65 protein-coding genes (2 of these 65 running past the window's edge) are annotated in these 54002 nt (G+C 61.9%); 33 read left to right on the forward strand and 32 right to left on the reverse strand.

Annotated elements, in window-relative coordinates:
* Positions 1-41, forward strand: the final stretch of a protein-coding gene (locus ACEK02_RS07480) for a hypothetical protein (protein ID WP_371421163.1). The gene continues 160 nt to the left of window position 1, outside the view; 41 of the gene's 201 nt are visible here — the last part of the coding sequence; the start codon falls outside the window, past its left edge; the stop codon is at positions 39-41.
* A gap of 129 nt (positions 42-170) precedes the next feature.
* Here ACEK02_RS07480 and ACEK02_RS07485 read toward each other — a convergent pair whose 3' ends face one another.
* From ACEK02_RS07485 to ACEK02_RS07495, 3 genes are all read right to left on the reverse strand, one after another.
* On the reverse strand, positions 171-1643 hold the full coding sequence (locus ACEK02_RS07485; protein WP_371421164.1) for a diguanylate cyclase domain-containing protein: 1473 nt from the start codon (positions 1641-1643) through the stop codon (positions 171-173).
* A 163-nt stretch (positions 1644-1806) separates the two neighbouring features.
* A complete protein-coding gene (locus tag ACEK02_RS07490) occupies positions 1807-2502 on the reverse strand; it encodes a glutathione S-transferase family protein (protein WP_371421165.1) in 696 nt (231 codons plus the stop codon).
* 22 nt (positions 2503-2524) lie between these two features.
* Positions 2525-3235 (reverse strand): glutathione binding-like protein, encoded by a 711-nt coding sequence (locus ACEK02_RS07495; protein WP_371421166.1) that lies wholly within the window; start codon positions 3233-3235, stop codon positions 2525-2527.
* A 214-nt stretch (positions 3236-3449) separates the two neighbouring features.
* Between ACEK02_RS07495 and ACEK02_RS07500 the strand changes: the two genes are divergently transcribed.
* From ACEK02_RS07500 to ACEK02_RS07520, 5 genes are all read left to right on the forward strand, one after another.
* Entirely contained in the window at positions 3450-4562 is a 1113-nt protein-coding gene (locus ACEK02_RS07500) for an MBL fold metallo-hydrolase (protein ID WP_371421167.1), read from the forward strand.
* 47 nt (positions 4563-4609) lie between these two features.
* Complete coding sequence (locus ACEK02_RS07505; RefSeq protein WP_371421228.1) at positions 4610-5206, forward strand: SCO family protein; 597 nt, start codon at positions 4610-4612, stop codon at positions 5204-5206.
* A gap of 220 nt (positions 5207-5426) precedes the next feature.
* A complete protein-coding gene (locus ACEK02_RS07510) occupies positions 5427-6005 on the forward strand; it encodes a sigma-70 family RNA polymerase sigma factor (RefSeq protein ID WP_371421168.1) in 579 nt (192 codons plus the stop codon).
* The gene (locus ACEK02_RS07515; RefSeq protein WP_371421169.1) at positions 6002-6766 is read left to right on the forward strand and encodes an anti-sigma factor domain-containing protein; all 765 of its coding nucleotides are present in this window, start codon (positions 6002-6004) and stop codon (positions 6764-6766) included. Before ACEK02_RS07510 ends, ACEK02_RS07515 begins: the two co-directional genes overlap by 4 nt.
* Positions 6767-6932: 166 nt before the next feature.
* Positions 6933-7997, forward strand: coding sequence for a hypothetical protein (locus ACEK02_RS07520; protein ID WP_371421170.1), 1065 nt, complete (start codon positions 6933-6935; stop codon positions 7995-7997).
* A gap of 120 nt (positions 7998-8117) precedes the next feature.
* On the opposite strand, the gene ACEK02_RS07525 is transcribed toward ACEK02_RS07520, so the two are convergent.
* Both ACEK02_RS07525 and ACEK02_RS07530 read right to left on the reverse strand, forming a co-directional pair.
* Positions 8118-10100 (reverse strand): alkyl/aryl-sulfatase, encoded by a 1983-nt coding sequence (locus tag ACEK02_RS07525; protein WP_371421171.1) that lies wholly within the window; start codon positions 10098-10100, stop codon positions 8118-8120.
* Positions 10101-10263: 163 nt separating this feature from the next.
* Entirely contained in the window at positions 10264-11592 is a 1329-nt protein-coding gene (locus tag ACEK02_RS07530; RefSeq protein ID WP_371421172.1) for an MFS transporter, read from the reverse strand.
* Positions 11593-12008: 416 nt separating this feature from the next.
* Here ACEK02_RS07530 and ACEK02_RS07535 point away from each other — a divergent pair, with 416 nt between their 5' ends.
* The 6 genes from ACEK02_RS07535 (at position 12009) to ACEK02_RS07560 (ending at position 17177) form a co-directional block, all read left to right on the forward strand.
* Positions 12009-12371: an SPW repeat protein gene (locus tag ACEK02_RS07535; RefSeq protein ID WP_371421173.1), complete on the forward strand. Its 363-nt coding sequence runs from the start codon at positions 12009-12011 to the stop codon at positions 12369-12371.
* Between the two features lie 241 nt (positions 12372-12612).
* On the forward strand, positions 12613-12792 hold the full coding sequence (locus ACEK02_RS07540) for a hypothetical protein (protein WP_371421174.1): 180 nt from the start codon (positions 12613-12615) through the stop codon (positions 12790-12792).
* Between the two features lie 40 nt (positions 12793-12832).
* Entirely contained in the window at positions 12833-15850 is a 3018-nt protein-coding gene (gene uvrB / locus ACEK02_RS07545) for an excinuclease ABC subunit UvrB (RefSeq protein ID WP_371421175.1), read from the forward strand.
* Positions 15851-15916: 66 nt separating this feature from the next.
* Positions 15917-16246, forward strand: coding sequence for a type II toxin-antitoxin system PrlF family antitoxin (locus ACEK02_RS07550; protein WP_371421176.1), 330 nt, complete (start codon positions 15917-15919; stop codon positions 16244-16246).
* A 7-nt stretch (positions 16247-16253) separates the two neighbouring features.
* On the forward strand, positions 16254-16748 hold the full coding sequence (locus tag ACEK02_RS07555) for a type II toxin-antitoxin system YhaV family toxin (protein ID WP_371421177.1): 495 nt from the start codon (positions 16254-16256) through the stop codon (positions 16746-16748).
* 201 nt (positions 16749-16949) lie between these two features.
* Positions 16950-17177 (forward strand): hypothetical protein, encoded by a 228-nt coding sequence (locus ACEK02_RS07560; RefSeq protein ID WP_371421178.1) that lies wholly within the window; start codon positions 16950-16952, stop codon positions 17175-17177.
* 3 nt (positions 17178-17180) lie between these two features.
* Here the strand turns inward: ACEK02_RS07560 and ACEK02_RS07565 are convergent, their stop codons facing one another.
* Positions 17181-18005, reverse strand: coding sequence for a transporter substrate-binding domain-containing protein (locus tag ACEK02_RS07565; RefSeq protein WP_371421179.1), 825 nt, complete (start codon positions 18003-18005; stop codon positions 17181-17183).
* Between the two features lie 126 nt (positions 18006-18131).
* Here ACEK02_RS07565 and ACEK02_RS07570 point away from each other — a divergent pair, with 126 nt between their 5' ends.
* Positions 18132-18923 (forward strand): GrlR family regulatory protein, encoded by a 792-nt coding sequence (locus ACEK02_RS07570; RefSeq protein ID WP_371421180.1) that lies wholly within the window; start codon positions 18132-18134, stop codon positions 18921-18923.
* Between the two features lie 4 nt (positions 18924-18927).
* On the opposite strand, the gene ACEK02_RS07575 is transcribed toward ACEK02_RS07570, so the two are convergent.
* Entirely contained in the window at positions 18928-19953 is a 1026-nt protein-coding gene (locus ACEK02_RS07575; protein ID WP_371421181.1) for a S1C family serine protease, read from the reverse strand.
* Between the two features lie 209 nt (positions 19954-20162).
* On the opposite strand from ACEK02_RS07575, the gene ACEK02_RS07580 reads away from it, so the two are divergent.
* Positions 20163-21482, forward strand: a complete 1320-nt coding sequence (locus ACEK02_RS07580; RefSeq protein ID WP_371421182.1) for a dicarboxylate/amino acid:cation symporter — start codon at positions 20163-20165, stop codon at positions 21480-21482.
* 9 nt (positions 21483-21491) lie between these two features.
* Here the strand turns inward: ACEK02_RS07580 and ACEK02_RS07585 are convergent, their stop codons facing one another.
* Both ACEK02_RS07585 and ACEK02_RS07590 read right to left on the reverse strand, forming a co-directional pair.
* Complete coding sequence (locus ACEK02_RS07585; protein ID WP_371421183.1) at positions 21492-21806, reverse strand: (2Fe-2S) ferredoxin domain-containing protein; 315 nt, start codon at positions 21804-21806, stop codon at positions 21492-21494.
* 34 nt (positions 21807-21840) lie between these two features.
* Positions 21841-22020 carry a hypothetical protein gene (locus tag ACEK02_RS07590; RefSeq protein WP_089261775.1) on the reverse strand — a complete coding sequence of 60 codons (180 nt, stop codon included), beginning with the start codon at positions 22018-22020 and terminating at the stop codon, positions 21841-21843.
* A gap of 144 nt (positions 22021-22164) precedes the next feature.
* Between ACEK02_RS07590 and ACEK02_RS07595 the strand changes: the two genes are divergently transcribed.
* From ACEK02_RS07595 to ACEK02_RS07615, 5 genes are all read left to right on the forward strand, one after another.
* On the forward strand, positions 22165-22440 hold the full coding sequence (locus tag ACEK02_RS07595) for a hypothetical protein (protein WP_371421184.1): 276 nt from the start codon (positions 22165-22167) through the stop codon (positions 22438-22440).
* A gap of 194 nt (positions 22441-22634) precedes the next feature.
* On the forward strand, positions 22635-23066 hold the full coding sequence (locus tag ACEK02_RS07600; protein WP_371421185.1) for a nuclear transport factor 2 family protein: 432 nt from the start codon (positions 22635-22637) through the stop codon (positions 23064-23066).
* Positions 23067-23190: 124 nt separating this feature from the next.
* Positions 23191-24090: a hypothetical protein gene (locus ACEK02_RS07605; protein ID WP_371421186.1), complete on the forward strand. Its 900-nt coding sequence runs from the start codon at positions 23191-23193 to the stop codon at positions 24088-24090.
* A gap of 170 nt (positions 24091-24260) precedes the next feature.
* Positions 24261-24701: a hypothetical protein gene (locus ACEK02_RS07610; protein WP_371421187.1), complete on the forward strand. Its 441-nt coding sequence runs from the start codon at positions 24261-24263 to the stop codon at positions 24699-24701.
* 145 nt (positions 24702-24846) lie between these two features.
* Complete coding sequence (locus ACEK02_RS07615) at positions 24847-24984, forward strand: hypothetical protein (RefSeq protein WP_371421188.1); 138 nt, start codon at positions 24847-24849, stop codon at positions 24982-24984.
* A gap of 74 nt (positions 24985-25058) precedes the next feature.
* Here ACEK02_RS07615 and ACEK02_RS07620 read toward each other — a convergent pair whose 3' ends face one another.
* The 3 genes from ACEK02_RS07620 to ACEK02_RS07630 form a co-directional block, all read right to left on the reverse strand.
* A complete protein-coding gene (locus ACEK02_RS07620; RefSeq protein ID WP_170849743.1) occupies positions 25059-25202 on the reverse strand; it encodes a hypothetical protein in 144 nt (47 codons plus the stop codon).
* A gap of 122 nt (positions 25203-25324) precedes the next feature.
* On the reverse strand, positions 25325-25807 hold the full coding sequence (locus ACEK02_RS07625; RefSeq protein ID WP_371421189.1) for a MaoC family dehydratase: 483 nt from the start codon (positions 25805-25807) through the stop codon (positions 25325-25327).
* A 9-nt stretch (positions 25808-25816) separates the two neighbouring features.
* Positions 25817-26275 (reverse strand): MaoC family dehydratase, encoded by a 459-nt coding sequence (locus ACEK02_RS07630; protein ID WP_371421190.1) that lies wholly within the window; start codon positions 26273-26275, stop codon positions 25817-25819.
* Between the two features lie 177 nt (positions 26276-26452).
* Between ACEK02_RS07630 and ACEK02_RS07635 the strand changes: the two genes are divergently transcribed.
* Positions 26453-26764 (forward strand): DUF4282 domain-containing protein, encoded by a 312-nt coding sequence (locus tag ACEK02_RS07635; protein WP_371421191.1) that lies wholly within the window; start codon positions 26453-26455, stop codon positions 26762-26764.
* An 82-nt stretch (positions 26765-26846) separates the two neighbouring features.
* On the opposite strand, the gene ychF is transcribed toward ACEK02_RS07635, so the two are convergent.
* The 4 genes from ychF to ACEK02_RS07655 form a co-directional block, all read right to left on the reverse strand.
* A complete protein-coding gene (gene ychF, locus ACEK02_RS07640; protein ID WP_371421192.1) occupies positions 26847-27944 on the reverse strand; it encodes a redox-regulated ATPase YchF in 1098 nt (365 codons plus the stop codon).
* A 9-nt stretch (positions 27945-27953) separates the two neighbouring features.
* On the reverse strand, positions 27954-28577 hold the full coding sequence (gene pth / locus ACEK02_RS07645) for an aminoacyl-tRNA hydrolase (protein WP_371421193.1): 624 nt from the start codon (positions 28575-28577) through the stop codon (positions 27954-27956).
* Between the two features lie 21 nt (positions 28578-28598).
* The gene (locus tag ACEK02_RS07650) at positions 28599-29288 is read right to left on the reverse strand and encodes a 50S ribosomal protein L25/general stress protein Ctc (protein ID WP_371421194.1); all 690 of its coding nucleotides are present in this window, start codon (positions 29286-29288) and stop codon (positions 28599-28601) included.
* Between the two features lie 245 nt (positions 29289-29533).
* A complete protein-coding gene (locus ACEK02_RS07655) occupies positions 29534-29785 on the reverse strand; it encodes an accessory factor UbiK family protein (protein WP_371421195.1) in 252 nt (83 codons plus the stop codon).
* Positions 29786-29961: 176 nt separating this feature from the next.
* Here ACEK02_RS07655 and lgt point away from each other — a divergent pair, with 176 nt between their 5' ends.
* The 5 genes from lgt to ACEK02_RS07680 all read left to right on the forward strand — a co-directional run bounded on the left by lgt (position 29962) and on the right by ACEK02_RS07680 (position 34636).
* A complete protein-coding gene (gene lgt / locus ACEK02_RS07660) occupies positions 29962-30813 on the forward strand; it encodes a prolipoprotein diacylglyceryl transferase (RefSeq protein WP_371421196.1) in 852 nt (283 codons plus the stop codon).
* Position 30814: 1 nt separating this feature from the next.
* Positions 30815-31939 (forward strand): class I SAM-dependent methyltransferase, encoded by a 1125-nt coding sequence (locus ACEK02_RS07665; protein WP_371421197.1) that lies wholly within the window; start codon positions 30815-30817, stop codon positions 31937-31939.
* The gene (gene pgeF, locus ACEK02_RS07670; protein ID WP_371421198.1) at positions 31936-32703 is read left to right on the forward strand and encodes a peptidoglycan editing factor PgeF; all 768 of its coding nucleotides are present in this window, start codon (positions 31936-31938) and stop codon (positions 32701-32703) included. The genes ACEK02_RS07665 and pgeF overlap by 4 nt, the downstream gene beginning before the upstream one ends.
* Positions 32704-32901: 198 nt before the next feature.
* The gene (locus ACEK02_RS07675) at positions 32902-33516 is read left to right on the forward strand and encodes a hypothetical protein (protein WP_371421199.1); all 615 of its coding nucleotides are present in this window, start codon (positions 32902-32904) and stop codon (positions 33514-33516) included.
* Between the two features lie 166 nt (positions 33517-33682).
* Entirely contained in the window at positions 33683-34636 is a 954-nt protein-coding gene (locus ACEK02_RS07680) for a ribose-phosphate pyrophosphokinase (RefSeq protein WP_371421229.1), read from the forward strand.
* An 11-nt stretch (positions 34637-34647) separates the two neighbouring features.
* Here ACEK02_RS07680 and ACEK02_RS07685 read toward each other — a convergent pair whose 3' ends face one another.
* Positions 34648-35163, reverse strand: a complete 516-nt coding sequence (locus ACEK02_RS07685) for a 6,7-dimethyl-8-ribityllumazine synthase (protein ID WP_371421200.1) — start codon at positions 35161-35163, stop codon at positions 34648-34650.
* A 423-nt stretch (positions 35164-35586) separates the two neighbouring features.
* On the opposite strand from ACEK02_RS07685, the gene ACEK02_RS07690 reads away from it, so the two are divergent.
* The 3 genes from ACEK02_RS07690 to proC all read left to right on the forward strand — a co-directional run bounded on the left by ACEK02_RS07690 (position 35587) and on the right by proC (position 37419).
* Positions 35587-36087, forward strand: a complete 501-nt coding sequence (locus ACEK02_RS07690; RefSeq protein WP_371421230.1) for a YbjN domain-containing protein — start codon at positions 35587-35589, stop codon at positions 36085-36087.
* Positions 36084-36515, forward strand: coding sequence for a GNAT family N-acetyltransferase (locus ACEK02_RS07695; RefSeq protein ID WP_371421201.1), 432 nt, complete (start codon positions 36084-36086; stop codon positions 36513-36515). The genes ACEK02_RS07690 and ACEK02_RS07695 overlap by 4 nt, the downstream gene beginning before the upstream one ends.
* A 70-nt stretch (positions 36516-36585) precedes the next feature.
* Positions 36586-37419 carry a pyrroline-5-carboxylate reductase gene (gene proC, locus ACEK02_RS07700; RefSeq protein ID WP_371421202.1) on the forward strand — a complete coding sequence of 278 codons (834 nt, stop codon included), beginning with the start codon at positions 36586-36588 and terminating at the stop codon, positions 37417-37419.
* Here the strand turns inward: proC and ACEK02_RS07705 are convergent, their stop codons facing one another.
* From ACEK02_RS07705 to ACEK02_RS07715, 3 genes are read right to left on the reverse strand one after another with little or no spacing between them, the layout of a single operon-like run.
* Positions 37420-38808, reverse strand: a complete 1389-nt coding sequence (locus tag ACEK02_RS07705) for an ATP-binding protein (RefSeq protein WP_371421203.1) — start codon at positions 38806-38808, stop codon at positions 37420-37422.
* Between the two features lie 17 nt (positions 38809-38825).
* Positions 38826-39551 (reverse strand): response regulator, encoded by a 726-nt coding sequence (locus tag ACEK02_RS07710; RefSeq protein WP_371421204.1) that lies wholly within the window; start codon positions 39549-39551, stop codon positions 38826-38828.
* Positions 39548-40114, reverse strand: a complete 567-nt coding sequence (locus ACEK02_RS07715) for a MarR family winged helix-turn-helix transcriptional regulator (RefSeq protein ID WP_371421205.1) — start codon at positions 40112-40114, stop codon at positions 39548-39550. Before ACEK02_RS07715 ends, ACEK02_RS07710 begins: the two co-directional genes overlap by 4 nt.
* Positions 40115-40347: 233 nt before the next feature.
* On the opposite strand from ACEK02_RS07715, the gene ACEK02_RS07720 reads away from it, so the two are divergent.
* The gene (locus ACEK02_RS07720; RefSeq protein ID WP_371421206.1) at positions 40348-41460 is read left to right on the forward strand and encodes a branched-chain amino acid aminotransferase; all 1113 of its coding nucleotides are present in this window, start codon (positions 40348-40350) and stop codon (positions 41458-41460) included.
* Between the two features lie 53 nt (positions 41461-41513).
* Here ACEK02_RS07720 and ACEK02_RS07725 read toward each other — a convergent pair whose 3' ends face one another.
* The 6 genes from ACEK02_RS07725 to uvrC all read right to left on the reverse strand — a co-directional run bounded on the left by ACEK02_RS07725 (position 41514) and on the right by uvrC (position 47691).
* Positions 41514-42920: an MATE family efflux transporter gene (locus tag ACEK02_RS07725; protein WP_371421207.1), complete on the reverse strand. Its 1407-nt coding sequence runs from the start codon at positions 42918-42920 to the stop codon at positions 41514-41516.
* Between the two features lie 144 nt (positions 42921-43064).
* A complete protein-coding gene (gene prmB / locus ACEK02_RS07730; RefSeq protein WP_371421208.1) occupies positions 43065-44102 on the reverse strand; it encodes a 50S ribosomal protein L3 N(5)-glutamine methyltransferase in 1038 nt (345 codons plus the stop codon).
* Positions 44102-44578, reverse strand: a complete 477-nt coding sequence (locus tag ACEK02_RS07735; RefSeq protein WP_371421209.1) for a molybdenum cofactor biosynthesis protein MoaE — start codon at positions 44576-44578, stop codon at positions 44102-44104. Before ACEK02_RS07735 ends, prmB begins: the two co-directional genes overlap by 1 nt.
* A 25-nt stretch (positions 44579-44603) precedes the next feature.
* A complete protein-coding gene (gene moaD, locus ACEK02_RS07740; RefSeq protein ID WP_371421210.1) occupies positions 44604-44855 on the reverse strand; it encodes a molybdopterin converting factor subunit 1 in 252 nt (83 codons plus the stop codon).
* A complete protein-coding gene (gene pgsA / locus ACEK02_RS07745; protein WP_089261825.1) occupies positions 44852-45463 on the reverse strand; it encodes a CDP-diacylglycerol--glycerol-3-phosphate 3-phosphatidyltransferase in 612 nt (203 codons plus the stop codon). The genes moaD and pgsA overlap by 4 nt, the downstream gene beginning before the upstream one ends.
* Positions 45464-45597: 134 nt before the next feature.
* Positions 45598-47691, reverse strand: coding sequence for an excinuclease ABC subunit UvrC (uvrC, locus tag ACEK02_RS07750; protein WP_371421211.1), 2094 nt, complete (start codon positions 47689-47691; stop codon positions 45598-45600).
* A gap of 317 nt (positions 47692-48008) precedes the next feature.
* Here uvrC and ACEK02_RS07755 point away from each other — a divergent pair, with 317 nt between their 5' ends.
* Positions 48009-48629: an outer membrane protein gene (locus tag ACEK02_RS07755; RefSeq protein WP_371421212.1), complete on the forward strand. Its 621-nt coding sequence runs from the start codon at positions 48009-48011 to the stop codon at positions 48627-48629.
* A 120-nt stretch (positions 48630-48749) separates the two neighbouring features.
* On the opposite strand, the gene ACEK02_RS07760 is transcribed toward ACEK02_RS07755, so the two are convergent.
* From ACEK02_RS07760 to ACEK02_RS07775, 4 genes are all read right to left on the reverse strand, one after another.
* On the reverse strand, positions 48750-48965 hold the full coding sequence (locus ACEK02_RS07760; protein ID WP_068731145.1) for a cold-shock protein: 216 nt from the start codon (positions 48963-48965) through the stop codon (positions 48750-48752).
* A 253-nt stretch (positions 48966-49218) separates the two neighbouring features.
* Positions 49219-50079 carry a 23S rRNA (adenine(2030)-N(6))-methyltransferase RlmJ gene (locus ACEK02_RS07765; protein ID WP_371421213.1) on the reverse strand — a complete coding sequence of 287 codons (861 nt, stop codon included), beginning with the start codon at positions 50077-50079 and terminating at the stop codon, positions 49219-49221.
* A gap of 104 nt (positions 50080-50183) precedes the next feature.
* Positions 50184-50870 (reverse strand): ribonuclease T, encoded by a 687-nt coding sequence (locus ACEK02_RS07770; RefSeq protein ID WP_371421214.1) that lies wholly within the window; start codon positions 50868-50870, stop codon positions 50184-50186.
* Between the two features lie 86 nt (positions 50871-50956).
* Positions 50957-51427 carry a hypothetical protein gene (locus ACEK02_RS07775; protein WP_371421215.1) on the reverse strand — a complete coding sequence of 157 codons (471 nt, stop codon included), beginning with the start codon at positions 51425-51427 and terminating at the stop codon, positions 50957-50959.
* Positions 51428-51594: 167 nt separating this feature from the next.
* Between ACEK02_RS07775 and ACEK02_RS07780 the strand changes: the two genes are divergently transcribed.
* The 3 genes from ACEK02_RS07780 to ACEK02_RS07790 all read left to right on the forward strand — a co-directional run bounded on the left by ACEK02_RS07780 (position 51595) and on the right by ACEK02_RS07790 (position 53401).
* Positions 51595-51888 (forward strand): hypothetical protein, encoded by a 294-nt coding sequence (locus ACEK02_RS07780; RefSeq protein ID WP_371421216.1) that lies wholly within the window; start codon positions 51595-51597, stop codon positions 51886-51888.
* Positions 51889-51958: 70 nt separating this feature from the next.
* On the forward strand, positions 51959-52498 hold the full coding sequence (locus ACEK02_RS07785) for a DUF3617 domain-containing protein (RefSeq protein WP_371421231.1): 540 nt from the start codon (positions 51959-51961) through the stop codon (positions 52496-52498).
* A 111-nt stretch (positions 52499-52609) separates the two neighbouring features.
* A complete protein-coding gene (locus ACEK02_RS07790; protein WP_371421217.1) occupies positions 52610-53401 on the forward strand; it encodes a thioesterase family protein in 792 nt (263 codons plus the stop codon).
* 4 nt (positions 53402-53405) lie between these two features.
* Here ACEK02_RS07790 and ACEK02_RS07795 read toward each other — a convergent pair whose 3' ends face one another.
* Positions 53406-53642 (reverse strand): 4-oxalocrotonate tautomerase family protein, encoded by a 237-nt coding sequence (locus tag ACEK02_RS07795; protein ID WP_371421218.1) that lies wholly within the window; start codon positions 53640-53642, stop codon positions 53406-53408.
* 15 nt (positions 53643-53657) lie between these two features.
* Positions 53658-54002, reverse strand: partial view of a histidine--tRNA ligase gene (gene hisS / locus ACEK02_RS07800; protein ID WP_371421219.1) — the 3' end only. Its footprint extends 1149 nt past the window's final position; 345 of the gene's 1494 nt are visible here — the last part of the coding sequence; the start codon falls outside the window, past its right edge; it ends in the stop codon at positions 53658-53660.

The following is a 54002-nucleotide window of genomic DNA, read 5'->3' on the forward strand; positions in this document are numbered from 1 at the left end:
ATTGCCTGCGCGCCAAGGCAGCAGCGCATCCCACGACCTGACAAGCACGCCTGATCTGCCTCGCTCATTCACGCATCTTTGGGCGAAACGGGACGATCAAGCCTGAGGGCATCGCAAGGCAGGCCATTACCTCCGATTGAAGCTTCCGCGGAAGTGCTGCCGAAGCCTGCTTACACCATGCCCGCGTTGCGCCGGTCGCGATCGGGTTGCGCATAGTAGTTGCGCTTGGCCTGCAGCATCTCCATATCGGCGCGCTTGACCACGGCTTCGAGCCGCTCGCCGGTCCGGCTGGTGGCAATCCCGGTGGAGAGGCTCAGCGTCAGATCAGGATAGTACTGGTTGTTGACCTCGATCAGTCCCGCCAGCGAGGCAAGCACCGCCTCGCCGCCGGCAGCATCGACGCCGGGCAGTAAGATGGCGAATTCGTCGCCGCCGATGCGCGACACCGTCGCCGGCTTTTCGACCAGTGAATCGAACACTTCGCCGGCCCTGCGCAGCAACCCGTCGCCGGTGGCGTGGCCAAGCTCGTCATTGGCCGTCTTCAGCCCGTTGAGATCGGCAACAATCACGGTGACTGGCTGCGCTCCCTTGCGTTCGAGCCGGTTGAGCTCGTCCACGAAGAACGAACGGTTCGTGGTCCGCGTCAGCACGTCGTGGGTGCCGAGATATTCCAGATAGGCTTCCGCTTTCTTGCGCGCGGTAATGTCGGTCAGCGCGACCTGCACCTGTGACCAATCGCGCTCATGCCCGGGCAATACCGAAAACTGCAGCAGCAGATGAAGCTTGGTGCCGTCGAGCGTGTAATTGACGACCTCACGCTGCTGGAACAGCTTACCCTCCCAGAGGTCGATCAACTGTTCGCGGAAATGCGGCTCCATCTCGTCGCGGAACACATCCGACAATTGACGGAGCAACGTGTCCTTGTCGGGCGCGCCGAACAGTTCGAGCGTGCGGCTGTTGACATCAAGCACGCGGATCTCGCTCATGCAGCGCAAAACGAATTCCTCGTGCACATCCGTGAACACGCGAAAATCCTCGATGCCGCGCGCGCGGACCTCGTCCACCAGTCGCTTGACGCCGCTGAAGTCCTCGACCCACAGCGACACCGGCGAATGCGCGAACAGACCGAACGCATAGTTCTCGCTCTCCGCGAGGCGACGCCGCGCCGATTCGCGTTCGGTCACATCCTCGATGGCGATCATCACGCGATCCCAGCGATCTTCGTGCCCCGGGAGAACGGTGCCGTGCAGCTGGATGTCGAGGCGCTCGCCTTTCAGCGTGTAGTTGACCGTATGGCTGGAAAAATGATTCCGGCCGCTCCAGAGCTGCGCCAGTTCCGACACGTGACTCTTGAACGTGTCATCGCGCATGACCAGCCCAAGACTCAGCGTCAGGTGAGACAGGTCGCGCGCGCCGAACAGCGACAGCGTCCTGCGATTGACCTTGAGAATGCGGATGTGCTGCGAGCACTCACGGACCCGTTCGGGATTGGCCAGCAGGAATGTCTCGATGTCGTCGACGCCCTGCGCCTGCCACTGCTCGAACAGCGCCTTCACATCGCTGTAGTCCTCGATCCAGAGCGAGACCGGGGCAAGGTCGAACATCGTGGCATCGCCGGCGAAATCGATAGACGGAAAGGACATGGAGACCTTGGCGCGAGAGGCAGCGTGAATCGTTTGAGGTATTCCCTTATAGCGGGAGTTCTCAAGAATATCTGCCAGCATTTCGAGGTCAGCGGGTGCGAACTACTCAAGCGGAACTGGACTTGAATACCTGCAGCAGCGCGCCCGCGCCGAGTGTCGGAACTCAGACCGGATAGCCCGCCGAGTTCCGCGCGATGCCGTTAAAAGCATCAAGCATTTTTTCGCGCCACGCATAGATCGCGTCGTCTTCGGCCAGCAGCTTGAATGGCGAGATCGCACGCGCCCACTGGAACGGGCCGAACACAATATAGTCGGCATAGTTTGGCGCGGCGCCACCAAGGAACGGCTGCGTCTTCAGGGTGAGACGCATCGGATCGAGCGACTTGCGGAAGGTATCGACACCCTTGTCGCGATTGGATGCGACCTCTTCCAGCGACTTCTTGAACCGCGCTTCCCGGCTCTCGCGGAAATAGACCTGATCCACCGGACGCAGATGGCCATGAATATCCGCGACGATGAACGGAAACATGCCGGCGACCACGACCGTATCGCCCCACCAGTTGAGCATCCGCCCCATGGCGCGGCCGCCCTCGCCGCCGAACAGCGACGGGCGATCCGGATAGGTATCTTCGAGATAATTGGCGATGGCCCAGGAATCCGCGATCGCGCGATCGCCGTCGAGCAGTACCGGCACCTTTTCGGAGTTGTAGGGGCTGATTGCGTCCTTCTCGGTGAAGCGCCACGGGATCGATGTTGCGTCGAGGCCCTTATGTGCCAGCGCCATCCGGATGCGCCAGCAGAACGGACTGAAGGGACGATCTTCTTCCGTGCCGACCAGTTCGAACAGTTGCAGCGCCATGATTGCTTCTCGTAATTCCGAGCTAACTCTTTACCACGGCCGACGTCTGGCCGAACAGCAGTTTGCGCTCTTCCTCGGTGCGGATCGGCGGCTGGCCGAAATTCGGATTGACCTCCTTGGCGATCTCGTAAGCGCGTTTCACGGCGGGGCGCTCGCCAATGGTTTCGAGCCAGCGCTTGAGATGCGGGAAGTCGTTGATGTCCTGGCCCTGGTTCTTGTAGGGCACGATCCAGGGATAGCTCGCAATATCGGCAATCGAATAGTCGCCGGCGATGAATTTGCGATCCGCAAGGCGTTTGTTGAGCACGCCGTAGAGCCGGTTGGTCTCGTTCACATAACGGTCAATGGCGTAGGTGATCTTTTCCTGCGCGTAATTGCGGAAGTGATGGTTCTGTCCGGCCATTGGGCCAAGACCGCCCATCTGCCAGAACACCCACTGGATCGCGTCATAGCGCACGGCGAGATCGCTCGACAGGAACTTCCCGGTCTTCTCGGCGAGATACAGCAGCATCGCGCCGGACTCGAACACCGAGATCGGCTGGCCGCCGCTCTTGGGCACATGATCGACCAGCGCCGGAATGCGGTTGTTCGGCGCAATCGCCAGAAACTCGTCCTTGAACTGGTCGCCCTTACCGATATTCACCGGGATGATCTTGTAGGGCAGCCCGGTCTCCTCAAGAAAGATCGTGATCTTGTGACCGTTCGGCGTGCTCCAGTAATAGAGATCGATCATCGTTCAATCCGTCTTGCGTGATGAGGCAACCCGCAAACCCGACCGAACGCCGATTGAATGCGATTGCATGAAATGTTGCTGGATCACCGGAGCAAGTCAATGCAATTTGCTCTGCTTCCGATGATCTTCGAAAGATCATTCCTTGTCCGTGGAGCCGCCCGTCTGGTATCAAACGGAACTCCGCAAAAGCGGACGAATTCCGGGGAGGCATGCCATGACCGCAGATATCCGCCGCCGCGACTTTCTTAAGACCTCGGCGGCCTTTGCCGGCATGGCTGCGGCCGGATTTTCCTGCGTGGAGGTTGCCAGCGCGGCGCCTATCCAGGTGCCGACGGTCGATCGGCTTTCGATCCGGGTCCTCGTCGACCAGCAGCACGATCAATTCCTGCGCGGCAGCACGGTGAATGGCGTAGTGCATGAGGGGCCGGGGCCGGCCCGCAGCGCCGATGCGCGCAACGTGCTGCACAACGAGTGGGGCCTGTCGCTGTTTCTGGAATCCCAGCGCGAGCAGGACAAACGTAATATCCTGCTCGATTTCGGCTACACCTCGCCCGCGATCATCAACAATATCGGGCTGCTCAAGGTCGATCCGGCCTCGCTCAACGCGCTGATCGTCAGCCACGGTCATATCGACCATTACGGCGGACTGATCGGCTTTCTCGAGCAATATCGTAGCGTCTTGCCGCCCGACATCAAGCTCTATGCCGGCGGCGAGGACAATTTCTGCCACCGGGTCAGCCGCGCATCGACCGGCCAGTTCGGCGAAGGCGGCATCCTCGACCGCAAGCAGATCGCCGCGCAGAAGGTGCAGACCGTTCTCTGCGAAACCCCGACGGTCATCGAGGGCCATGCCTTCACAACAGGCAAGATCAAGCGCAACAGCGTCGAGCGCGTGCTGCCGAACACCTTCGTGGACTACAAGCCGGACAGCGCAGGCTGCGACTACGGCCACTACACGGCTGCCGAACTACAGGGCAATTTTGTACCGGACGAACACGTCCATGAACACGCCACCTGCTTCAACATCCGCGGCAAGGGGCTGGTGGTGATCAGTTCCTGCGGCCATGTCGGCATCGTCAATTCGGTGCGGCAGGCGCAGGAGATATCGGGCGTGCAGAAGGTCCATGCCGTCGTCGGCGGCTTTCACCTCGGCCCTGCCCCGGCCGATTACCTCAAGCAGATCGTCGGCGAGATCAAGAAGCTCGAGCCCGACGTGGTCATCCCGATGCATTGCAGCGGCCTGAACTTTCTGCTCGAGGCGCGTGCGCAGATGCCGGACAACGTCATCAACGTCTCGACTGGCAGCCGCCTGACCTTCAGCGCGTGACCTCGCGCGCCGTACGCGCCTTCTGGTATCGGACCGGCATAGCTGCCATGGCCGCGCTGTGGCTCGGGTGCTTGAGCGCGGCGCCCGCATCGACGCAGGGGTCGTCCCGTTCCGCAGCCGAATTGATGGACGCCGTGATGTGGAATCGCGAGCCGATCGGCGGCGCGTTCCAGCTCATCGACCAGTCGGGCCAGGCCCGCAGCGAGCGCGACTATCGCGGCCGGCTGCTGCTGGTGTATTTCGGCTTCACCTATTGTCCGGACATCTGCCCGACCGACCTGCAGGCCATCGGACTGGCGATGGACCAGCTCGGCGCCGACGCCGCTCATGTGCAGCCGCTCTTCATCACTCTGGATCCCGAGCGCGACACGCAGGAGCAACTGGCGCAATATGTGCCGATGTTTCACCCGAAGCTTATCGGCCTGACCGGCAGCACTGCCGCGATTCATGCCGCCGCCGAAGCGTATCGCGTTTATTACAAGCGCATCGACTTCGACGACAGACCGGCCGACTACACCGTCGATCACTCGGCCTTCGTCTATCTGATGGACCGCGACGGAAAATATCTCGGCTTCTTTCCGCCCGGCACCTCCGCCGAGAAGATGGTCGATATGATCAGACCGTATCTCGAAACCGGAAAATAGAGATGCCGCGCCCTTGCGCGCGCGGCTTCGTAAGAGAAGTGATCGACTGAAGCTTACATGCCCGCAATCGCGATATCCGTCACCCTGCCGGCGGCGGTTGCCGGCCTGACCAGCGCGCCGACGGGGCCTGCCGACTGGGTTCGTGCCCTGAAAATAAATTCATCCGGGTACATCCAATTTCCGCGCGGCAAAGGTAGACTGGCCATGCAAGGGCATGGACATGACCGGGAATGGCACCATCACCGAGACCCAGCGCGACGAGGCGGGTCTCGACTACGCGCGCGAGGCACAGCTGTCGACGGCGCTGGCGCGATGCGCAGCCGGTGATCGCGCAGCACTGCAGATGATCTACGATAGTGAGGCACCGAAGATGATCGGGGTCGCCCGCCGCATCCTGTTCCGGCAGGATCTCGCGGAGGAAGCCGTGCACGATGCCTACTTGCGGATCTGGCGCGCCGCCGCCTCGTTCGATCCGCATCGCGGCAGCGCCCGCGGCTGGCTCTATGCGGTGGTGCGCAACCGCGCGCTCAGCATTCACCGCAACGAGCATCGCTATGATGCGTCCGACGACAGTGCGCTCGATATCGACTGCGAGGCAACCATGACGCGGATGCCCGAGACATCGGCGCTGCGCAAATGCCTGGAGCGTATCGACCGGCCGCGCCGCGATGTGGTCGTGCTGGCCTATGTCCATGGCATGAGCCATGGCGAACTGGCCGGACGGCTGAAGGTGCCCTTGGGCACCGTGAAGAGCTGGGTCCGCCGCAGCCTGTTCTCGCTGCAGGAGTGCATGGGATGAGCATGCACGACGACAACACGCATTCCACCGACGATCTCGCTGCCGACTATGTCATGGGTCTGCTCGAAGGCACGGAGCTCGCCGCTGCCGAAGCGCGCATGAGCGAGGATGCCGATTTCGCCAGGGCCGTCAGCACCTGGCGCGAGCGATTGGCCGATCTCGACGCCACGGCCGAAGCGCTCGCCCCCAGCCCTGCACTGTGGGACCGCATCGCCGACTCCACCAAGGTGAAACCGGCGATCCCGCTGCCCGGCGCCCGCGCCGCGCTGCGCGGCGCAACGCTGTGGGACAATATCGGCTTCTGGCGCGGCACCGGGATCGGCGGCGTGTTCGCGGCCTTGATGCTTGTGGTGATCCTGATCGGCGCGCTCGCAACGTCGCGCCAGCTCCGCCGTGAGCTGATCGCGCTGGCGCAGCGCAAGCCGATCTATGTCGCCGTGCTGGTCAACGACGCCACGAAGGAAACCGGCGCCATCGTCAACACCTTCTCCGACGGCCGCGTCGAACTGATCCCGCTGCGCCCGATCGACGTGCCCGCCGGCCGCACGCTGCAGGTCTGGACCCTGTGGGATCGTGACGTCGGCCCGAAGTCCATCGCCGTCACCAGCCAGTCGCGCACGCTGCAGCTCGATCTCGAAGCGCTGCCGGAAACCGTCCCGGATCAGCTGTTCGAGATCACGCTTGAGCCAGAAGGCGGCTCGCCGATCGGGCAACCGACCGGGCCGATCCTGTTCAAGGGCAATGCGGCGCGGGCGCTGTAAGCTTGCGCATTCGTCCTTCGAACCTGTACCCGCTCATTGAACGTATCAGTCGCTTCGTCCGACAAAGGGTGTGACACGGCGGCGGACATGTTGTTCCTGTAACCCGTTCCTTGTGACCTGATCGATCCATCTTGCGGCGTCGAATGGCGCGTTGCGGAGAACGTGCATGCGATATTCGACCGACGATCTGCGCGCGGCTGTCACGGCCGGCGTGCTTCCTTCCGCGCAGCTCGACGCCCTGCTGGCTTTCCTCACAGCGCGTGTGCCGGAGCAGCCCGCCAGCGGCCCGAAATTCGATATCGTGCACCTGCTCTGGTACGCCGGCGCGCTGGTGGTGATATCAGCCATGGGCCTGTTCTCGACGCTGGCGTTTTCGCAGATGGGCGGGCCGGCGCTGACGGCCACCGCCATTGTTTATGCCGTGGCCTTCACCGCGGCCGGTCACTATCTCTGGACGGTCAAGAAGCTGCGCACGCCGGGCGGACTGCTGATTGCGGTCGCTGTGGCGATGACGCCGCTGGCCGTGTTCGGCATACAGGACGCCTACGGTGCCTGGACCGAATTCGGCAAGCCGGCGGCGATGCGCGATTTCTATGTCTGGATCAAGGGCAGCTTCGTCTTCATGGAGCTTGCGACCATCGCCGCAGCCATCGTGGCGCTGCGGTTCTATCGCTTTCCGTTCATCGTGTTCATCATGGCGGTCGCGCTGTGGTTTCTGTCGATGGATGTCGTGCCCTGGATCGCGGGTGCCAGCTACGGCAATTGGGAACTGTCGCGCAAGGTCTCGATCTGGTACGGCCTCGGCATTCTGGTTGCTGCGGTGATCGTCAACCTGCGCCAGCGCAGCGGCGACTTCGCGTTCTGGCTCTATCTGTTCGGCGTGCTGACATTCTGGGGCGGCATCACCGCCAGCTCGAACGGCAGCAATCTCGACAAGGCGCTGTATTGCGCGCTGAATGCCGGCTTCCTGCTGATCTCGGTCGCGCTATCGCGACGGGTCTTCGCGGTGTTCGGCACCATCGGCATTGCGATCTATCTCGGCGATCTCGCGGAGAAGCTGTTCAAGGATTCAATGCTGTTCCCGTTCGCCCTGTCGCTGATCGGCATCGGCATCATTGCGCTGGGGCTGTATGTGAACCGCCACCAGCGCGACATCAGCGCCTGGGTCGAGGCGCGGATGCCGGAATCGCTGCTGCGGCTGCGGGCGACACTGCGTGCCTCACAGATGTGATGAAGCTTGACCCCTCCAGGTCTGGCCCATCTGGGATCGCGCGATCGGTCTGAAACAGGCCGACCTCGCGGCTGTCGATCTCGAAACGCTGACGGACCCTGTTGCCGTCGGGCTCCGGTTCTATTCCACACGCGCCTTCTTCGGCTCCACGATCTCGAAGTCGGTGGGGAATTCGTCGAGCATCCCGAACAGCTCGCGCAGCTTCACCGGGTCACCATCGAGAGACACCGCGCCGCCTGCAACGCTTTCGGCAAATGTCTTCTGCTTCAGCGTAATGGCGTCGAGCGCGGCCCGGGTCAGCTTGACGCTGGCGTCGGCCTGATCGGAGAGTTTTCCCGACGTGTGCGTCAGCGCGGAATTTTCCAGATTCATGACATAGGTTTCGTTGAGATCGGTGAAGGTCCAGTTGATGACGATCTTTCTGCCTTCCGCCTTGGCTGCATTGAGCCGCACGCCAAGGAAATCGAACGCAAGATCGATGGAAATGCCTTTCAGCAGTTCGGCATTCGCAAGCGACGGCCGCTGGGGACCGACGCCGCGACGTAATTCGAGCGCGCCGAGCAGATAGGCGTTGCGCCATGCTGCCGCCTCGCTCTGATAGCCGAGCTGTTCGAGCGCGTCGGCGCCGAGATCCCGCGCTTCCTGGTTCGACGGATCGGCGAATACTACCTTGCTCATTACGCTGGCGACCCAGCGATATTGCCCGGCGTTGAAGTCGTCACGCGCGCGTTTTATCGTCGTGTCCGCGCCGCCCATATAGTCCACCTGCTTCTTCGCCTCCTCCACACGCGGCAGCGGGTTGAGGTCGGCGGGATTGGCGTCGTACCAGCCGAGATAAAATTGATAGACAGCCTTGGCGTTGTGGCTCAGCGTGCCGTAATAGCCGCGCGACGCCCAGTCGTTCGCCAGTGACGGCGGCAGCTTCAACTGCTCGGCGATCTCCGTCGAGGTCAGGCCATGATTGAGCAGCCGCACGGTCTGGTCATGGATGAACTTGTAAAGGTCGCGCTGCTTGTTCAGGAACGCGACGATGCGTGCATTGCCCCACATCGGCCAGTGATGCTGGGCGATGACAATATCGGTCCTGTCGCCGTAGCGCTGGATCGCCTCGCCGATATATTTCGACCACAGCCGGCCGTCACGAATCTCGGCGCCACGGATCGTGTAGAGATTGTGCATGTTGTGGGTGGCATCTTCCGCCATGTTCAACAGCTTGAACTGCGGAAAATACATGATCATCTCGGACGGCGCCTCCGAGCCGGGCACGAGATGGAATTCGATCTCGACGCCGTCGATGCTGCGGCTCTCGTAACCTTGCTTGATCAGATCGTTCGGCGGAATCAGCGAGATCGTGCCCTTCGCCAGTGCCTTGCCTAGACCCGTGTCGACCTGGGCGCGCGCGCCGACCGGCAGCGCGGAGCCGAACTGGTATTGCGCGCGGCGGCTCATGGCGTTGCCGGCGATGACGTTTTCCGCCACCGCATGCTCCATGAACCCATCGGGCGCGATCACCTTGACCTTGCCGGATGCCGCATCCTCTTCCGACATCACGCCCTTGCCGCCGCCGAAATGGTCGGCGTGGCTGTGACTGTAGATCACGGCCAGCACCGGCTTTGCCGGCCGGTTCTTCAGATAGAGATCGAGCGCGGCTTTGGCGGTCTCGTTGGAGAGCAAGGGATCGATCAGGATCAGGCCAGTATCGCCCTCGACGATGGTGAGATTGGCGATATCCAGCCCGCGCACCTGATAGACGCGCTCGGTGACCTTGAAGAGACCATTGATGGCGTTGAGCTGTGCCTGCCGCCACAGGCTGGGATTGACCGTCGGCGGCACCTGATCGTTTTTCAGGAAATCGTACTGCTGTGTGTCAAACGCCGGATTGCCGCCGGGGCCGGGAATGATGCCATCCGGCAGTGTCGCGATGAAGCCGCGTCTGGCATCGTCGAAATCGGCGCGATCGTTGAACGGCAGTGTCTTGAGGAAGGCGTCGTTCACTGCGCGGCTGGCGGGCTCGGCGTCCTTCGACTGGGCGAGTGCTGATGACAGTGGCGCGACGGCAAACAGGCCAACGGCCAGCAGGCTGGCGGAGCGCGACAGCGGCATTTGAAACTCCCTGGCTTTCGCGTGGTCCTCGGCATGCGCCACGCGCTGGTTTCAGCCTATCAAGGGAGCAAGATCCCTTTCACCATGAACTTCAGCGAACCCGGCGAGAAAAGTGCAGGGCCCGGTGAGCCCCGCACAAGGGCGACCTTGTCAGGTTGCCGTCTCAGGTCGCCGGTCTTGGCTCTATCGGATGCCAGATGCTGATCTTGCGAGTTTCCGGCATCAGGAAGACACAGATGACGAAGCATATGGCAGGAATCACGATCGGGTAGATCAGCGCGTAACCGATGCTGCCCGTGGCCGCGAAAGCCGCCGAGGTGATGAACGGCACCAATCCGCCACCCCAACCGTTGCCGATGTGATACGGCACCGATACCGACGTATACCGAATCCTGCCGGGGAAGTATTCTGCCAGGAACGCTCCGACCGGCCCGTACACCATCCCGACGTAGCAAACGAGGATGAAGATAATGAAGACCGCGATCGGATAGTTGATATTGCCGGGCTGCGTGACCGTTCCCAGCCACAAATACAACGGATAGTACGTAATCGCGGCGAGCAACATGCCTCCCAGGATCACTGGCTTGCGGCCAATGATGTCGGACAGCCAGCCGAAAAAAATCAGGCTCGGCGTTGCAATGAGCAGTGCGGCTCCCACGATGTAGGCCGAGGTCAGCGGGTCCACCTTCGATACCTGCTGCAGGAAGTACAACGCCCAGAACTGACCGCTGTACCAGACCACTCCTTGCCCGATCAGCACGATAGTGGCGATCCCAACATATTTGATGTTGGAGGTGAGGAAGGCCTCCTTCCATGGATTCCTGGTCATCTGCCCCTTGGCCTTGATCTCCTGGAAGATCGGCGTCTCCTGAAGCTGGAGCCGGATGTAAATGGCGATAGCCACCAACAGGAAGGAAACCAGGAACGGAACGCGCCACGCCCATGCGTCGAAGGCCTGGTTGCCGAAATACGTGCGTGTCGCGATGATCACCGCCAACGACACCACGATCCCGAGAGTCGGGGAGGTCTGCAGCCAACCGGTGTAATAGCCCCGGCTTTCGTCCGGCACATGCTCGGCGACATAGGTGATGGCGCCGCCATACTCGCCGCCCAGACACAGACCCTGGAGCATCCGCAGGCCGAAGAGAAGGAACGCAGCAGTCAGGCCGATCGACTCGTAGGTCGGGATCAATCCGATCGCGCCCGTGCCCAGCCCCATTCCGCTGAGCGTAACAAGGAACGTGTACTTGCGGCCAACCCGATCACCCATCCATCCGAAGAGGAATGCGCCCAGTGGACGGATCAGGAATCCGGCGGTGAATAGTGCAATCGTACTGAGCAGAGCTGCGACAGGGTGGGATTGTTCGAAGAACTTGACCGACAGAACCGCGGCCAGGCTCCCGAAGATATAGAAGTCATACCATTCGATGACGTTTCCGACCGCCGCGGCGACGATCACGCGGCGGAAATCCGTCTGGATTTGCATTGCCATGTGTGCCTCCTGTTACTTCAAGACATTGCCTCCCATTTTCGGTGCTTTGCTTTCTCGCGGCGCGTGATCAATGCGCGACATCTGCAGGTGCCTCACCTGTGTGTGCGTCTGCGCCGCCTGCCCCCCTTGAGGGAGCTTTTACCATCTGAGGGGAGCTCCAACGGCCTCCGGCGCCGTGAGCCAACGCTGCCTCCTTTCCATCCGGCTGGAAGCGAAAGCACTCAGGCAGTCTAATCCTAATTGGACCACCACCGCATAAGACTTTTGGCTCTATCGGGCTGCGCCCGGCTGGTGTCCCAAGTCCTCCCTGGCAGTGAGCAAACGCAGCAATCAGATGAGCCAGCGAAGGTTGCCTCTCGAAGCGCCGGAAGCACTCACTATATGACTCAGAACAACAATGAAGGGAGGTGAGCATCATGCGTATTCAACATTGGCAAGATGCCGCCAGCCTGTTGCTGGGCGTGTGGTTGGCCGTATCGCCGTTCATCCTGGGCTTCGCCGGGGCGGCGACCTGGATCACAATCGCGCTTGGATTGTGCGTCATTCTGTTTGCCATAGAGGGATTCTTCATTCCCTCCTATCTGGAGGAATTGGGAGAGATTCTCCTCGGACTGGCTCTGCTCGTAGCACCCTGGGCAATCGGCTACGAGTCGGGATCGGCCACAGCAAGCAGTATGGTGTCGGGCATTCTGGTGATCTTGTTCGCAGCCTGGGAACTGATGACCGATCGCGATTTCATCAGCTCATGGCACGATCGCTGGCATCACTTAACCAGTTGAGCAAGGCATTTGCCTGATCCCTCTGCCGACCGTCATCAATGGTGGTCGGAAGAGAGAAATTCCCTCGGCGGCGTGTCGCTCAATGATACGATACGCCACGCGTAAACGCGCCATGTGATGCCGCGCTGTAAGTCGCGGGATTCTTGGACCGCCGGCTGTCCGATTGATGCATTCTTGCCATCAACGATGGAAGGGAGGCGATCATGACCACACGCTGGACGCCAGAGAGCTGCGCGGCCGCATGAGCAAGAGCGAATTCGCTGCCGCCAATCCGGACAAGGACGGCACGCTCGACAAGGCGGAATATCTCGCCGTGGCGGAAACCCGGTTCCGCGCGGCCAATCCCGATAATGACGGCACCATCGATGCCAGGGAATTGGCCACGCCGGCCAGCAAGAAGCTGTTGAAGCTGCTGAAATAGGGCCCTTTTATCGCCACCGGACTCGCCCCATATTCGGGCCATGGCGAAGAAACCCGACTCTCCGAAAAAGCCCGCAAAATCAATCAAGACACCCGCCGCCAAGCCCGGCGCCGGCCGTCCCGACGTCAAGCCGATCGGGCCCGCGCTGGCGGAACTGCTGAATCCCGCGATCAATCGCGGCGATGCCGGCATGGGATCGGGCACCGGCCTGCAGCCGCCGCCGACCAACTCCTTCGAGCGCCGCTCCGGCGGAGAGGCAGCGGTACATCGCGCGCGCAAATCGACACCCAAGAAATTCGAGGGCGACGAGGGAATGCGGCCGACGCCATTGCAGCCGTTTCCGCAACCGGTTGTCGCGCCCTATGCCCCGCGACTGAGCGAGCAGAAGGGTCTCGAGGAAGCCCAGCAGGCCAATTACAACACCTCGGCCACGATCCCGACACTGGATCCGGAACTGGCCAAGCAACTCGGCTTCGCCACCGAGGAAGACGATGCCGCTGCCATGGCACGGCCGCCGCGCAACAAGATGGAGGCGCTCGGCGTGCAGGCCACCGCCGATGCGCTGGAAGCGCTGGTGCGCGATGGCCGCCCGGAGTTCAAGGACCAGAAAGTCTGGACGCCGCATCGTCCGCCGCGTCCGGAGAAATCCGAAGGCGGCGTGCGCTTCGAACTGAAATCCGAATATGAGCCGAAGGGCGACCAGCCCACCGCGATCAAGGAACTGGTGGAGGGCATCGAGCGCAACGACCGCACCCAGGTTCTGCTCGGCGTCACCGGCTCCGGCAAGACCTACACCATGGCCAAGGTGATCGAGGCCACGCAACGCCCGGCGATCATCCTCGCGCCGAACAAGACGCTGGCCGCCCAGCTCTATGGTGAGTTCAAGAACTTCTTCCCCGACAATGCCGTCGAATATTTCGTCAGCTATTACGACTACTATCAGCCGGAAGCCTACGTCCCGCGCACCGACACCTATATCGAGAAAGACTCCTCCATCAACGAGCAGATCGACCGCATGCGCCACTCGGCGACGCGTGCGCTGCTGGAGCGCGACGACGTCATCATCGTGGCGTCGGTGTCGTGCATCTACGGTATCGGTTCGGTGGAAACCTACACCGCGATGACCTTCGCGCTGAAGAAGGACGAGCGCATCGACCAGCGCCAGCTGATCGCCGACCTCGTGGCGCTGCAATACAAGCGTACCCAGCACGATTTCACGCGCGGCACCTTCCGGGTGCGCGGCGACGTCATCGACATCTTCCCGGCCCACTATGAAGACCGCGCCTGGCGCGTGAACCTGTTCGGCGACACCGTGGAGAGCATCGAGGAGTTCGATCCGCTCACCGGCCACAAGCAGGACGAGCTCGAATTCATCAAGATCTACGCCAACTCACACTACGTGACGCCGCGGCCGACGCTGATCCAGGCGATGAAGTCGATCAAGGAAGAGCTGAAGTGGCGGCTCGAGCAGCTGCACAATCAGGGCCGCCTCCTGGAAGCGCAGCGGCTGGAGCAGCGCACCACCTTCGATCTCGAAATGATGGAAGCCACGGGAAGCTGCGCCGGCATCGAGAACTATTCGCGCTATCTCACAGGCCGCCGGCCGGGCGAGCCGCCGCCGACTTTGTTCGAATATGTGCCGGACAATGCGCTGGTGTTTGCCGACGAAAGCCATGTGTCGGTGCCGCAGATCGGCGCCATGTTCAAGGGCGACTTCCGCCGCAAGGCGACGCTGGCGGAATACGGTTTCCGCCTGCCCTCCTGCATGGACAACCGGCCGCTGCGCTTCGAGGAATGGGACATGATGCGCCCGCAATCGATCGCGGTGTCGGCCACGCCGTCCGGCTGGGAGCTGCAGGAATCCGGCGGCGTGTTCGTCGAGCAGGTCATTCGCCCCACCGGCCTGATCGACCCGCCGATCAATATCCGCCCGGCCCGCACCCAGGTCGACGATCTCTTGGGCGAAGTCCGCGCCACCGCGGCCCAGGGCTATCGCTCGCTGATCACCGTGCTGACCAAGCGCATGGCCGAAGACCTGACAGAGTTTTTGCATGAGCAGGGCATTCGCGTGCGCTATATGCATTCGGACATCGACACCATCGAGCGCATCGAGATCATCAGGGATCTTCGCCTCGGCGCATTCGATGCGCTGGTCGGCATCAACCTGCTGCGCGAAGGTCTCGACATTCCCGAATGCGCGCTGGTCGCCGTGCTCGATGCCGACAAGGAAGGCTTCTTGCGTTCGGAGACGTCGCTGATCCAGACCATCGGCCGCGCCGCGCGCAATGTCGACGGCCGCGTCATCCTCTATGCCGACCAGATGACCGGCTCGATGCAGCGCGCCATCGCCGAGACCGATCGCCGCCGCGAGAAGCAGGTGGAATACAACACGCTGCATGGCATCACGCCGGAAAGCGTGAAGAAGTCGATCGGCGACATCCTCAACTCGGTCTATGAAGGCGACCGCGTGCTGGTGGATATCGGTGGCGGCATGGCCGAGGACGCCATCACCATCGGACACAATTTCGAAGCCGTGCTGGCCGATCTGGAAGTGCGGATGCGCGAGGCCGCGGCCGACCTGAACTTCGAGGAAGCCGCGCGCCTCCGCGACGAGGTCAAGCGCCTGCGCGCCACCGAACTCGCCGTGGTCGACGACCCCACCGTCAAGCAGCGCGGCGTCGCCGCCCGCGGCGGTGCCTATAAGGGCGACAAGAAATATGGCGATGCCGCCAACCTGCCCGCGCGCCTCGACAAGGCCGCACAAGGCAAGGCGCGCAGCAAATACGGCAAGAGTTCATCAGCGGGCGGCGCCTCGTCGAAAGTGCACAAGCCCGGGCTCGACGAGATGGGCATCGCGAACTGGCATGAGGTGAAGCCCGCCCGCGGCAAGGAAGTCCAGCGTCCGCGCAAGCCGACACTCGACGAGATGGGCCCGGGCACCGAGAGCAAGATCTTCCAGCCGAAGAACAGCCGCGAGTCCGGGCCGGAGTTTGGACCGGCGCCAAGAAGCTCTGGCGGCGCGCCGGGGCATCGGGGCGGGTGGAAGAAGCGAAGCTGAACGCGCATTGACAATGTAAGGAATATTCCTTACATTCTTTTCTGCCCTCGCGATGCGGAGAGTGTTATGGCGCGCACGGCTTTCGAAGAACTGAGCACCATCACATCCAAGGGACAGACCACGGTCCCGAAATCGGTGCGTCAGGCCCTCGGGCTAAGCGAAGGCGACCAGATTGCGTTTCGCGTGGATGAATCTGGCGTGACCGTGCGACGCGCAGATGATGCGCAGGACGATCCGGCGCTCGGAGCGTTCCTGTCCTTTCTGGCGAAGGACATCGAAGATCACCCAGAGCGACTGCAGACAATGTCGCCGGACATGGTGAAGCACATCGCGAGCCTGACCGAAGGCATGGTGTTCGACCCCAACGAGCCCATCGACGGCGACGTCGATCTCTGAACGCGCCATGATCATCAACGGATGGACGGTTTACTTTCATCCGCTGTTTCTGGATCGGATGGCGCAGCTTGTTGCCGGTGTCGATCGCGACAAGAAAAAGCATCCGGCGGACTACACCAGGAGACCAAACGCGAAGCTCTTGAACGCGATCCAGACCATCACATTCGATCGCATCCCGCACGACCCGACAGACAGGCGTTACCGACTCGGCGGCACGCTCGGGGAGGAGCGCAAGCACTGGTTTCGCGACAAGTTCGGCAACGGCCGCTTCCGGCTGTTCTTCCGCTATGACCTGCGTGCCAAGATCATCGTCTATGTCTGGGTCAATGACGAGACGACGCTGCGGACATACGGCACCAAGTCCGATGCCTATGCGGTATTCGCGTCGATGCTGAACGACGGCAACCCGCCGGATAGCTGGGATCGGCTATTGGACGCGAGCAAGAAACCAGACGTGCAGAAACGTGTCGAGGAAATGTTGCGAAAAATCGATAAGGATTGAGCGAAAGTAGCCAGCTCGATCGGGCTCATTTCCCGAGTTTGTCATGACGGCCTCGTGCCGGGCATCCGAATCCGAGAGACAAATGCGACGGTGCATGCGCGGGCCTGTTGAACCGTTTCGGCGTCCCGCCAACCAATCATGATGCGCGGCCATCACGCCGCATCACGGCGGCAAGTGGCAATGACCGAGTGGCAGTTGGCGATGACCGAGATCAGTGCCCTCAAGAAGCGGCTCGACGACGTCACGCGCGACCACGGCAGAACCCGCGACTATCTGGTCGGGCTGGCATCGGGCATGGTGGCTGCGCTGGCGGCCGCGCTGTTCGAGCAATACGGCAGGACGGCCAGCAACATCTATACCCAGATCATCGTCCTCGTGATCGGTTTTGTCCTCGTCCGCCGCGTCATGCGCTGGACGCTGAAAGGCTGACGCTCACTTCCCCGCTGACGGCGCCACATCCGCGACCTGGCCGCTGCGCTTGAGCGCTTCGGCGACGAAGCCCGAGGCCTTCATCTCCTCGACGAAGGCCTTGAGATAGGCGACGCCGGCCGTGCGCGGTCTGTCGGCGATGCGCGGCATGGCCATCGCCTGCTGTATCTCCTGGAAATGGCCGGACATCACGCGCATCTCCGGATGGTCCTTGGCATAGGCATCGAGCTGCTGGCGGACGCCAGCGGCGGCATCGAGCTTCTCGTCGAGAAACTTGCGGATCATCGCGCTGCCGCCGCCGACATCGGCGCGCAGCACGGTGGCGTGTTTGACGGTGCGGGTGAGATAGAGGTCGTAGGCCGAGCCGAGGCCGACCGACATTCTGATGCCGTCCTTGTCGACGTCGTCGACGGTCTTCAGCGGCGAATGCACGGGGACCATGTAGGTGCCCTCGATAATCACATAGGGCGCGGTGAAGATGATCTCCTGCGCACGCACCGGCTCGATGGCGATGAAGCCGACATCCCAGGCGCCGGCCCTAGCGCCCTCGAACACCTTGCCCGCCGCGTCATAAGGCACATAGTCCACGGCGACGCCGAGGCGCTTCGCCAGCTCGGCGGCGAGATCCGCGGAGACGCCGTGCGGCGCGCCGTCCGGCCCCTTCTGGGCCAGGACGCTATTACCGTAATTGATCGCGGCGCGCAGCTTTCCGGTGGGGACGAGATCGCGCAGCACCTCGGGCGATGCCTGAACGGATTGGACCGCGGGCTGGGCGAAGGCCGGGGCTGCAGCGGTCATGAACAGCACCATCCATCGCAATACACGCATCGCAGGCTCCCCGGTTTCGGCGCGACCATGCCTGCAAAGCCGGCGCGCGACAATCGGCCACCTGGGAACTTCGACGACCGTGCGATCTGCCCGGCGCGACGGGCTGTTGTTCGGCAGGCGGATTGGATGGCTGATATGCCCGGCCGGGAATGCCTGTTATCGCACTGCGCGAGCGTCTACACTGGTGTCCGTTGGCGCAATGGGTGGCTCGACGTGTTCAACGGTTTCTACAAATGCGACTACCGGGCGGGCGACGTGGTCGGCCGCAGCGTCATGTATTGCAAGGACGGCCGCATGCTGGGCGGCAACACCGCTTTCGCCCATGTCGGCACCTATGAAGAGGCCGATGGCGCCATCCATGCGGTGATCCATGGCCAGCGCCACCACATCGACTCGCAATTTCGCACGCTCTATGGCGACGACGACGGCTCCATCCGCGTGCGTGGCCTGCATGACGGCAAGAACTACAGGTTCACCGGCGGCGATATGCAGGGCCGTGGGCCGGCCTTCGAGTCGGTGATGACACGGCTCGACGAAGACGACTTCCCGGATACCGGCACGGTGGGCGATGGCGGCATCGCCAATGGACTGTATTCGTTGCACATGAAAACCCTCGACGGCGTCGAGGACGGGCTGACCGGTGTGATGCTGCTGTTCGACGGCCGCATTCTTGGCGGCGATGCGCGCTTCTATTATCTCGGCGCCTATGGTTCGTCCGGCGGCCGCTGGAAGGGCGAAATCGTCAATCAGGAACATACGCCCACAGCCGGCGGGAGTACGATCTTCGCCGGCTATGAAGTGGGCATCGGCTTTTCCGGCAGCTGTAGCGACGGCTGCGCGGCGTTCGAAGCCACCGCCCTCGCCGGCAAGCGCAGCCTGCGCCTGAAGGCCGAGCTGTCGCTGCTGCACAAGGCGTGAGACGTTAGCTGGCTCGCGTTAGTATCTTGCGTTCGACCGGGTGGATGTCGATCGCCCGTAACTGTCCCATCCGCAGCACATCGATTTCGATCGCGCGAGCGATGCGATCACGATCCAGAATCCGGATCAGGTCATCGACGCCATTCACCGGCACATGATCGAGCGCGATCACGACGTCGCCGGGCAGCAGACCAGCTCTCGCCGCGGGACCCTCGGGATCGATCTGGTCGAGCAGCGCGCCCATGGTGTTCTCCACACCGGCGAGCACCGCATGGCGACGCGGGATCGGCGCAGTCTGGCCGGACACCCCGATGAAAGCGCGGCGGACATAGCCGTGACGGATGATCTCCGACAGCACGAATTGTGCGGTGTTACTGGCGACCGCAAAGCAGATACCTTGCGCGCCCTGGATGATCGCGGTGTTGATACCGATCACCTCGCCCCGCGACGATACCAAGGGGCCACCGGAATTGCCGGGATTAAGCGCGGCATCGGTCTGGATCACGTCCTCGATCGAGCGCCCGCTCTCCGAGCGGATCGACCGGCCGAGCGCCGAGACGACCCCCGCAGTGACGGTGGATTCGAAGCCGAGCGGATTGCCGATGGCAACGACCAGCTGGCCGCGTCTCAGGTTCTTGGAATTGCCCAGACCGGCATAGCGCAAATCGCGTGCGCCATCGGCCCGCAGCAAAGCGAGATCGGTATCAGGGTCGGCGCCGAGCACGCGCGCTTCGGTGACGACGCCTTCGGTGTCGCGCAGGCGGATGTGCCTGGAATTGCCGACGACATGGCTGTTGGTCAGCACAAGGCCGTCCGGCGAGATGACAATGCCGGAGCCGAGCCCGCCGCGCCCGCGCGCATTGGACGTCTTCGCGCCGGTCTCGACGCGCACGACCGCGGGGCCGACGCGTTCTGTGACCCCGATCACGGCGTTGGAATAGGCATCGAGCAGCGCCGCATCATTCTGCACTGCGGCAACGCCAGGTGTCCCGGAATCGTCATCGACGGGATGTGTGGTGATATCAAGCATGGCGGTGCTTCCTTTGTGATTTAAATGGCCCCGGCGCGTACCACCGCAAGTGCAGTGCAGGTGCAGCATGCGCAGCGCACATGGCCGGCCCGCATTCCGCTTTAGCCGCAGGTCTGTTCAAACCGTGACTTTACGCCGCAGCTCCGCGCACCTATGTTTTGCGCGCGGCTGTCGATGGTGATGAGCGCTGTTCAAGGGAAGAAACCACGATGGCCAAACAACCCTGGTATCGCGTTCTCTATATCCAGGTGCTGATCGCGATCGCGATTGGCGTAACGGTCGGTTACTTCTATCCGGATGCTGGCAAGGCCCTGAAGCCGCTCGGTGACGGCTTCATCGCACTGATCAAGATGATGATCGCGCCGGCGATCTTCTGCACCGTTGTGCACGGAATCGCCTCGATCGGCGACATGAGCAAGGTCGGCCGCATCGGCGGCAAGACGCTGCTGTATTTCGAAACGGTCTCCACCGTAGCGCTGCTGATCGGCCTCTTGGTCGGTCACTTCCTGCAGCCCGGCGCCGGCTTCAATATCGATCCCTCCACGTTAGACGCGAAATCCGTGGCCAGCTATGTCAGCCGTGCCAAGGAGGAGAGTTTCGTCGGCCATCTGATGGCGATCATTCCGACATCCTATTTCGACTCGCTGGCCAAGGGCGATCTGCTGCAGGTGCTGCTGGTCGCGATCCTCTCCGGCTTCGCGATCTCCCATATGGGCAAGCCCGGCGAAAAGATCGCCGAAGGTATCGATCTCGCCGGGAAGATGTTCTTCCGCATCATCGGCATGATCGTCCAGCTCGCACCGATCGGCGCATTCGGCGCAATGGCCTTCACCATCGGCTCGTTCGGCCTCGGCGCCCTCGTCAATCTCGGCTATCTGATCTTCACCTTCTATCTGGCCTCGCTGCTGTTCGTGCTGCTGGTGCTCGGCGGTATCGCGCGTGCCTTCGGCTTCTCGATCCTGCGTTTCATCGGCTACATCAAGGACGAGCTGCTGATAGTGCTCGGCACCTCGTCGTCCGAGACCGTGTTGCCGCGCATGATCACCAAGATGGAAGCCCTGGGCGCATCGAAGCCGGTGGTCGGCCTCGTGATCCCGACCGGCTACAGCTTCAATCTCGACGGCACCAATATCTATATGACGCTGGCGACGCTGTTCCTGGCGCAGGCCACCAACACGCATCTCACCTTCGGCCAGATGGCCGCGGTGCTCGGCGTGGCGATGCTGACATCGAAGGGCGCATCGGGCGTCACCGGTGCAGGCTTCGTGACGCTGGCTGCAACGCTGTCGATCATCCCCGATATTCCGATCACCGCACTGGCCATTATCGTCGGCATCGACAAGTTCATGAGCGAATGCCGCGCGCTCACCAATCTGATCGGCAACGGCGTCGCCACCATCGTCATCAGCCGCTGGGAGGGCGAACTCGATCGCCATCAGCTCCACGAGGCGCTGCTGCATCCAATCGATTTCGGCGAAGAGATGGAGAGTCGGCCGTTGGGAGAGCTGCCGAAAAAATCGGCCGCCTGATCGCCCTATCTAGGGCACCCGATCCGGCATCAGCGCCGTTACTGCCTCTGCGCTGTCCTCGGCACCCGACAGCAACAGATATTGCCCGCCCTGCAACGTTGCGGCGCTCGCCACGACGACGGCTCGCTTCGGACAGATGCCGAGGCAACTCGTCAGTACAACGCGAGGACTTTTCACGTCCTGCTTCGCGCTGCGACGTTTCAGGTCCGACTTGAGAGATTTGCGCAACGCCTTGCCGTCATCGATGCGACCGAGGCACTTCTTGCAGACAAGGACGGGCGGCGCGCGGCGCAAGCGGGCAGTGACGACGGGTTTACTGGCCATCCTTAATTTATAGACACCGCCCGCTGCATTACGATTACCCCGAACGGCGGTTGCTGGTGTTCTGCGTGAGATTGCCGTGCGCGGCCTGCTCGCGAATATTGTGCTTCTCGTCGTCGCGATGACCCTTGGTGTTATCGAGCGTGACCTTCGGCGCGCTGCCAGGTCCCTTATCGCTGCAGTTATCCTCGGGAACGGGCTGGATGTGCTTGGTCATCGGGAATCTCCCCTTGCAGATCGAGGGCAACGCAGCTGCTCAAGCTGCGTTCCTTAACCAGGCTCCAGCACATGAAATCGCCGTCAGCCGTTGAACCTTCCAGTGCCGTTGTTTGACGCATAAAATGTTGAGTGGGGGCGCTGCATGAAAATCGCGTTGCTGATCTTGCTGGGTCTGGTTCTGGGGTTGCTCGGCGGAGCCGCTTTGGGAATCGGCGCCGGTGTTGCCTGGGTCGAATTGTTCAAGACCAGTAATTTCGAGGGCTACAGCGCCATGCTGGTGTTTTTCACCTTCATGCCCATTGGCGCACTTCTCGGCGCCGTCGGCGGGGCCCTCCTGTTCGGCATCATGGCCGCCCGCAATGAAGATGTCGCCATGGGGCGGCTCCCCGTGCAGGACCGCGACCAGACATACCGGTAAGGTTATGCCGACGACAGAATGCAGCTTAACGTTTTGGTGAGCAGCTCCTCACCGCGAACATTTGTGCATTGCAAAATAATCCATTGAATTTAAGCGAAATTATATTACTTAAGCTTCCAAGCAATTTGTGCAGACCGCCCGGGCGACGTTGCTCCGGCGCGCAAGTGTTTTCAGCCATTTTCAGGACGATCCCAATGACAGAGCATAGCCTCTGGCGTTTTTCGCGCGCGTTGCATCGCGCCATCAATGAACGCCAGCTCGACCACCTCGCTGACATCATCGACGACAATATCGAATGGGCGGTCTACGGCCCGATCGACATGTTTCCGTTTCTCGGCGCACGCCACGGCAAAGCGGCCGTGCTCGATGTCTGCAAGCAGATCGCGGACAATGTGCGGGTGCATCGCTTCGAACGCGAGTCGATGATCCTTGGTGATGAGTCTGGCTCCGCAATGATGCGCTTCTCGCTGACCGCACTGGATTCGAACCGCCCCATCAGCCTGCGACTGGCACAATTCGCGCAGTTCAAGGCCGGGCGTCTGACCAGCATGCGCGTGGTCGTCGATACGTTCGACCTGGTCGAACAGGCATTGGGCCGGCCTATCCATCTGCCGAAGATCGCCTGAGCAGTATTGGCGACTGCCAATCGACAATGCTCATTCCCAGCGAAATGTTGCGACGCCACAATTCCGCCGGGCCTGATGGTATTATCTGCCAACCGATCCGCGATCTTGCTGGGCAGTGGGCACGATGGCTTCAGGATTCAGACCGAAATATTGGGCGCTTCTCGCAGCGCTCGGCGGAACCGCGTTGGCCTTTCCGGCTTACGCGCAAAACCCGTGGCGCGGCCTCGTCGACGTTGCGCCCCCTCCCGGCGAAATAGAGCAGGTCGATACGGCAGCCACTCCTCCTGCTGACGCACCGGAACCCGACTGGAGCCTCTTGAACACCGACGATTCGCCGACGGCGAAGGCATCGCTCCGCGAGAAGCGCTCGTCGCTGGTCGTCGGCAGCCCATCGTCCAGTTGGACGTCTAACGACAGCAACGGCGCATCGGCTCTCTCGGTCAAGCAATCGGTCACACCATTCTGGGATACGCGCGTCGGCGCCGATATCAATGTGGCGCGGCAGACTGCGCCGCACAGCGCAGCCGATGCCTACCGCAATCAATTCGGAGACGGCACGGCGCAGGCCCAATCGGGCGGCGCAGCCTGGGCGGCCGCGACCGCTCCCGGCGTGGGCTCAATCTGGGACAAGACGGCAATCGAAGCCCGCGTCGATCCGGGTGCAGATCAGACCAAACTTGGTACTTCGCTCAGCAAGTCGGTGCCCATTGCCGGTGATCAGTACTCTCTGACGCTGCAGAGCGGCTACAACGTGATCCAGCAAGGCAGCATTCCGGCCATTGGCTATAATGGTCGCCCCACGCGAAGCTACGAGACCGACCAGCTTGCGCGGTTCAACATTACCGATACGGGCACCAGCTTCATCGCAGGGCAATCGCTCGCCACCACCGACGATAAATGGCTGCGCAAGTTCGGCGCCGAGCAGAAGCTGTTTGGCGGCGTCAACGTCTCCGGATCGATCAGCGAGACGGTTCAGGGCGTGACCAACAAGACATTCTCGGCCGGCTTCAAGCACAGTTGGTAAAGCAAGTTTTAATAACTTTGCCAGATGATTGCCGGCAAAGATCGGCGCCCCGCCGCATATTCGCCGCGATCTCGTCAAAATCCACTGCGCAGATGGACACGTAAATTTGTCGTGCGGGGGACCGCGCTCGCTCACTGTGAAGTTCACTTCGCACAAACAAGGAAGAGCTGATGAGTGCCATTCGTTCAGAACAGACGGAAGCCAAAGATGACGACAGCAACCTCGCCGCTGTGTCTGAAGTCGAAGCGGGTATCCGCGACTTCGTGCGCAATGATATCGCCTACCTCCGTCGTCCGGTGCCTGGCATGGTGAACAATTCAAGCGAAACCACAACCAGCACCGATGCGCCTCTGGAAGCCACCACCGAAGCGACCGTCAACAGCGTCAACTCGCTGATCCAGCGCGTCGCCGGCACCTCGCTCGGTGAGATCGAGAAGCTGGTTTCCGAACTCGAAAGCCTGCGTGACCTGCTCCATGCCGAAGGCCAGCGCGTCCAGCGCGAGATCTCCGGTTACGCCCAGCTCAGCCAGGCCGCAATGAAGTCGACCCGCCTGATTGCCGACAATGTCGCGCAGTGGAAGCGCACCGCTGACGGTCTGCGCCACGACTGATCGACGCCAGGCCAACCAGATCAAAAGCCGCCGTCCCGAAAGGGCGGCGGCTTTTTCGTGAGCGACTTCAATTGAACTTTATTGGTTCCGTTCCCGACCAACGGTTACGCAGCACCTGTGAACTGCTCTTGGGGGGAATTGATTCGTGGAGACCATCCGGCCGAACAACACCGATCCGATTCCGGCGCGCAACAGCGCGCCCAGGATGGGGACCATTATCTTGCGTTTTGTCGGGTTGCTGTTCGTGGCCGTGGCGCTGCTCGCCTGGGCCTGGAGTCGCTGAGGTCGCGATCATCGACCTCACGCGCGAGAAAACCAGCGCAGCTCGGCGCGGGTCTGGTTAGCAAATCGTAAAAATTACTCGCTGACGACTGCGCTGCTCTCGAGCGTATAGGCGCCATCGGCATAACCCTTGACCACCATGCAGGTGGCCAGCATCACCGCAAGCGTCACACTCGCAAAGATAAAGCCCACGAATTTCAGTCCGGTGCGGTCAGCCATTGTCGTCCCCAAATAGTCCTGCAACGTCGTCTCAGTCGCCATATGCGTGAGTCGCAGATCACGCTCACAAGGTTCAGAACCCCTTAACAGCGTTCGGGTTCCACCGATAAAATTTGAAATGGTTAAGCCGCGCCACCCCGTTGCGGCAGGAAGACCGAACCGAGGAAGCTGTAGACCTCCTCGCCGCGCTGATTAACGGCAACGTTCTTCGACTGCAAGATGCCCCATCCCGGACGTGTCGCGGTCGCGCGCACGGAAACGACCTCACTGCTATAGGTCAGGGTGTCGCCCGCAAGAACAGGCCGGACCCAGCGCAGATCACGAAAGCCGGGCGATGGGCCACCGACTGGAGGCTCTTCGCCACGCGCTTCGGCTTCCGCCTTTGCGCGCTGGCCATCGGCCACCAGCAACTTCATGCACATCGACGCCACGTGCCAGCCCGACGCTGCAAGACCGCCGAACAGCGACGTGCGACCGGCCTCTTCATCGAGATGGAATGGCTGTGGATCGAATTGTTCGGCAAAAGCCTTGATCGACTCCGCCGTGAACGTGAACGATCCGAGCTCACGGCGCATACCGATTTGGATGTCTTCCAGATAGCGCATGCTGCGACCCTAGTTCCCGGCGGCGGCTTCACGCCGCCCGACCATGATCGGGGTGATCATCTCGGAAATCGTCTGCCCCTTGGCATTGCGTGTGCTGAACTTGAATTTGACGATGCCCAAGGTCGGCCGGCTTTGCGATGCGCGCGCCTCGATCACTTCGACATCCAGCGTCAGATCGTCGCCCGGACGAAACGGCGCGAGCCATCGCATCTGATCCACGCCTGGCGACCCCATCGATGCGGTCTTGTGCAGAAACCCGTCATAGATCATCCGCATCATCAGCGAGCACATGTGCCAGCCTGAGCCGGCAAGCCCCTTCAGCATCGACGCACTCGCCGCATCCTCGTCGAGATGCATGGGCTGCGGGTCATATTCCCGCGCATATGCAACAATCTCGTCGCGGGTGATGTGACGCGGCCCAAATGTGCCGAAATGGCCGGGCTTAAAATCTTCAAATGTCAGGGTCATAATGGGGGATGCCGTCGAGGAAGCCTGATTGTGGCCGTTATTTGCAGCAATCTCAACCCGGTCGCTTGCATGGCTTTCCCGCGATCCTGCCCGTCAACGTCGTCGGGCCAGGACATTTGAAGCCGTTTGTCGATGCGATTGAATTTGTCATACATCTACCGGGCGGGGGATTTCACGATGTTCGAATTTCGGGATCTGTTTCAGTGGGACCGTTTCATTACGCCCACAATCATCAAGACGTTCTACTGGCTGGTGATCGCACTGATCATTCTGTTCGGCATTTCCGGGATATTTTCGGGTCTCGCCGCAATGGCCATCAGCCCGTTTGGCGGCTTTATCCTCGTGATGTCGAGCCTTGCCAGCGTGATCGTCGGCATCATCTTCGCGCGCATCGGGGCTGAGTTCGTCCTGATCGTATTCCGCATCAACGAACATCTCGGCGCGATACGGGATCAGGGGCAGACGTTGGGTCAGCACCAGCAGTATTAAGTGCTTGAATCCCGCTCCTCGGTCATGTGAGGAGCGGGGCCAAGACGCTTAGGTATTCAAGACGCTTAGGTATTCAGGACACTTAGGTATTGAACCGGAAATGCAGTACGTCGCCATCGGCGACGACATATTCCTTGCCTTCCAGCCGCAGCTTGCCGCCATCGCGCGCGCCAGCTTCGCCACCGAGCCTGACATAATCCTCATAGCCGATGGTTTCCGCGCGGATGAAGCCCTTCTCGAAATCCGTGTGGATGACGGCTGCAGCCTGCGGTGCCTTGGTGCCCTGGGTGATGGTCCAGGCACGGGCTTCCTTGGGACCGACGGTGAAATAGGTGATGAGATGCAGCAGCGAATAGCCCGCGCGGATCAGGCGATCGAGGCCCGCTTCTTCGAGCCCGAGCGTATCGAGGAATTCCGCACGTTCGGCACGTGACAGAGTCGCGATCTCGGATTCGATCTTGGCGGAGATGGCGACCGCAACCGCGCCCTCCTTCGCAGCATGTTCTGCAACCCGCTTCGAATATTCGTTGCCTTCGCCCGCCGCGCCTTCTTCAACGTTGCAGACATAGAGAACGGGCTTGGAGGTGAGCAGACCGAGCATGCCGAACGCGCGCTCTTCCTCGGGCTTGCGCTCGAGAAAACGCGTCGGCTTGCCGTCGCGCAACAGCACCAAAGCGCGCTGGACCAGATCGAGCTGTTCCTTGGCGTCCTTGTCGTTGCCCTTGGCCTTCTTGGTCAGGTTGTCGATGCGCTTCTCGCAGGAATCCAGATCCGCGAGCATCAGCTCGGTCTCGATGATCTCGATATCGGCGAGCGGATCGATCTTGCCTTCGACATGGGTGATGTCGTCATCGATGAAGCAACGCACCACATGAGCGACGGCATCGACTTCGCGGATGGTGGCGAGGAACTGATTGCCAAGGCCTTCGCCCTTCGACGCGCCCTTCACCAGGCCGGCGATATCCACGAAGGTCAGACGCGTCGGGATGATCTGCTGCGACTTGCCAATCTCGGACAATTTGTCGAGACGCTTGTCCGGCACCGCGACTTCACCGACATTCGGCTCGATGGTGCAGAACGGATAGTTCGCAGCCTGTGCGGCCGCGGTTTCGGTGAGCGCATTGAACAGCGTCGATTTGCCGACATTCGGCAACCCGACGATCCCGCATTTGAATCCCATGATCCTGTCCTAATTCTTCGACGGCTTCTCAGCAGAGCCGTTGTCGTCCTTCGACGTGAAACCCTTGGCCTGCATCGTCAGATGTACCTTGTTCTGAAACGACGAGTCCTGACCACCGACCAGCAAGCTTACATGCTCGGTCACCGCGTCGCTGAACGCTTCGAGCTGCGACCGTTCGGCCTTGGCGAAATCGCTCAGCACGTGATTATGCACCAGTTCCTTGGCACCGGGATGTCCGATGCCGAGGCGAACGCGCCGATAGTCGTTGCCGATATGCGCGGAGATCGAGCGCAGACCGTTATGTCCGGCGATGCCGCCGCCGATCTTCACGCGCACCTTGGCGAATGGCAGTTCGAGCTCGTCGTGAAACACGGCGATGTCGCCGAGTGAAATCTTCAAATAGGCGGACGCTTCCTGAACTGAGCGGCCGGAGTCGTTCATGAAGGTCATCGGCTTCAGCAGGATGACGCGTTCGCCGTCCAGCGTGCCTTCGGAGGTCTCGCCCTGAAAGCGACGGCGCCACGGTCCAAAACCGTGACGCCGCGCGATGTCGTCGAGAACCATGAACCCGATATTGTGCCGGTTGCCCTGGTATTTCGCACCAGGGTTTCCGAGACCAACAAAGAGAAGCATGACGCGGAGCTCCGCGCCGGATTACTTCTTCTTCGCCGGAGCGGCGGCAGCGGCCGGGGCCTTGGCGCCGGCAGCCGGAGCCTTGGCACCAGCCGCGGCGGGAGCCGCAGCAGCAGCCGCAGGGGTCGCAGCTTCTTCACCATAGCCCGACGGAGGCACGATGGTGACCAGCGTCAGGTCGGCATCGCGAGCCAGCGTCTTCACGCCCTTCGGCAGAACGACGTCGGTGATGTGCAGCGACGTGCCGATATCAAGCTGGCTGACATCAACTTCGAGGAACTGCGGAATGCTCTCGGCTTCGGCTTCCAGTTCGATCGTGTGGGTCACGATGTTGATGGTGCCGCCACGCTTCACGCCCGGAGCGCTTTCAGCACCCTTGATGTGCAGCGGAACGCTGACGCGGATGGTCGCGCCTTCGCCGAGGCGGAGGAAGTCGACGTGGAGCGGGAAATCCTTGACCGGATCGAGGTGGAAGTCGCGCGGGATCACGCGGTGCTTCTTGCCCTCGAGCTCGATGTCGTAAATCGTGGTGAGGAACCGGCCGGCCAGAATGCGCTGGCGCAGTTCGGCGTCATTCACCGAAATCGCCACCGGGGGCTTGTTGTCACCATAGATCACTCCGGGCACTCGGCCGGCGCGACGCTCTGCCCGTGCGGCCCCCTTGCCGCCGACCGGACGTGAGGTCGCCTTCAATTCCTTGACGGTCGCCATCGTGTAAGTCCTTGTTTTCTAAAAAGTTAAAGGCCGCAATGCGGCCCGTTTCCACGCTGCAGCAAGCCTCCAGGGGTGCGGGGGCTGCGGACGTGGGCGGCTTCTACCGCCGAAACGCCAAAAAGACAAGGAAATGACGGGCCTTTTCTTCGTCTGCAGGGCCCTTCCAGGGGCCTATTTAGCCATCTTCGCGCAGGTAACCCGATCTCCGGCCGCCGCGTGCAGGCGCCGGCAGAGCCGTCCACTCAGCCACCGAGCTTGGCTTCGAGTGCCGCGATCCGGGCCTTCAGCGCCTCGTTCTCCTCGCGGGCGATCCGGGCCATGTCCTTGACCGCCTCGAACTCCTCGCGCTTCACGATATCGAGATCGCGCAGGATCTTCTCAGCCTGGTTGCGCACAACCGCATCGACCTCGCGCTTGACGCCCTGGGCTGCACCGGCAGCATCGTTCATCAGGCGGCCGATCTCGTCGAAGAACCGATTGTTGGTCTGGGTCATGGCAAGAACTCCGGTCGGATGAACAAACACGCGGCATTAGGTTGTAGATCGACAATGGCGATCCCGGCTGCGCAGTTCAAGTATCGCCTGTCTTTCGCGTTCACAACTGCCCAGGTCCCTTAATTCGTCACAAGCCAATGCTTTACTGGCGGCGTCCGGAGCCGTAAGCCCACCACATGCCATTCCTGACCATCGCCTTCCCCGTTTTCGATCCGGTCGCCATCGCGCTCGGCCCGATTGTCATTCGCTGGTACGCGCTGGCCTATATCGGCGGCATTGTACTCGGCTGGATCTATGCCCGCGCGCTGATCAAGAGCACGAAGTTATGGGGCGGCCCCTCGCCGATCTCGCTTCTCGATTTCGACGACTTCATCCTCTGGGTGACCATCGGCATCATCGTCGGCGGCCGCACCGGCTATGTGCTGTTCTACAATCTCGACTTCTTCATCGCCCATCCCGCCGAGATCTTCGAGCTGTGGAAGGGCGGCATGTCGTTCCATGGCGGCTTCATGGGCTGCGTCTTTGCCGTATTTCTGTTCTGCTGGAAGCGCGGGCTGTCGGTCCTGTCGCTCGGCGACATCACCTGCGCGGTCGGCCCGATCGGCCTGTTGCTCGGGCGCCTCGCCAATTTCATCAACAGTGAATTGTGGGGCCGGCATGCCGACGCCAGCGTGCCCTGGGCGATGGTGTTTCCCAATGGCGGGCCACTGCCGCGCCACCCCAGCCAGCTCTATGAAGCCGGACTTGAGGGTATCGTACTGTTTCTCATTCTGGCCCTGATGATCCGGGCCGGCGCGCTGAAGCGCCCCGGACTGATCCTCGGCGCCTTCATCTTTTTTTATGCGCTGGCGCGTATTACAGGAGAATTCTTCCGCGAGCCGGACCCGCAACTCGGATTTCTGTGGGGTGGGCTCACCATGGGCATGCTGCTCTCCGTGCCGATGATATTTGTGGGACTCGTTTTGATGGTGCGTGCCTGGCGCAAGCCGCAGGCATCGCTCGAATTGAGTCCGGGCAAGAAGGCCTGATGTGACCGAACAATCGCCGCTGCTGGATGAAATCAAGCGCCTGATCAAGTCGACCGGACCGATGCCGGTGTGGCGCTACATGCAGCTCTGCCTGACCCATCCGCAACACGGCTACTACATTTCACGCGATCCGCTGGGCCGCGAGGGCGACTTCACGACATCGCCGGAAGTCAGCCAGATGTTCGGCGAGCTGCTCGGCCTGTGGTCGGCTTCGGTCTGGCGGGCCATGGGCGCGCCACCTTTTGTGCACCTGATCGAGCTTGGCCCCGGACGCGGCACCATGATGGCCGACGCGTTACGTGCACTGCGCGTGCTGCCGCCGCTGTATCAGGCGTTGAATGTGCATCTCGTCGAGATCAATCCCGTACTACGCGAAAAGCAGAAGGCAACGCTGTCCGGCGCCCGCAACGTCACCTGGCACGACAGTATCGAAACCGTCCCCGCGGGGCCGTCGATCATCCTCGCCAATGAATATTTCGATGTGCTGCCGATCCATCAGGCCGTGAAGCGTGAAAGCGGCTGGCACGAGCGCATGGTGGATATCGACAGCAATGGACAGCTGATGTTCAGCGCGTCAACCGATCCGCTGCCGCGCTTCGACGTGCTGCTGCCCCCGCTGGCGCGCGCAGCCCCTGTCGGCGCGGTGTTCGAATGGCGCCCCGATACCGAGATGATGAAGATTGCCAGCCGCGTCCGCGACGAAGGCGGCGCGGCCCTCGTTATCGACTACGGCCATATGCGCAGCGACGCCGGCGACACCCTGCAGGCCATCGCGCAGCACAGCTACGCCGACCCGCTGAAGAATCCCGGTCAGGCCGACATCACCGCACATGTGGATTTCCAGGCGCTCGGCCGCGCGGCAGAAGATGTCGGCGCCCGCGTCCACGGGCCGGTGACGCAAGGCGAATTCCTCAAGCGCCTCGGCATCGAGACGCGCGCGCTGACCCTGATGGCCAAGGCCACGCCGGAAGTTTCCGAAACCGTCTCGGGCGCACTGAAACGCCTGATCGACAGCGGCCGCGGCGGCATGGGCTCGATGTTCAAGGTGGTCGGCATCTCCGATCCCAATATCGACACGCTGGTGGCACTGAGCGACGACACCGGCATCGAGGCCCCGACATCATGACGTTCACATCGCCCTTGCTGTCAGCCATTCCCGGCCTGCGCCATGCTTTCTTCACGCGCGAAGGCGGCGTCTCCGAAGGCATCTATGCCGGCCTCAATGGCGGGCTCGGATCGCATGACGATCCCGCGCATGTGGCGGAGAACCGCCGGCGCATGGCGGCGGAGATGGGCGTCGCCCCCCTGCATTTCCTCACCGCCTATCAGGTGCACTCACCCGATGTCGCCGTCGCCACGGCACCGTGGGATGGAGATTCGCGCCCGCGCGTCGATGCGATGGTGACGAAGGTCGAGGGCCTGGCGCTCGGCGTCACGACGGCCGATTGCGGACCGGTGCTGTTTGCCGATCCCAAGGCGCGCGTCATTGGTGCCGCTCATGCCGGCTGGAAGGGCGCTCTCACCGGCGTGCTCGAAACCACTATTTCCGAAATGGAGAAACTTGGTGCCGACCGTTCCGACATTGTGGTCGCGATCGGCCCGCTGATCCGCCAGCCAAGCTATGAGGTCGGCGCCGAATTCGTCGAGCGCTTCACGCAGTCCGATGCCGGTTTTACCCGGTTCTTCATTCCCTCGGTCCGCGCCGGACATTCCATGTTCGACCTCGGCGGCTTCATCCGGACGCGGCTGGAGCGGGCCGGTATTGCCATCATCGACGACACCGGCATCGACACCTATCCCGACGAGAACCTGTTCAGCTATCGCCGGTCTGTGCATCGGAAAGAGCCGGATTACGGCCGCCAGATCCACGCCATCGTTCTCGAACGCTAACCTGGGCGTTAACGCATCGTTATCCTTAACGCGGCCGAACTGCCTCAAACTGAACGCGAATTGTCGGGGAGCAGTGACCGTTTCGGTCACCCTGGAAAGACCCGTGGCCATGCTGCCCTAGACCTTAACGCATTTTAACGATATCGCTCGACCTGTCCGGCGCCGCATGCGGCAAACGGACGGAAGTCGGGACGCCCTATGCGATTTTCTGCCCTTACGACCGATCGAGCCAGATCGCGCCTGATCCAGGCTGCGCTGTCGCTGACCGTAGCGTTCGGGCTTGCCGGCTGCGCCAATGTCCCCAATTCGGGCGGCGCCGTGAATGCGCAGGCCAGCCTTTCCAGCCCGACAGGCGCTACAGTCGCATTCGAGTCCATAGACGGGCCGCCGCCGCAGGTGTTCGACCGGATGGTCAACCTTTTGGATAGTGAAGCGCGCCTGCGCAACCTCGCGGTTGTATCGCGCAAGGACAGCGCTGCTTTCCGGGTCCGTAGCTATCTCGCGGCCCAGGTTCGCGGCGGTCAAACCTCGATCGCCTGGGTCTGGGACGTCTATGACCGCGACCAGAATCGCGCTTTGCGCCTGAGTGGCGAGGAACAGGCTGGCAAGGGCGGACGCGACGCCTGGGCCGCGGCTGACGACCTTGTCCTGCGGCGGATCGCGCAAGCGGGGCTCACTGGTCTCAATGGTATGATCAACGGGACCATGCCCGGCGATCAGGAGCCGGCCCCGGTGTTACGTGGCAACGGACCCGCCATCGCAAGCACTGATGAATTGCCCGTGCAGGCCACCGCATTTGCCGAGACGCGCTGACTTCAGCTCACGTTAAGCAGAGGCCCGTTTTTACGCAGGAAAACAGCGCGCCACGGGTTGCCAGCGGACCGTCGACCTTGATATCACCTCGCTCAACTAGACGAGTTCTTGTGGGTAATCCGATATGCTGAACGTTGTATCCACCAAGCCGCGGGGAGACGCGTCGATGTCGGCCAAGAACGGTTCGATCAAACTGGTCGCCGGTAATTCCAATCCTGCCCTTGCGCAGGAAATCGCGACCGCGCTGAATATCCCGCTGACCAAGGCCAGCGTCCGGCGCTTCGCCGACATGGAAATCTTTGTCGAGATCCAGGAAAACGTCCGCGGGTCCGACGTCTTCATTCTTCAATCCACGTCGTTCCCGACCAACGACCATCTGATGGAATTGCTGATCATCACCGATGCGCTACGCCGCGCTTCCGCGCGCCGCATCACCGCGGTGATCCCCTATTTCGGCTACGCCCGCCAGGATCGCAAGGCCGGTGGCCGCACCCCGATCTCGGCCAAGCTGGTCGCCAACATGATCACCCATGCCGGCGCCGACCGCGTCATGACGCTCGACCTGCATGCCGGACAGATCCAGGGCTTCTTCGATATCCCGACCGACAACCTCTACGCCTCGCCGCTGATGGTGCGCGACATCAAGGACAAGTTCGATCTCGCCAATGTGATGGTGGTGTCGCCCGACGTCGGCGGCGTCGCCCGTGCCCGCGGCCTTGCCAAGCGCATCAACGCCCCGCTCGCCATCGTCGACAAGCGCCGCGAACGCCCCGGTGAATCCGAGGTGATGAACGTGATCGGCGACGTCGCCGGCTACACCTGCATCCTGATCGACGACATCGTCGACTCCGGCGGCACGCTGGTGAACGCTGCCGACGCGCTACTCAAATACGGCGCCAAGGAAGTTTCCGCCTACCTCACCCATGGCGTGCTGTCCGGCGGCGCCGCCGCGCGCATCGCCAATTCCAGGCTCAAGGAACTTGTCATCACCGACTCGATCCAGCCGACCGAGGCCGTGGCCAATTCGAAGAATATCCGCGTGCTCTCGGTTGCCTCGCTGATCGCCGAAGCGATCGGACGCACCGCATCGGAAGAGTCCGTATCGAGCCTGTTCGACTAAGGCTCGCGCTTCTACACGATCCCCGCCGCCACCTGCCCGCGCAGACGCTCCAGACTGAGCAGCGTCTCGGCGCAGGCTGCGGCAACCTTGAGGCCACTCTCCGCGAAGTGCTTGCGGAAGAATGCCGCACGCTCTTCCGTCTCATGGAAATCCTCGGGCGCCGTCACGGCCGAGAACACCGGGATCTCGGTACGCAACTGCACGTCCATCAGGGCGCGGATGACCGTGTCCGCCACGAAGCCGCGGGTGCCGCTGTCGACCACAAGGCCGGCCGCGACGATCGCCGTGTAGCGCCGCGTCTTGGCCAGCACCTGCACATGCAGCGGAATCTCGAACGAGCCGGGCACTTCGAACAGGTCGACCTGTGACGGGCTGATATGACGTGCCTCGATCTCGCTCAGAAACGACTCCCAGCAGGGCGCAACGATGTCGCGATGCCAGGACGACTGCACAAAGGCGACGCGCTGGGGCTTGGCAAAGCGCGGGTGCTGCTGGGCAGCGGGTGACTCGGACGTTGTGTCGTTCATGGCCTGATACTTTCGTTACAGCCAAACTATGCCGAAACCGAACCAGCCCAGCAAGGCCATCCACAAGGCTGTATCGGAGCCCGACAGGCCTCCTGCGAGACCGAGAAAGCTTACAGCCCCTGCGGCAGAATCAATAGTTACCACCCCAACCGGACTCGCGGCACGCGAGGGCGCACCGCACAGACTCGCGATCCGGGAATCCGATTCCGGTTTGTTCTCATTGCGACGAGATGACCTGTGGATGAGCGCCGGTTTGTCTGTGGATGGATTCGTGGTGCCGTTGCGCAGATTCAGCAAATCACATCACTTCAAACTCGCAAGGTCTGGACGAATAGAACTTGCAGCCTGCAGCGACGCTCCGACATTTTCGCGTACCGGCCAGCTGTTTGCATCATCACATTTCAAGAGCAAGGTCGCGACGGCATGTCACTCCTCGAAGGTACTATCGATTCACGGCTCAACCCACTCGCGGTTGTCGAGGATATTGCCGCCGATCATAACTGGGCGTTCGAGCGCTCCGGCGAAGACGAAGTCACAATTGTTTCCAAAGGTGACTGGATCGATTACCAGCTCTCTTTCACCTGGATGAATGAGATCGAGGCGCTGCATCTGGCTTGCGCCTTCGACATGAAGATTCCGCCTGCACGCCGCGCCGAAGTGCAGCGGCTGATCGCCATGATCAACGAACAGATGTGGGTCGGTCATTTCGATATCTGGACTCACTCAGGCATGGTGATGTACCGGCAGGCACTGGTGCTGCCCGACGGCCTCACCGCGACGAGCGCGCAATGCGAAGCGATGCTGGTTTCGGCGATCCATTCCTGCGAGCGCTACTATCCGGCATTGCAGTTCGTGGTGTGGGCCGGCAAGACCGCAGCCGAAGCGATGTCTGCTGCGATGTTCGACACTGCCGGCGAAGCATGACCGACGCGCCGGTCATCACCGTGCCGGATGCGCCCGGCGAGGCCGAACGGCTGGTGGTCGCAAATGCGTTGCTGGCCTACAATACCAAGACCGTTGGCCCCAACAATTACCAGCCGCTCTCGATCCTGATCCACGATCCCGCGACCGGCGAGCCGATCGGCGGCATCTGGGGCAAGACGGCGTTTAACTGGTGCTTCGTCGAGCTGTTCGTCGTGCCCGAACAGTTTCGCGGCCAGGACATCGGCTCGAAAGTCCTCGCCAAGGCGGAAGAGATCGCGCGTGAGCGCGGCTGCATCGGGCTTTGGCTCGATACCTACTGGTTTCAGGCGCGCAGCTTCTACGAGAAGCAAGGCTATGAGGTGTTCGGCGAAATCCCCGACTATCCGCGCGGCGGCCCGCGCTACTTCCTGAAAAAGAGCCTCATCTAGACCGGTTCAGGCTGTGCAGCCCGCCCCGCAATGTTATGGTCCCGGCCGTTCTGACAGCCGGGATTTTGCGATGACCTCTCCGACACCCTCACGCGCGCTCAACACCATCGACGGCCATATTGTGCTGGCGGGCGCCGGCAAGATGGGCGGCGCGATGCTGACCGGCTGGATCGCCGGCGGCCTCGATCCCAAGCGCGCCGTTGTGATCGACCCGTATGTCTCCGACGAGATCAAGGCGCTCGCGGCAAAGGGCGTCCGCCTCAATCCGGATGTGAAGGACATTGGCGCTGTTGCCGCGCTCGTTCTTGCTGTGAAGCCGCAGATGTTCGCCGAGGTCGGCCCGACCTTGCGTGCGATCGCCGGATCGTCGCTGGTGGTCTCGATCATGGCCGGCACGACCATCGCCGGCATCGTCAAAACCTGCGGCGGCAAGGTGGTGCGCGCGATGCCGAACACGCCGGCCGCCATCGGCCGCGGCATCACCGTGGCGGTTGCCGCGAGCGACGTATCGCAGGAGCAACGCGGCCTGACCGACGCGCTGTTGCGTGCCACCGGATCGGTGGAATGGGTCGAGGACGAGAGCCTGATCGACGCCGTCACGGCCGTCTCCGGCTCGGGCCCCGCTTATGTGTTCCTGCTGGCCGAAGAAATGGCTCGCGCCGGCGTTGCTGCGGGTCTTCCATCTGAGCTCGCGATGAAGCTCGCACGCGAGACCGTGTCCGGCTCCGGCGAACTCCTGCGCCGGTCCGATCTCGACGCGGCAACGCTCCGCAAGAACGTCACCTCGCCCGGCGGCACCACTGCAGCGGCTCTCGGTGTCCTGATGGCCGACGATGGTTTCGAACCACTGCTGACGCGCGCCATCGCTGCGGCAACCGCGCGGTCGAAAGAACTCGCGAAGTAATTACACCGGCACCCGGACCACCGCACGCAGTCCGCCCATCGGACTATCCATCAGCGTGATATCGCCGCCATGGGAGCGCGCGATATCGCGGGCGATGGCGAGGCCAAGGCCTGTGCCACCTTCATCCTGATTGCGCGCATCGTCGAGCCGCAGGAACGGCTTGAACACTTCCTCGCGCATATCGGCGGGAATGCCGGGGCCGTCGTCATCGACAGTCACCGTCAGATAGCGATGGTCGCGATGGCCGGTGATGGCGATGTCATTGGCGTGGCGCGCCGCGTTCGAAACGAGATTGCCGAGGCAACGCTTGAATGCCGCCGGCTTCACCGTGACGATCGGCAAGCCATGAAACGTGACCGTCGCCTTGTGGCCGTTGCGCTCGGCATCGCTGCGCAATTCTTCCAGCGCCGCAGCCATGTCGGTCGGCTGCGCCTGCTCACCGCTGTCGCCGCGCGCGAAGGCGAGATAGGCCTCGAGCATGCCGGACATCTCGTCGATATCCTTGCGCATGCCATCGACTTCCGGACCGTCCTCGATCAGCGCCAGTTCGAGCTTGAAGCGCGTCAGGATGGTGCGCAGATCGTGCGAGACGCCGGCCAACATGGCGGTGCGCTGCTCCATCGCGCGTTCGATACGCGCCTTCATCTCGATAAAGGCATTGGCGGCACGACGGACCTCGCGTGCGCCGCGCGGCCGAAAATTCGGCGCCTCGCGGCCTTTGCCGAAACTCTCGGCGGCGTCAGCCAGTTTGAGGATCGGACGGATCTGGTTACGCAGGAACAGGATCGCGACGATCAGCAGGATTGAGGAGGTCCCCACCATCCAGAACAGGAAGATTTCGGAATTCGACGCATAGGCTGCGCTGCGCTGGGCAAAGACACGCATCACGGCGTCATCGAGCTGGATGCGGATTTCCACCAGATTGGAGCGCCCAACGGTGTCGATCCAGAACGGCCGTGTGATCTGCCGACCGATCTGGACGGACAGCGCCTGATCAAGCAGCGAGAAGAACGGCTTCGGACCGGGCGGCGGCATGTCACCGAGCGGCAGGAAATCCACCACGAGGCCAAGGCGCTGCTGTGCGATGGCCTTGATCTGCGTGCGGTCCTTGTCCTGCGGATAGACCTTGTAGACGTCGATCAGTGTTGCGATGTCCTGCACCACGGCCTGCGACAGGCGGCGCGTCACCGTGTTCCAGTGCCGCTCCATGAAGACGAAGGCCACCACCGACTGCAGCAGCACCATCGGCACGATCATGATCAGCAGCGTGCGGGCATAGAGCCCCGTGGGCATCACGCTCTTGAAGCGCCGGCCCATCAGACTGTGTGCCGCGGAGACGCGGCCTGCCGCCGAGCGGAGGATGGTGATGCCGGTGTCGAGCGTGCTCATCGCGCAAACTTCATGGACTATGGCGATGCGACGAGGCGATAGCCGATGCCACGCACGGCCTGCAGAAACAGCGGATTGGCCGGATCGGTCTCGATCTTGCGGCGCAGGCGATTGATCTGCACGTCCACCGCACGCTCGTTCACGGTGCCGCCGCCACCCGTGAGTTCGCCGCGCGGCACGGTCTCGCCGGACGCTGCGGCCAGCACGCGCAGCATGTCACGCTCACGGTCGGTGAGATGGATGATCTCGTCGCCCTGGCGCAGCTCACCGCGCGCGAGGTGATACACATAGGGCCCGAACTGCAGAGACTCCGCGCGTTCGACCGGCACCGGCGCACTGCGCTTCAGAATATTTGCGATGCGCAGCACCAATTCACGCGGCTCGAACGGCTTGGCAACATAATCATCCGCGCCGATCTGCAATCCCTCGATCCGGCTTTCCGCCTCGTGCCGCGCCGTCAGCATGATGATCGGCACGGCCGAGGCCGTCCGAATGAAGCGTGCGAGCTCGAAGCCGGTCTCGCCTGGCATCATCACATCGAGGATCAGGAGATCGAAATGCAGCCCGAGCAGCTTGGCGCGCGCTTCCTTGGCACTCGGCGCCGTGGTGACGCGATAGCCTTCGCCGGAGAGAAAGCGCGAGAGGAGATCGCGAATACGGCGGTCGTCATCGACCAGGAGCAGATGCGGCGCATCGTCGGCCAATGGCACCGGCATTCGTTTGGCGGCCTGAGCTAACGTCATGTCTTGTTCGTCCTGCCGTCAGTTTTTGCGGATCCCTGGCTCAAGATGACCTGCAGCACCTTGTCGGGATCATTGCGGTCGATCATTGCCGAGAGAAAACTCCCGATCGCTTCAACTTCGACCGGCGTAAAATCCTTCAGCGCGCGGTTGATGCGATCGGTCTGCAAACCCGCGAGCTGCGCGACCAGAGCTTCGCCTTTGGCAGTGGCGAAAAGAAGCCGCTGCCGCCGGTCGGCCTCGCCGGATTTCTGCACGATATACCCTTCATCGAGCAATTGCTTGAGGACACGGCCCAGCGACTGCTTCGTGATGCGCAGGACATCGAGCAGATCGGCAACCTTCAGGCCGGGATAGCGATGCACGAAGTGAACGACGCGGTGATGGGCACGCCCGAAGCCGAACTGGTCGAGCACATCATCGGGATCGCCCACGAAGTCACGATAGGCAAAGAACAACAGCTCGATGATGTCCCAGCGGGGCTGTTTCGCAGGATCGCCGCTGGATTGCCGCTGGATCGTCTCAAGCGATCGGGAAACCGCGTCCTTAGAATTTACGTCAACCATATTGACATATCTTGGGTTCAATCTTACAAAACTGACCATCGCGACGAAATATTAGAACTCTCGCCGCATGGTCCAATAGGACCGATCTGAGAACCATACCGGACTTCGGCATGGCGCTAAAGCCTGTCCTGGGACATCCACCGGGGCCGGAAACGCTTTTGCCGTGGGTCCGGACTTGACGTAGAACATTAACGCCGCCGCTAGCCGCCGCGCCGTAAGCCAGGAGTAAGGTCATGGGAATTTCGTTCGATAAAGTCGATGGCGCGACCTGGCTGAAGTTCGACGTGCAGCCCGCAGCGAATGCGGTGTCCGAGGCAGACCGCGCGGCAAAGCTCAGGGATCCGGGCTTCGGCCGGGTTTTCACCGACCATATGGCCATCGTCCGCTATAATCAGACCGACGGCTGGCATGGCGCGCGCGTCGAATCCCGCGCGAATTTCCCGCTCGATCCCGCAGCGGCCGTCCTGCATTACGCGCAGGAGATTTTCGAAGGGCTCAAGGCCTATGTGCGTGAGGACGGCGGCGTCAATCTGTTCCGTCCCGATGCCAATGCAAGGCGTTTCCGGAATTCGGCCGATCGCATGGCCATGGCCCCGCTGCCCGAAGCCGTGTTCATCGAAGCGGTCGAGCAACTCGTGCGCATCGACCGGGCCTGGATTCCATCAGGCGAAGGCAGCCTCTACCTGCGCCCCTTCATGGTCGCGAGTGAGGTCTTCCTCGGCGTGAAGCCGTCCGCGGAATATATCTTCGCTGTTATCGCCTCGCCGGTGGGCTCCTATTTCAAGGGCGGACCCGCCCCCGTGTCGATCTGGGTGTCGGAGAACTACACGCGCGCTGCGATCGGCGGCACCGGCGCCGTCAAATGCGGTGGCAACTACGCCGCGAGCCTGCGCGCGCAGGCGGAAGCCAGCGATCACGGCTGCGATCAGGTCGTGTTCCTGGATGCGGTCGAGCGCCGCTACATCGAAGAACTTGGCGGCATGAACATCTTCTTCGTGTTCGAGGACGGTTCACTGCTGACGCCGCCGCTCGGCACGATCCTGCCAGGCATCACGCGCGATTCGATCATCGCACTGGCGAAGGACAAGGGCACGCAGGTGCGCGAAGAGGCCTACACGCTCGACCAGTGGCGTGCCGACGCTGCCAGCGGCAAGCTGAAGGAGGCCTTTGCCTGCGGCACGGCGGCGGTCATCTCGCCCATCGGCCAGGTGCGCTCTGCGAGCGGTGATTTTACCATCAATGGCGGCGCGGCTGGTCCCGTCACGATGGGACTGCGCAAACAGCTGGTCGACATTCAGTACGGCCGCGCACCCGACCCGCATAACTGGATCCGCAAGGTTCTGTAAGCGCAGGCGCTTCAAGGCGACAAATGCCGCAGCCTTTCGAGGCTGCGGCATTTCTATTTGGCCCAAGTCGTCGGCACGAGCCCGAGTTGCTCGCGCCTCGTCCAGCGCCAGAGCATGACCGGCGCCACCACGGCAAGACCTGCGGCCAGTCCGATCCAGATGCCAACGCCGCCAAAGCCCAGCTTGAATGCGAACAGCAGGCTGAGTCCCATGCCGAAGCCCCAATAGCCCAATGCGGCAAAGATCATCGGCATGCGCGTATCCTGCAATCCACGCAGCATCCCCGCAGCCACCGACTGCGCGCCATCCGCAATCTGGAACACCGCCGCGCAAAACAGAAACGACATCGCCGTGTCGATGACGACGGCATTGGCGGGATTGCTCAGATCGATGAAGGCGCCAATCAGGAGCCGCGGCGCAGCCAGCAACAACATGCTCATCGACGCCATGAATGCCACCGCAAGGCCGAATGCTGTCCACCCAGCCCGCGTGATCCCGTCGCGGTCCAAGGCGCCTTTGGCCAATCCAACGCGGACGGTTGCAGCCTGGCTTAGCCCCATCGGTACCATGAAGGAGATCGATGCGATCTGGATCGCAATCGCATGCGCCGCAATGGCGGCCGTTCCAAACTGCCCCATCAGGAACACCGCCGCATTGAAGACGGTAATCTCGAATGCGAGCGTTGCGCCAATCGGCAGGCCGATGCGCCATAGTTTCGCGAGGCGCGGCCAATCGGCGCGCCACCAGTTGCCGAACAGATGGTAGCGCCGGAACTTCGGATGCCATGCGACAACGAGAGCAAAGACCGCAAACAGAAAGACGTTCGACAGAGTGGTCGCGAGACCCGAGCCGCGCAAACCCATCTCCGGAAATCCGAGATGGCCGAACACCAGCACCCAGTTGGCCGCCGCATTGAACAGAATGGTCGCGCCTGTCACCACCAGCGCCCAGAGCGGGCGCTGCACAGCGGCGACGAAGGAGCGCAATACGATGAAGCCGAGCGCAGGCAGAAAGCCCCACTGCAGCATATGCATGAATGCCTGCGCATCGGCAGCCGCCTGCACCTGTTGACCGAATAGCAACAGGATGGCTTCTGTATGCCAGAAAACAATCCATGCCGGCACCGAGACAATCAGCGCCGTCCACAAACCCTGCCGAAACGTTCGCCGGACATCGCGCACCGCATGCAGCTTGCGGCCGATAGCCTCCGCCATCATCGGTGACGTCGCCGTGACGAGGCCGATGGCAAATATCAGAATGGCGAGATAGACATTCACGCCGAGCGCCGACGCAGCCAAAGCCTCCGCGCTCACGCGGCCGAGTATGATGACGTCAGTCGTCGTGAGCGCGATCTGCGCCAGATTCGTCAGCACCAGCGGCCAGCCGAGCGCCAGCGTCGCCCGCAATTCGGCGAGCCACAGATCGCGCGTCAAAGCCTTCTGACCGACAGCCAGCAGCATGGAATCCTTGTCGATTTGAGTGACGCGGCTGCAAGGGATGTCGCGTCAAAATCCGTCCGGCAACGATGTCGGACATTCACACATCAAAATGCGCGTGAAGATGCCGTGATAAACGCTACGAGGGTGTTTGGCCAGACGCCGGACCTAGCTGGCGCCGCGACCTTGCAGCGCAGCAGCGGACACCCAGAACACCTCGCCTTCGGAGTCTTCGGTGTCCAGCCAGATCAGTGGCAGATCGGGAAAGGCTTCATCGACATTGGCGCGGCCGCGACCGATTTCGCAGAGCAGACCGCCATGCGGGTTCAGGTGATCGCCAGCCTGTTCAATGATCTTCCTGACGATATCGAGCCCGTCATCGCCGCCATCGAAGGCCATTGCGGGTTCCGCCAGGCATTCGTCGGGCAGATCGGCCATGCCCTGCGCATCGACGTAAGGCGGATTGGTGATGATGAGATCGTAGCGGGTGTCGCCGAGCGGTTCGAACAGATCACCCTTGTAAAGCGTCAAACGCTCATCGAGCCCGTAATCAATGACATTGCGCATGGCGACGGCGAGCGCTGCGGGCGACAGATCAACGGCATCGACCTGCGCATTGGGGAAAGACTGGCTCGCCAGGATCGCGATACAGCCTGAGCCGGTGCAGAGATCCAGCACGCTTTCGATTTCCATGGGATCGTCGATCAGCGAGCCGCCCTCGCCGTCGTCACCGCTGAAATGCGAATCCAGCAATTCACCAATGAAGGAACGCGGCACGATGGTGCGCTCGTCCACATAGAACGGCAGGCCACGCATATAGATCTTGTTGACCAGATAGGCCGCCGGTTTGCGCGTCGTCACGCGGCGATGAATGATATCGAGGATCTGCTTGCCTTCGGCCGCAGTGACCCGCGCCATGGCGAAATTCTCGAACTGGTCGGGATGCAGATGCAGGACTTCGCAGACGATGAAGGCGGCTTCGGCCACGGGATCCGTCGTACCGTGCGCAAAAGCGAGCCTCGCCTCGATGAAGCGGCTGGTCGCATAGCGCACATAATCGAGCAGCGTCGCGAGTTCGCCCGGCGCCACCTTCGGCAGGGTTGCAGTCGCGATCCTCTTCACCGAGGTCTTTGCCTTTGCAGAAGCCTTGCTCGCGGATTTCCTGACCACTTTCTTCGCGGTCTTTTTCACAATCTTCCTGGCCATCATTTATCCCAGCGCGCCGCAGCGTCGTCATCGTCGGTCTTCGCAGCAATCCAGTTGCTGCCACCGGCGGTTTCCTCGCGCTTCCAGAACGGAGCATGCGCCTTGAGGTAATCCATCAGAAACTCGGCAGCCTGAAACGCCGCCTGACGGTGCGCCGACGCGGTCAGCACCACCATGATATTCTCGCCGGGCAAAATGCGGCCGACACGGTGAATGATCGTCAGCCCCGTCAGCGTCCAGCGCGTCATCGCCTCGTCGGCATGACGCCCAATCTCCGCTTCGGCCATGCCGGGATAGTGCTCCAGCTCCAGCGCCGTGGTCGCATCGCCACTCTCACTTGAGTTTTCCTGGCCGCGGCAAATGCCGCTGAACGTGACCACCGCGCCGATATCGGTACGGCTCGCCGTCAGCGCTCCGATTTCGCTGGAAACGTCGAAATCGGCATGCTGGATGCGGATGGTCACGTTCGAAGTCATGAGGTCAACGCAGTCGTTGGTGAAATCAGCCGCCGGTCATCGGCGGGAAGAATGCAATCTCGCGTGCGCCAGCGATGACGGTATCGGGCCGTACATGGTTATGGTCGATGGCGGCACGGATCACTTTAGGCGTCTCGAACGCATAGGCATATTCGTCGCCGCGCGTACTCAGCCATCCGATTAGATCGCCGACCGTGCGCACGGCTGCCGGCGGCTCGACCGTCTCTTCGGCCTTGCCGATTCGCTCGCGCACCCAGGCGAAGTAGACGATCTTCATGCATCCTCCGCGATGAGGTGATGAATGCCGGCGCGGAAATAGTCATAGCCTGTATAAATGGTGACGAGCGCGGAAATCCACAGCAGCAGCAGGCCAAGCTGTGTCGTGATCGGGATCACCTGATCGCCGGCCTCGCCGGCTAGCAAGAACCCGATGGCGATCAACTGGGCCGTCGTCTTCCACTTCGCCACCCTGGAGACCGGGACGCTGACCCGGAGTGCGGCGAGATATTCGCGCAGGCCGGAGACCAGAATCTCGCGACACAGGATCACGATGGCCGCCCACAGGGTCCAGCCATGGATGATGCCATCGGCCGCCAGCATCAGCAGGCAAGACGCCACCAGCAGCTTGTCGGCGATCGGATCAAGCATCCGGCCGAAGGCCGACTGCTGATTCCAGATCCGGGCGTAATAGCCATCGAGAAAATCCGTGACCGCAGCGCCGATAAAGACGGCCAGCGCGACCCAGCGCAGCCATAACGGGCCATCCATGATCGACTGCGAATAGATGCAGCCGACCACCACCGGAATGGCGGCAATGCGGGCCATGGTCAGGATATTTGGCAGGGACATCGCGGAGTTCGCGGCCCGTCTCGTGGTCACTGTCATCCGTCTTACCAATACTGCCAGAGCGCAGAGGTCAACCGCCAGAGAAGCTGGAGCGGCTTAGTTTACCGCAAAACTGTCCCGGGGCATGCGACAGCCAGATTACGTCTCGTTCATCTTGGCGGTTATCTTGCCGGTCACCTGGTCCCCGGCTGGGCGTGGAAAAAGTCGAAAATCTTGCGGGCGCTCTCCGCCGAGATGCCGGGAACCTTGCCGAGGTCGCCTACGGAGGCCCGCTCGATCTCTTTTAACGTTCCGAAATGGTGCAGGAGTGCCCGCTTGCGGGTTGGGCCGATCCCCGGAATTTCCTGCAATCCGGCTTCGCGGATATCCTTCTTGCGCAGTGTGCGGTGCGATCCAATGACGAACCGATGCGCCTCGTCGCGCAGCCGCTGGATGAAATACAGCACGGGATCACGCGGCTCCAGCTTGATAGCCTCGCGGCCGGGAATGAACATGGTCTCGCGGCCAGCGTCACGATCCGGCCCCTTGGCCACCGCCATCAGGGTCACATCGGTCAGTTTCAGCTCGTCGAAGATCTCCTTGACCGCATTGAGCTGGCCGCGGCCGCCATCGATGATGACCAGATCCGGCCAGAGCGGCACGTCATCGTCTTTCGGCTTGACCACCTCGCCCTCGACCGGCGGCGCCAGCAGCCGCTTGAAACGACGCTGCAGCACCTCCTTCATCATCCCGTAGTCGTCGCCGGGCGTGAGCCCTTCGGACTTGATGTTGAACTTGCGGTACTGGTTCTTGATGAAGCCGTCCGGTCCCGCCACGATCATCGCGCCGACCGCATTGGTGCCCTGGATATGGCTGTTGTCATAGACTTCGATGCGCTTCGGCACCGTCGACATGCCCGCCATCTTCGACATGCCTTCCAGCAGACGCGTCTGCGTCGCCGTGTCGGCGAGCTTGCGGCCGAGCGCCTCGCGGGCATTGGTCAGCGCGTGGATGACCAACTCTTTCTTTTCGCCGCGCTGCGGTGTCAGCACCTCGACCTTGAAGCCTGCCTTGACGCTAAGCGCGCTGGCCAGCAATTCGCTTTCCTCGATGGCATGCGACAGCAGCACCATCTTCGGCGGCGGCTTGTCCTCGTAGAATTGCGCCAGGAACGAGCCGAGCACTTCCTCCGGCGTGTATGATTTCTCGGCCTTGGGGAAGTAGGCGCGGTTGCCCCAGTTCTGGCCGGTGCGGAAGAAGAACACCTCGACGCAGGAATAGCCGCCCTCCTGATGGATGGCGAAGACGTCGGCCTCTTCCACGGTGCGCGGATTGATGCCCTGCTGCGACTGGATGGCAGACAGCGCTGCCAGGCGGTCGCGATACAGCGCGGCGCGCTCGAAGGCGAGCTCCTCCGACGCCTTCTCCATTTCGCCGGCCAATAGCTGCTTCACCGCGCGGCTGCGGCCGGACAGGAAATCCTTCGCCTCACGCACCAGTTCGGTATAGCCGGGAAAATCGATCTCGCCGGTGCAAGGACCGGAGCAGCGGCGGATTTGATAGAGCAGACACGGACGTGTGCGGCTCTCGAAAAATGAATCCGTGCACGACCGCACCAGGAACGCGCGCTGCAATGCCGTGATGGTGCGGTTGACCGCGCCCACCGACGCGAATGGACCGAAATAGCGGCCCGGCCGCGACTGCGCGCCACGATGCTTCAGAATCTGGGGGGCCCAGTGATCGCCCGTGATCAGAATATACGGAAAGGACTTGTCGTCGCGGAGCTGCACGTTGAAGCGCGGGCGCAGCTGCTTGATGAGATTGGCCTCAAGCAGCAGCGCCTCGGTCTCGGTCGCGGTCGAGATGATCTCCACCACCACCGTGGCCGCGATCATGCGTGCGATGCGCATTACCTGCCCGGTCGGCCTTGCATAGGACGACAGCCGCTTTTTCACGTTCTTGGCCTTGCCGACATACAGCACATCATTGGCCGCATTCAGCATCCGGTAGACGCCGGGCGAAGTCGGGGCGTGGCGCACCGCATGTTCGATCGCCGCGCGGCCGAGCGCCAGCGGACCTTCAGCGATTGCTTCGCCGAGATCGTCGTCGCCGGTATCCGGGAGCGCGCCATCTTCCTCGTCGTCGGCCCCCGCGGGTTCCGGCTCGAGATCCGGTGGCGCCTGCAGGGTGGAAGGGATGCCCTGCCCGGAACCATGGCCATCGGTGTCTGACTCTGCCGCGGGTTCGGGCGACGTCTCGTGCAGCGGCTCGGTGGGGTCTTGAATCATGAGCCCAATTTAGGCGCTGCGGCGGACCATCGCCAGCATCCGGGTGCCCGAAATGCCCAAGCAACAGCCGGCTTCCTTGGTCTTTGCAGCAAGCCACAGGATTTTGGCCGCCCGCCCGGGAAATTCGCGAATTGCCAAAAGTAAGACTCTTTTAACGCCAATACGGCGGCGCTGAGGGCCGTTAAGGACCGCTTAATCTAAAACTCTCGATAAATCGTCTCGATCAATGATGGAATTCCGTAACCCTAAGACTTCGTTCGCCAGATCCCGAGCGCGCTCTCATGGGCCGGCAGTAACGCGTATTTTGGAGAGTTGAGATGAGTAAGTTTGCGTTCGCGGCAGTCGCCCTCGTGGCTGCAGGTGCGACAACAGCACATGCGGCGGACATGCCTTACCGGTCGCGCGCGCCGTATACGGTCGCGCAGCCGCTCAATGCCTATAGCTGGGCCGGCCCGTATCTCGGCGCCAATCTCGGTTATGAATGGGGCAGCGTCTCCAACACCGGCGCGAAGCCCTCGGGCATCGCCGGCGGCGTCACCGGCGGTTACAACTGGCAGAGCGGCAACATCGTGTTCGGTCTCGAAGGCGATCTGCAGGGCACCGGCGCGGATGACCGCTTCGCTACCTACAAGTTCTCGAATCCCTGGTTCGGCACCGCGCGCGGCCGCATCGGCTACGCCTTCAACAACGTGCTGCTCTACGGCACCGCCGGTCTCTCCTTCGGCAGCCTGCAGGCCGAGCAGAGCGGCCTGCAGCAGTCCCAGACCTCGGTCGGCTGGACCGCCGGCGTCGGTGCCGAAGTCGGCATCTACCAGAACTGGACCGCCAAGATCGAATATCTCTATGTCGATCTGTCCAAGAACACCTACACGCTCACCGGCACCGACAGCGGGCTCAGCTTCGGCACCGTGCGCATCGGCGTGAACTACCACTTCTAAGCTTGGCTCCGGACGCCTCGCGTCCGGATCTCCTCCAGGTACAAGAAACCATTGCCATCCACTCCCGGCCGCACTGCGGCCGGGATTTTTTATGGCAACACGCACAGGCTGGATCCGTCGCTATCCTGTGATGACCAGATTGACCGCTTTGGGGCCCTTGCCCTTCTTGTCGGGCTCGACCTCGAAGGTGATCCGCTGCCCTTCGATCAGGTCCTTCAGGCCGGCGCGTTCGACTGCGGTGATGTGCACAAACACGTCCCGCCCGCCATCGTCCGGCTTGATGAAGCCGTAACCACGCTCGCCATTGAAAAACTTGACCGTACCGCTCATGCCCATCGGGTCCCTCCCCGCAATGCTCCGCCACGGCGCTTGGACACCGCGACCGACCGGACATTCACTCCACGGAAGCTAGGCCTCGTTTCAATATCGCTTTGGGCCACGTCACTCCGCCGCTACCATTCGCGGAAGCGGAACGTAAAGCCAGTCATAATGCCACCAGCTTAATACGGTTCCGCCGGGATTGACTACCGTTTTTGGTTGCGCCGTTTGATAGTCGGAGTTTGCGTAGTTCGCCGCGAAGCCTGCGACGTCAGGGCTTGGCCGTTTCGAGTCTGAAGCGTCCGGCGCCGCCAAGACCGAGGGGCTTTTCGAGCTGCGGCAGGATTTCCTTGAGCTCGGCGGCAAGCTTCCACGGCGGATTGACGATCAGCAGACCGGTCGAGGTCAGCGGACCATCCGCCGTTTGCGGTGCAACGCTGAATTCGAGGCGCAGACATTTACCGGGCGTGGCAGATGCAGCGGCTGTCGCCGCGACGTGCTGCGCAAGGTCATCGGTGGCGCGGCGGCTTTTGGCCGGATACCACATCACATAAATGCCGGTCGCCCATTTGGCGTAGATCTGTTCGAAAGTCACCGCCAGCCGTGCGAACTCTTTCTTGTCCTCATAGGGCGGGTCAATCAGCACCACGCCGCGGCGCTCCTTCGGCGGCAAGAAGGCCGGCAGACCTACCCAGCCGTCGATATCGACCACGCGCGCCTGCTCGTCCCTGCGCAAGGATGAAATGAGCTTCTTGCGCGCCTGCGGCTCGACTTCGCAGCAGACCATACTGTCCTGGGGCCGCATCAAGGCGCGCGCAATCAGCGGCGAGCCGGGATAGGCCTTGAGCTCGCGCGGCGCATTGAACGACCGGACGATGTCGAGATAGGGCGCGACCAGCGGCGCACTGGCCTCGCTGAACCGGGCCTGCAGGGCGCGCGCGATACCGGTCGTCCATTCACCGGACCGCGTGGCTTCGTCGCCGGTCAGGTCATAGAGTCCGGCGCCGGCGTGGCTGTCGATGACGCGGAACGGCGCCGGCTTCTCCTGCAGATGGGTCAGGATGCGGACCAGCACGATATGCTTGATGACGTCGGCAAAGTTGCCGGCGTGGAAGGCGTGGCGATAATTCATGCGCCAGCAGTACGCTACGATGGCTCACACCGCAAAAGCTTAGACGTTGATCTGTGCGTATTCCGGCCGCAAAACGGCACCCACTTCTGCGGAATCCGCGCCGGCTAGCCGCCCCGCATCGGCGGCATCACCACCTGATCGCGGCGGCAGGCGCGGCGATCGATCTCCTCGCAGGCGCGGAACTGGAGATCCTTGCTCATGCAGACCCGGACCTCGCTCAGGCGGTTACGATCGCAGGTCACGGCGATGGCCGAATTGCTGAGGCCCGGATTGACCTTGATGAAGGCTTCCTCGATAGCGTCCGGCGAAATTGTCTTGGTCTGCTGCAGATCGAGAAATTCGTCGGGAATTTTGACGCCGGCGCGCGCCTTGCGGATGGCTTCGAAATAGCCGCGCTGACCGAGGCCGGAGCAGGTGCCGTGCTTGTCCCACTCATTGAAGATCAGGCCGGGCGCCGGCATCAGGTCGAGCATGGATGTCATGATATTGCGCGCCAGCCGGGGCGATGGACGCTCGCAATAATTCGGGAAGCCACGGTCGTATTGCGGCCACAGGCCATGAACCACGAAAGAGTAAGGCCGGCCGCCGCATTGCATCTGGGCCGAGCGGTTGTTGCCGCCGCGCTCCTGAGCCGCCTCGCAGAAACTCGGCGACCATGACAGCGACAGCACGTAGAAATCGAATTCGCCGGGCGCATTCTGCCGGCGGTCCTGGGCGGAGGCCGGATCGACGCTTAGCGCCGCGAGCGCCAAAAACCCGAGTGAAATGACCAGTCGAAATGCCTGAAACATGACGCGCCCCACCCCTGAGAAGGGCAAACCTAATCAGGCATCAAGAACAATTCAAGAACAAAATGGGTTGGATCGGCAAACGAAGCTTAGTGCTTCGCGGCCCGGCAACGCGGGTTATAGGCCCAGTCGCGGTCGAGGCCGACGACACACCATTCCACGCCCTGGCCGTAACCGGCAAAGCCGCCGTCCTCGACGATCGAGTAATGCACCTGGCGCGTCTTGCCATCGGTCAGCATCGCGTCGGCGGTGCAGTAGCGGCGCGGAATGTTGTCGGAGGTCCAGGGGCGGAAGGCCGTCTCATGGACACGGCTGAAGCCGGTGATCTGCAGCGCCGAATTCCAGAAGGTGCTTTCCTTGTCCTGGAACTGGGACGAAATCGTCGAGAGACCGGCTTCGCAATCCGCCAGACGGCCCTCGTAGTTCGGCCCGGACAGCCAGAAGTTCAGCTCCAGCAGGTTCGCAGCCTGTGCGCCCGGAGCCAGGGTCATAAGCCCGAGAACGGCGCCGGCAACGGCAGCCAGGACGGCTTTCTTCCAGGATGAGATGAGATCGCGCATGGGGAATCCGCCGTCTAATGATTGTTCCCGGAACGTGCCGCGAAGCCCGTGCAGGGTCAAGTGCAGCACGGCAACACCCTGCGCACAACTCTGTCAGAACCCCGCCGGCGTTCTTTTCAGGGCCGCCGATGCCCTCTAAGGTGCCCGCAACGACGATGGAGACGGTAATGCGAATGATTCGGTTGGCGATTTTGGCTGCAGGCCTGAGCGGTGCGATCGTGAGCAGCGCGGCCCAGGCCGACTGGGTGCCGCCATTCAAGGGCAATGACACCGGCGGCATCATCTCCACATCCCTGATCAGCCAGACCGATATTCGCGCCCTGGCGATCGACCATTGCGCGCGTTACGGCAAGGTCGTGAAATTCCTGAGCGCACCGCAGGAATATGGCGCCTACGTCTCGTTCGCCTGCCGCTGGGTGCCCTACGGCGCCTCGGACCGCCCGCTGCGCGTTCGCTACTGAGCTTCTCCGTTCGCGACTGAACCTTTTGGCGTGACACGGCGTCTCATCGGCTTGGGGAGAACCAGGCATGATGAGACGCTGTTTTTCATTGTTGAATGTTCCAGTCTTGAGCGCGGCGGCGGTGCTGTGGACGATGTCCGCCATCGCCGATCCCATCGAGTTGCCGGCACGCAAGGCCGGGCTTTGGGAAATGAAGATGCAAGGCAGTGCCGGAATGCCCGGCATGACCATGCAGCACTGCACCGATGAGACCACCGACAAGTTCATGAACACCACCTTCTCGCCGATGGCGAAGGACATGTGTTCGAAGAACGAAATGAAGAAGACCGCCACCGGCTATGTCACGGATTCGGTCTGTAACATCGGCGGCACCACCAGCACGTCGCATGCCGAGATCACCGGCGATTTCAATTCCGCCTATACGATGAAGATCACGTCGCAAAGTTCGGGCGGCGCCAAGGCCAATGCGGGCGACAGCACCACGCAGCTGGAGGCGAGATGGCTCGGCGCCTGCAAGCCGGACCAGAAGCCCGGCGACATCATGATGCCTGGCGGCATGAAGATGAATGTCAAGGACATGGAGAAGATGAAGGGCATGCGATCCAGGTAACGGCATAGCCGTTGCCGGACGTTTCCCATCGCCGCGATGATCGCTATAGATGATGCTAATCATCCCAATGGCGCGCCATGACGCCAGCGACAGGAAACATAGGATCGCGCAATGACCGAATTCACAGCATTGATGGCCGGCATGGCCAAGTCCGGCGATGGCTGGACCGTTGGCGTCAGCGAAGACTGGCTGCAGGGCCGCACCGTCTATGGCGGCCTCGCAGCAGCCCTGTGCATGCAGGCCGCGCTGAACGAATTCGGCGACGTGCCGCCACTGCGTTCGGCACAGATCGCCTTTATCGGCCCCGCCTCCGGTCAATTGCTGTTGAAACCGAGCCTGCTGCGCAAGGGCAAATCGACCCTGTTCGCCAGCGTCGATCTTGTCGGCGAAGCAGGCCTCGCGACCCGCGCCATGTTCTGTTTTGGCGCTGCACGCAAATCGGCATTTTCGCATGTTGCGATCGGCACACCGGATTTGAAGGCGCCCGAGACCTGCCCGGACTTCTTCCGCAGCGCGCCGCCAGCCCTGAGCTTCGTGCAACATCTCGAAGGCCGCTTCGTAAGCGGATCGCCACCGTTCAGCGGCAGTGAGGATCCGCAAATGATGCTGTGGCTGCGGCTTCGCGAACAAGGCATTCGACCTTCGCTGGTCCCGCTGCTCGCATTGGCCGATGCGCCGCCACCGGCTGCCTCCGCGCGCTCAACTGCACCATCGCCGATCTCAACCATGACCTGGTCGATCGACATGCTCACCGACGAGATCGCCACCGACGACGGCTGGTGGCTGATCCACAACGTCGCCGAACAGATCGCCCACGGTTACTCGAGCCAGGCGATGACGCTTTGGAATCGAAACGGCCAGCCAATCATGGCCAGCCGTCAGAATATTGCAGTGTTTGGATAGAGGCTTACTTCTTTGCCGCAGCGGCTGCGGCATAGCGCTCGATGAAGGTCTTGCCACCCTTCATCTTGTTGTTGTGCTGCGCTTCGTTGATCTGGATCGTGACGGCTTCGGCATCGACGCCGAGGTTCTTCACCAGCGCCTGGGTGATGTCGAGCATCATGCCCTTCTTCTGCTCGTCGGTACGGCCGGCGGCCAGGTTGATCGTGATCTCAGGCATTGATGTCTCCCGTTGCTCTACCAATTGTTCGTGCGTGGATTAATTCCACTTCACGCCGTGCTTGTCGAGAATCTTGCGGACTGCGCTCACGAGATCGTTTTCCGCGATCCTGGTCTGCGCCTCTGCCTGCTTCTGCAGATAAGCCTCGCGATCGCCTTCCAGATCCGACAGCCCTGCGCCGAGGATCAGGTCCTTCAGCATCACTTCGCCGGTCGCCTTTTCGTCGGAGCCCTGAATGATCACGCAGGGCGAATTGCGCCGGTCGGCATATTTCAACTGGTTGCCCATGTTCTTGGGATTGCCGAGATAGAGTTCGGCACGGATGCCGGCATTGCGCAGGCTTGCAACCATCTTCTGATAATCGGCGACGCGGTCGCGATCGAA

Source organism: Tardiphaga sp., from assembly GCF_041424195.1.
GTDB lineage: Bacteria > Pseudomonadota > Alphaproteobacteria > Rhizobiales > Xanthobacteraceae > Tardiphaga.

Bases quoted from the DNA above. Each gene is read 5' to 3' on its own strand.
- uvrB (WP_371421175.1), top strand. From the start codon at position 12,833: ATGGCGAAGAAACCCGACTCTCCGAAAAAGCCCGCAAAATCAATCAAG.
- ACEK02_RS07600 (WP_371421185.1), top strand. From the start codon at position 22,635: ATGACAGAGCATAGCCTCTGGCGTTTTTCGCGCGCGTTGCATCGCGCC.
- ACEK02_RS07735 (WP_371421209.1), bottom strand. From the start codon at position 44,578: ATGACTTCGAACGTGACCATCCGCATCCAGCATGCCGATTTCGACGTT.
- ACEK02_RS07540 (WP_371421174.1), top strand. From the start codon at position 12,613: ATGAGCAAGAGCGAATTCGCTGCCGCCAATCCGGACAAGGACGGCACG.
- ACEK02_RS07690 (WP_371421230.1), top strand. From the start codon at position 35,587: ATGTCACTCCTCGAAGGTACTATCGATTCACGGCTCAACCCACTCGCG.
- ACEK02_RS07725 (WP_371421207.1), bottom strand. From the start codon at position 42,920: ATGCTGCTGGCTGTCGGTCAGAAGGCTTTGACGCGCGATCTGTGGCTC.
- ACEK02_RS07715 (WP_371421205.1), bottom strand. From the start codon at position 40,114: ATGGTTGACGTAAATTCTAAGGACGCGGTTTCCCGATCGCTTGAGACG.
- ACEK02_RS07790 (WP_371421217.1), top strand. From the start codon at position 52,610: ATGACCGAATTCACAGCATTGATGGCCGGCATGGCCAAGTCCGGCGAT.
- ACEK02_RS07490 (WP_371421165.1), bottom strand. From the start codon at position 2,502: ATGGCGCTGCAACTGTTCGAACTGGTCGGCACGGAAGAAGATCGTCCC.
- ACEK02_RS07765 (WP_371421213.1), bottom strand. From the start codon at position 50,079: ATGAATTATCGCCACGCCTTCCACGCCGGCAACTTTGCCGACGTCATC.
- ACEK02_RS07770 (WP_371421214.1), bottom strand. From the start codon at position 50,870: ATGTTTCAGGCATTTCGACTGGTCATTTCACTCGGGTTTTTGGCGCTC.
- ACEK02_RS07590 (WP_089261775.1), bottom strand. From the start codon at position 22,020: ATGACCAAGCACATCCAGCCCGTTCCCGAGGATAACTGCAGCGATAAG.
- pth (WP_371421193.1), bottom strand. From the start codon at position 28,577: ATGCTTCTCTTTGTTGGTCTCGGAAACCCTGGTGCGAAATACCAGGGC.
- ACEK02_RS07755 (WP_371421212.1), top strand. From the start codon at position 48,009: ATGAGTAAGTTTGCGTTCGCGGCAGTCGCCCTCGTGGCTGCAGGTGCG.
- proC (WP_371421202.1), top strand. From the start codon at position 36,586: ATGACCTCTCCGACACCCTCACGCGCGCTCAACACCATCGACGGCCAT.
- ACEK02_RS07705 (WP_371421203.1), bottom strand. From the start codon at position 38,808: ATGAGCACGCTCGACACCGGCATCACCATCCTCCGCTCGGCGGCAGGC.
- ACEK02_RS07680 (WP_371421229.1), top strand. From the start codon at position 33,683: ATGTCGGCCAAGAACGGTTCGATCAAACTGGTCGCCGGTAATTCCAAT.
- ACEK02_RS07555 (WP_371421177.1), top strand. From the start codon at position 16,254: ATGATCATCAACGGATGGACGGTTTACTTTCATCCGCTGTTTCTGGAT.
- ACEK02_RS07675 (WP_371421199.1), top strand. From the start codon at position 32,902: ATGCGATTTTCTGCCCTTACGACCGATCGAGCCAGATCGCGCCTGATC.
- ACEK02_RS07535 (WP_371421173.1), top strand. From the start codon at position 12,009: ATGCGTATTCAACATTGGCAAGATGCCGCCAGCCTGTTGCTGGGCGTG.
- ACEK02_RS07635 (WP_371421191.1), top strand. From the start codon at position 26,453: ATGTTCGAATTTCGGGATCTGTTTCAGTGGGACCGTTTCATTACGCCC.
- ACEK02_RS07760 (WP_068731145.1), bottom strand. From the start codon at position 48,965: ATGGGCATGAGCGGTACGGTCAAGTTTTTCAATGGCGAGCGTGGTTAC.
- ychF (WP_371421192.1), bottom strand. From the start codon at position 27,944: ATGGGATTCAAATGCGGGATCGTCGGGTTGCCGAATGTCGGCAAATCG.
- ACEK02_RS07550 (WP_371421176.1), top strand. From the start codon at position 15,917: ATGGCGCGCACGGCTTTCGAAGAACTGAGCACCATCACATCCAAGGGA.
- ACEK02_RS07595 (WP_371421184.1), top strand. From the start codon at position 22,165: ATGAAAATCGCGTTGCTGATCTTGCTGGGTCTGGTTCTGGGGTTGCTC.
- lgt (WP_371421196.1), top strand. From the start codon at position 29,962: ATGCCATTCCTGACCATCGCCTTCCCCGTTTTCGATCCGGTCGCCATC.
- ACEK02_RS07785 (WP_371421231.1), top strand. From the start codon at position 51,959: ATGAGACGCTGTTTTTCATTGTTGAATGTTCCAGTCTTGAGCGCGGCG.
- ACEK02_RS07520 (WP_371421170.1), top strand. From the start codon at position 6,933: ATGCGATATTCGACCGACGATCTGCGCGCGGCTGTCACGGCCGGCGTG.
- ACEK02_RS07585 (WP_371421183.1), bottom strand. From the start codon at position 21,806: ATGGCCAGTAAACCCGTCGTCACTGCCCGCTTGCGCCGCGCGCCGCCC.
- ACEK02_RS07710 (WP_371421204.1), bottom strand. From the start codon at position 39,551: ATGACGTTAGCTCAGGCCGCCAAACGAATGCCGGTGCCATTGGCCGAC.
- ACEK02_RS07570 (WP_371421180.1), top strand. From the start codon at position 18,132: ATGGCTGATATGCCCGGCCGGGAATGCCTGTTATCGCACTGCGCGAGC.
- ACEK02_RS07560 (WP_371421178.1), top strand. From the start codon at position 16,950: ATGACCGAGATCAGTGCCCTCAAGAAGCGGCTCGACGACGTCACGCGC.
- ACEK02_RS07510 (WP_371421168.1), top strand. From the start codon at position 5,427: ATGACCGGGAATGGCACCATCACCGAGACCCAGCGCGACGAGGCGGGT.
- ACEK02_RS07575 (WP_371421181.1), bottom strand. From the start codon at position 19,953: ATGCTTGATATCACCACACATCCCGTCGATGACGATTCCGGGACACCT.
- moaD (WP_371421210.1), bottom strand. From the start codon at position 44,855: ATGAAGATCGTCTACTTCGCCTGGGTGCGCGAGCGAATCGGCAAGGCC.
- ACEK02_RS07485 (WP_371421164.1), bottom strand. From the start codon at position 1,643: ATGTCCTTTCCGTCTATCGATTTCGCCGGCGATGCCACGATGTTCGAC.
- ACEK02_RS07495 (WP_371421166.1), bottom strand. From the start codon at position 3,235: ATGATCGATCTCTATTACTGGAGCACGCCGAACGGTCACAAGATCACG.
- ACEK02_RS07650 (WP_371421194.1), bottom strand. From the start codon at position 29,288: ATGGCGACCGTCAAGGAATTGAAGGCGACCTCACGTCCGGTCGGCGGC.
- ACEK02_RS07720 (WP_371421206.1), top strand. From the start codon at position 40,348: ATGGGAATTTCGTTCGATAAAGTCGATGGCGCGACCTGGCTGAAGTTC.
- ACEK02_RS07695 (WP_371421201.1), top strand. From the start codon at position 36,084: ATGACCGACGCGCCGGTCATCACCGTGCCGGATGCGCCCGGCGAGGCC.
- ACEK02_RS07525 (WP_371421171.1), bottom strand. From the start codon at position 10,100: ATGCCGCTGTCGCGCTCCGCCAGCCTGCTGGCCGTTGGCCTGTTTGCC.
- ACEK02_RS07565 (WP_371421179.1), bottom strand. From the start codon at position 18,005: ATGCGTGTATTGCGATGGATGGTGCTGTTCATGACCGCTGCAGCCCCG.
- ACEK02_RS07630 (WP_371421190.1), bottom strand. From the start codon at position 26,275: ATGACCCTGACATTTGAAGATTTTAAGCCCGGCCATTTCGGCACATTT.
- ACEK02_RS07780 (WP_371421216.1), top strand. From the start codon at position 51,595: ATGCGAATGATTCGGTTGGCGATTTTGGCTGCAGGCCTGAGCGGTGCG.
- uvrC (WP_371421211.1), bottom strand. From the start codon at position 47,691: ATGATTCAAGACCCCACCGAGCCGCTGCACGAGACGTCGCCCGAACCC.
- ACEK02_RS07620 (WP_170849743.1), bottom strand. From the start codon at position 25,202: ATGGCTGACCGCACCGGACTGAAATTCGTGGGCTTTATCTTTGCGAGT.
- ACEK02_RS07775 (WP_371421215.1), bottom strand. From the start codon at position 51,427: ATGCGCGATCTCATCTCATCCTGGAAGAAAGCCGTCCTGGCTGCCGTT.
- ACEK02_RS07515 (WP_371421169.1), top strand. From the start codon at position 6,002: ATGAGCATGCACGACGACAACACGCATTCCACCGACGATCTCGCTGCC.
- ACEK02_RS07500 (WP_371421167.1), top strand. From the start codon at position 3,450: ATGACCGCAGATATCCGCCGCCGCGACTTTCTTAAGACCTCGGCGGCC.
- pgeF (WP_371421198.1), top strand. From the start codon at position 31,936: ATGACGTTCACATCGCCCTTGCTGTCAGCCATTCCCGGCCTGCGCCAT.
- ACEK02_RS07685 (WP_371421200.1), bottom strand. From the start codon at position 35,163: ATGAACGACACAACGTCCGAGTCACCCGCTGCCCAGCAGCACCCGCGC.
- ACEK02_RS07610 (WP_371421187.1), top strand. From the start codon at position 24,261: ATGAGTGCCATTCGTTCAGAACAGACGGAAGCCAAAGATGACGACAGC.
- pgsA (WP_089261825.1), bottom strand. From the start codon at position 45,463: ATGACAGTGACCACGAGACGGGCCGCGAACTCCGCGATGTCCCTGCCA.
- ACEK02_RS07505 (WP_371421228.1), top strand. From the start codon at position 4,610: ATGGCCGCGCTGTGGCTCGGGTGCTTGAGCGCGGCGCCCGCATCGACG.
- ACEK02_RS07625 (WP_371421189.1), bottom strand. From the start codon at position 25,807: ATGCGCTATCTGGAAGACATCCAAATCGGTATGCGCCGTGAGCTCGGA.
- ACEK02_RS07530 (WP_371421172.1), bottom strand. From the start codon at position 11,592: ATGGCAATGCAAATCCAGACGGATTTCCGCCGCGTGATCGTCGCCGCG.
- prmB (WP_371421208.1), bottom strand. From the start codon at position 44,102: ATGGCCAGGAAGATTGTGAAAAAGACCGCGAAGAAAGTGGTCAGGAAA.
- ACEK02_RS07655 (WP_371421195.1), bottom strand. From the start codon at position 29,785: ATGACCCAGACCAACAATCGGTTCTTCGACGAGATCGGCCGCCTGATG.
- ACEK02_RS07605 (WP_371421186.1), top strand. From the start codon at position 23,191: ATGGCTTCAGGATTCAGACCGAAATATTGGGCGCTTCTCGCAGCGCTC.
- ACEK02_RS07580 (WP_371421182.1), top strand. From the start codon at position 20,163: ATGGCCAAACAACCCTGGTATCGCGTTCTCTATATCCAGGTGCTGATC.